Here is a 53,294-nt window from a genome sequence, read left to right on the forward strand (position 1 = left end):
CGCTTCGCCCCGAGGGCATCGATCTCGCGGCCCAGCTGCGCCAGGCTGCCGGGGCCGAAGACCACGCGCTGCGGCTGGCTGGTGTAGGTGAAGGCGGCGACGGGCATGGGCCGGATGGTAGGCCGAAGCCGGCATGGCGGCCACGCAAAACAGTTTTCCGCCGCCGGCCCTGTGCGCGGCCTTCCGGCCGTTCCATAGTGTCGGCCTGCGAGCAAGGAGACGACGATGCGCAACCTCGATGAAGACACCATCACCCAGGCCGTGCTGGCCCGCCACACCGGCGCGCCCGATGCGCGCCTGCGCGAGATCATGACCAGCCTGGTGCAGCACCTGCATGCCTTCGCGCGCGACGTCCGGCTCACCGAGGCCGAGTGGTTCGAGGGCATCCGCTTCCTCACCGACGTCGGCCACATCACCGACGACAAACGGCAGGAGTTCATTCTGCTGTCGGACACGCTGGGCCTGTCGATGCTGGTGACGGCTTTGAACAACCGCAAGCCGCCCGAGTGCACCGAGTCCACCGTGTTCGGTCCCTTCCATGTCGAGGGCTCGCCCGACTACCCGCTGGGCGCCGACGTGGCCAACGGCGCGCGCGGCGAGCCCTGCTACGTGCGCGGTCGCGTGCTTTCTCGGGACGGCAGCCCGGTGCCGGATGCGGAGCTGCAGGTCTGGCAGGCCGATGCCGACGGCCTCTACGACGTGCAGTACCGGGGCGACCACGGGCACCGCGCCCGCGGCACGCTGCGTGCGGATGCCGAGGGCCGCTTCCACTTCAAGTCGATCCGGGCCGAGGCCTACCCCATCCCGCATGACGGGCCGGTGGGCCGCATGCTCGAAGCGCTGGGGCGCCACCCATGGCGGCCGGCGCACCTGCACTTCATGATCACGGCGCCGGGCTTCGAGCGGCTGATCACGCACGTGTTCCGTGACGGCGACCAGTACCTGGATTCCGATGCCGTCTTCGGCGTGCGGCGCTCGCTGATCGCGGACTGGGTCGAACACCCGCCGGGCATGACGCCGGATGGCGGCCGCAGCGAACGGCCCTTCTACACCCTGGATTTCGACTTCGTGCTGAACCCCGCGGCCAAGGGCTGACCGGCAAGCCCGGCGCTTCGGTGGTCAAATCGCGCCTTTTCCAACCTGACCAAGGAACATCTCGTGAGCACTCTGGACATCGTCGGCCTCTGCGGCAGCCTTCGCACCGGTTCCATCAACCGCGCAGCGCTCAACCTGGCCGGCTCGCTGATGCCGCCGAGCATGCGCCTGGACGTCGTCGACTGGCGCGAGATCCCACCCTTCGACGGCGATGTCTTCGCCAAGGGCTTTCCGCCGGTGGTGCAGGCGCTGCGCGAGCGTATCCGCCGTGCCGATGGCCTGGTGATCGCGACGCCCGAGTACAACTTCTCGATCCCCGGCGTCTTCAAGAACGTGATCGACTGGCTGAGCCGCGGCGAGGACCAGCCCTTCGCCCACAAGCCGGTCGCCATCCTCTCGGCCTCGCCCGGCCCGCTGGGCGGCGCGCGGGTTCAGTACGACCTGCGCCGCGTGATGCTGTTCGTCAATGCGATGGTGCTGGCCAAGCCCGAGGTCTTCATCGGCGGCGCCGGCGCCAAGTTCGATGCCGAGGGGCGCTGCACCGACGAGACCACGCGCAAGTTCGTCGGCGACCAGATGCACGCCTTCGAGAAATGGATCAATGCGGTAGGGCGCATGCGCTGAGGTCTTCCGCCTCCAGCAGGATGGGGCGGGATGGCGCTTCCCGATAGCGCTCGAGGGCCTTGGCCTCGATGCAATCGAAATGGGCTTCGCAGGCTTCGGCGAGGTCGGCGTCGTCGTGGAGGGGTGCGTCTTCGAGGCCGCGCAATGCGGCCTCTGAAATGTGCGCCGTGATGCGCGGACCGTCGAGGCCGTCGGGATAGATGGCGAACCGGATGGTGCGGGTGTCGGCGCAATGGATCGCTTCGCAGTACATCTTGCTTCTCTGTTTGTCTCTCTCTGTGGGTGTCAGGCATTGAATGCCAAAGCACTACATCTGGGGCGCGGCATACTTCGCCACCTGGAGAAAGACACCGCCTACACACGAGCCTCGCCTGCGATGAACGACCCCTTCGGACTGCAACGCTTCGTCGACGCCCAGGACCCCGTCATCGACGTGGTCCGCGGCGAATTGCGCGCGGGCCGCAAGCGCACGCACTGGATGTGGTTCGTGTTTCCGCAGATCGCCGGCCTGGGCCACAGCGCGATGGCGCAGCACTATGCGGTCGCCTCGCTGGCTGAGGCACGTGCCTACCTTGCGCATCCCGTGCTGGGCGCGCGGCTGCGCGAATGCAGCGCGCTGGTGCTGGGCGTGCAGGGGCGTGCGATCGGCGAGATCTTCGGCGCGCCGGACGACCTCAAGTTCTGCTCCTCCATGACCCTGTTCGGCGTGGCCGATCCGGCCGAGCCGGTGTTCGGCGACTGCCTGCAAAAGTACTTCGGCGGCCGGTCCGATCGCGGAACCCTGTCCCGGATCGAAGGCGGCCATGCCGGCTGAGCGGGTGGGGCGCGTCGTCGCATGGCTGCTGGCCGGCCTGCTGGCCTTGCTGCTGGCCGGCTGCGCAGGCCTGCCGAAGGAGGTCGCGCGCACGCCGTCCGAGGCCTTCACCGGGACCGAGGGCACGCCGCTCGGCCGCATCGCCTGGGCCGGTGCGCCGGACCGGGCCCAGAGCGGCTTCAGGCTGCTGCCGATGCCCGCCTACTCCATGCACGCCCGCCTCGAGCTGGCGCGGCGCGCGCAGCGCAGCATCGACATCCAGTACTACCTGGTGCAGAACGACGAGACCGGCCGCTACCTGCTGCGCACGCTGCGCGATGCGGCCGATCGCGGCGTGCGCGTGCGGGTGCTGATCGACGACCTCTACACCGCGGGCTCCGACCGGCTGCTGGTGGCCCTGGCCGCCCATCCCAACGTGGAGGTGCGCCTCTTCAATCCCTTCCCGGCCGGTCGCGCGCGGCTCTCCACGCGGCTGGCCGCCTCGCTGTTCGACATCGACCGCGTCCACCGCCGCATGCACAACAAGCTGTTCGTGGCCGACAACGCGATGGCGGTGGTCGGGGGGCGCAACATCGCCAACGAGTACTTCATGCGCGATGCCGGCTCGAACTTCATCGACATCGACACGCTGGTGACCGGCGCGGTCGTGCCGCGCCTGTCCTCGCTGTTCGACATGTACTGGAACAGCCCCTTCGTCTATCCCGTCGAATCGCTGGCGCCGCCGGATGCGCCCGCGCGCGAGCTGCGGCAGCGCTTCGAGGAGATGACCATGGATGCGGCCATCTGGGCGCCGCAGACGCCGATCGAGCGCGACCTGCTGGGCTATCGCGCGCTGGGCGAGGACCTGGACGAGGACGCGCTGCAACTGACCTGGGCGCGGGCCGAGGCCTATGCCGATACGCCGCACAAGGCCCTCGGCCCGCGCGAGCTGCGCCCGAAGGTGGCGGCGGACGCGCCCGAGGGCGTGCTCTTCAACGTGCGGCGCGTGGTGCGCGCGGCCGAGCGCGAGGCGATGGTCACCACGCCCTACCTGATCCCGGGGCGCGGCGGCATGGAATCGGTGCGCCTGCTGCGCGAGCGCGGCGTGCGCTTCACCCTGGTGACCAATTCGCTGGCGGCGACCGACGAGTCGCTGGTGCACCTGGGCTACCGCCGCTACCGGCCCGAACTGCTTGCGCTGGGCGTGGAGCTGTACGAGCTCAGCCCCAAGCGCGTGGAGCAGACCCAGCGCTTCGGCGTCTTCGGCTCGGCCAGCGGACGCTTGCACGGCAAGTCGGCGGTGGTCGACGGCAAGGTGGTGTTCCTCGGCTCGCTGAACTTCGATCCGCGCTCGGACCTGCACAACACCGAGCTGGGCCTGTTCGTCTACAGCCCGCAGATCGCCGCGCAGCTCACCAGCCTGATCGGCCTCATCACCATGGACGCGGCCTACCACCTGCGCCTGGGCCCGCGCGGCGACATCGAATGGGTGAGCCCCTCCACCGACGGCGGCCCGGACCACGTGCTGCACGAAGAGCCCGAGACCGACTTCGGCTCGCGGCTGAAGCTGGAGCTCTTCGCGCCGCTGGTGCCCGAGAACCTGTTGTAGACGTAGACGCGCCGACCGCCGCGTGTCATCAAACGACAAGTGGAAGGCGCGAAAGGTCAAGCGGCATCGCGCCATCGCTCCAAAGATCGGGTCGTCCATCGCGAAAGATGGAACGCCACCCACTTAGGAGAGAAAGATGCATTTCCTGGACGATTCGCTGCTTCCCGAGAACCAACAGCCGCTGGTGATCCAGGCCCCGGTGAGGGGGTTGGCGGACCACACGAAGTGGGGGAGCCTGGGGGAGAGCTTTATTTCAACCCGCTGAGATAGGGCTCGGGATCGACCGCGGTGCCCTGCTTGCGCAGCTCGAAGTGCAACTTGACGCGATCGGCGCCGCTGCTGCCCATCTCGGCGATCTTCTGGCCCTGGCGCACCACGTCCTTTTCCTTCACGAGGATGCTCTGCGCATGGGCGTAGGCGGTGAGGTAGGTCTCGTTGTGCTTGACGATCACCATGTTGCCGTAGCCGCGCAGCTCGCTGCCGACGTAGACGACGCGGCCATCGGCCGAGGCCACGATCGGGTCGCCCGGGCTGCCCGCGATGTCCAGCCCCTTGTTGTTCCTGCCGTCGAAGCGCGAGAGAGTGGGGCCCGGTGCGGGGCGGATGAAGGCGGCCGGCGCCGGCGGTGGCTTGGGCGGCGTGGCGGGAATGGAGGAGGGCAGGGGCCGTTGCGGCGGCAGCGGCGTGGTGCTGCAGGCCACGAGGCCGGCGGCCGCGGTGGCGAGGATGCCGGCGCGGAGAGCAAAGGTCTTGGAGTGCATGGCGTTTTTTGGAGCCCATTTGACACCCTGGGTTCCCGAGGACCTGTAGGACCTGGCCGGATTCAGGGTTTGCCGGGACCGGCCTGCTGCTCTGCGAGCGACCCGAGACGCATGATGCCCTGCACGCCAGTCGGGGAACACCGCGGAACCGGCTTTGCCGGGCCGCTGGTGTTGCCCCCGGTGAGGGGGTTGGCGGACCACACGAAGTGGGGAGCCTGGGGGAGAGCGTCATTTCAAGGGGATCGGCGTGGCGCGGTCGATGGGCACTGCGGTCACGCTGTTCTTGGGCGAGCCGTCGATCAGCAGATCGGAGTAGGTCAGGTAGACCAGGGTGTTGCGCGTGGCGTCCACCATGCGCACCACGCGCAGGCGCTTGAACAGGATCGACAGGCGCTCGCTGTAGACCTCCTCGCGCTTGGCCAGCGGCTGGGTCACGCGCACGGGCCCGACCTGGCGGCAGGCGATGGAGGCCTCGGCCTTGTCCTCGGCCAGACCGAGTGCGCCGGAGACGCCGCCCGTCTTGGCGCGCGAGACGTAGCAAGTGACGCCGCTGACCTTGGGGTCGTCGTAGGCCTCGACCACGATCTTGTGGTCGGGTCCGATCAGCTTGAAGGCGGTGTCGACTTCACCCACCGGTTCGGCATGGGCCTGCGCGGCGAGCAGCAGCGCGCCGCAGAGCGATGCACGCAGGGCCTTCATACGATGTCGAGGGTGTGGACCCGGTCGAAGCTGCCGCGGCGCCGGTCCTCGAAGTAACGGGTGAGCGCCTCCCGCACGGTGCGGAAGGCGATCTCGTCCCAGGGGATCTCCTCTTCCGTGAAGAGGCGCGCCTCGATCGTCTCGTGGCCCGGATCGAACTTGTCGCTCAAGAGGCGCGCCCGGTAGAACAGGTGCACCTGCCCGACCCGCACCACGCTCATCACCGCGAACAGGCCCTCCAGCTCGTACTGGGCGCCGGCTTCCTCGTCGGTCTCGCGCGCCGCGCCCTGCGCGGTGGTCTCGTTGAGTTCCATGAAGCCGGCCGGCAGCGTCCACTTGCCCCAGCGCGGCTCGATGTTGCGCTTGCACAGCAGCACGCGATCGCCTAGTACCGGGATGGTGCCCACCACGTTGAGCGGGTTCTCGTAGTGCACGGTGTGGCAGGCCGGGCACACGGCGCGCTCGCGCGTGTCGCCGTCGTCGGGGATGCGGTAGACCACCGCGGTGCCGCAGTTCTTGCAGTGCTTGATGGGGACGCGCAGGAGCATCGGCGGTCTGTTTGTTGTCAGACGATCTTGACGGTGAGCGCGGGCAGGCCGGCGACCTGGCCGACCAGGGTGTCGCCGGTCACCACCGCGGCCACGCCCTCGGGAGTTCCGGTGAAGATCAGGTCGCCGGGCTGCAGTTCCCAGGCGGCCGAGAGGTGCTCGATGGTCTCGGCCATGTTCCAGATCAGCTTGCTCACGTTGCTGCGCTGGCGGTCCTGGCCGTTGACCTGCAGCGAGATCTCGGCGTGCTCGATGTCGCCGGCCTCGGCCGCCGGAACGATGGGACCGGTGGGCGCGCTCTGCTCGAAGCTCTTGCCGATGTCCCACGGGCGGCCCTGCTTCTTCATTTCGCCCTGCAGGTCGCGGCGCGTCATGTCCAGGCCCACGGCGTAGCCGAAGATGTGCTTCATCGCGTCGGCCGCCTTGATGTTCCTGCCGCCGGTGCCGATGGCCGCAACCAGCTCGATCTCGTGGTGCAGATTCTGGGTGAGGGTGGGGTAGGCCATCGTGCCCGTGCTGCCCGCGTCGACCACGACCACCGCGTCGGCCGGCTTCATGAAGAAGAAGGGCGGCTCACGGCCGGTGAAACCCATCTCCTTGGCGTGCTCCTCGTAGTTGCGGCCCACGCAGTAGATGCGGTGGACCGGGAAGCGCGTGCTCCGGCCGACCACGGGCAGGGACACCGTCGCCGGGGGCGTGAAGACGTATTCGGAAGCCATGGGGAGAAAGTCCTTTTCGAGCGAAAGCGGCAGTTTGCCAGAGGGCGCCGGGCGTTGCCGGCTTTTGGCCGCGGCGCAGAGGAGGGCTATGCTTCGGGCCATGATGAAGCTGCACAACTATTTCCGCTCCTCCGCGTCGTTCCGCGTGCGCATCGCCCTCAACCTCAAGGGGCTGGACTACGAGTACATCCCGGTGCACATCGCCCGCGGCGAGCACAAGACGGGGCCCTTCTCGGCCATCTCGGCTGACATGCTGGTGCCGCTGCTGGAAGACGACGGCGAGCGCTTCTCGCAGTCGATGGCGATCATCGAGTACCTGGAAGAGATCCATCCAGAGCCCGCGCTGCTGCCGCACGACCCGGTGGGCCGCGCCCACGTGCGGGCGCTGGCGCAGTCGGTCGCCTGTGAGATCCACCCGCTCAACAACCTGCGCGTGCTGAAGTACCTGGTGCGCGATCTCAAGGTGGGCGACGACGCCAAGAACACCTGGTACCGCCACTGGGTGCGCGAGGGCATGCTGGCCTTCGAGCGCCAACTGGCGCAGCAGCCGGCCAGCGTCTACTGCTGGGGCGACACGCCCACCCTGGCCGACTGCTGCCTGGTGCCGCAGGTCTTCAACGGCCAGCGTTTCGACTGCGACTTCAGCGGGCTGCCGCGCACCATGGCGGCCTTCGAGGCCTGCATGCAGCTCGATGCCTTCCAGCGCGCCCAGCCCTCGCGCTGCCCCGACGCGGAACCCTGAGCATGCCGCTTCGCGATGCGCTGGTGCCGGACTGGCCTGCGCCGCCCGGCGTGAAGGCGCTGTGCACCACGCGCCAGGGCGGGGTGTCCCGCGGCACCTATGAAAGCCTCAACCTCGGCGACCACGTCGGCGATGCGCCGGCCGACGTCGCCGCCAACCGCGCGCGGCTGCACGAGGCGATCGGCGCGCGGCCGGTATTCCTGCAGCAGGTGCATGGCACGCGGCGGCTGGCGCTGGACGCGCATACGCCCGACGGCGGCGAGGGCGATGCCTGCACCACCGCCAGCCCTGGCATCGCCTGCACGATCATGGTGGCCGACTGCCTGCCTGTGCTCTTCACCGACCGCGGTGGCCGCCGCGTGGCCGCCGCGCATGCCGGCTGGCGCGGGCTGGCCGCCGGCGTCCTCGAGGAGGCCGCAGGCGCCTTCGCGGAGGAGGGCGGACCGCGGCACCTGCTGGCCTGGCTCGGCCCCTGCATCGGGCCGGATGCCTTCGAGGTGGGCGACGAGGTCCGGGCTGCCTTCACGGCCGCCGCGCCCCAGGCCGCGTCATGCTTCCGCCCGGGCGCCGCGTCCGGCAAGTGGCTGGCGGATCTCGCGGGCCTCGCGCGCCAACGCCTGCTGGCGGCCGGCATCACACAGCTCCACGGCAACGACGGCAGCCGCGGCTGGTGCACCGTGAACAACCCGTTACTCTTTTTCTCGCACCGGCGCGACCGCATCAGCGGACGCTTCGCCGCCTGCATCTGGCGCGACTGAAGGCCCGGCGGCGGCACGGATGGCGGCCTCGCGCTCGGCCGCTTCGCGCGCGCGGACTCCCTTGCGGCGGGCCGGCGCGCCCATCAGGTAAACCACCAGTGCCACCGGCGCCAAGCCGTAGAGTAGAAAGGTGAAGACCGCGCCGAGCACCGTGCCGTTGGTGTTGGTGGCCTCGGCCACCGCCATCATCAGTGCAACATACAGCCAGGCAATGACGACGAGATGCATAGGCGAGGTTTTCAGGAAGGTATGGCGGGGTTTGCTGGTCGGGCCCTGCCGGATGCAGCATACTCAACGCCGATGCGACAAGGTGAGGAACCAGGAGAGACACCATGAAAGAACAACAACAGGCGGCGAACCAGACCTTCGCGCCTTTCCAGCAAGCGCTGGCGCAGGGTTGGGAAAAGGCCCTCGCATCCTTCCAGTCGCTCGGCAGCGGCGCCGCCCCGGCCGGCATGCCCCTGGAGATGCCGCGCTTCTCCTTCTCCGCCCCCAGGCTCCAGGAACTGCAGCAGCAGTACATCGATGAAGCCACGGCGCTGTGGCGCCAGGACATGGCAGAGCGCACGCGGGTCGACCGGCGCTTCGCGGCCGAGGCCTGGGGCAGCAACCCGGTGGCGGCCTTCTCCGCGGCCATCTACCTGCTCAACACCCGCACCCTGCTCGGCATGGCCGAGGCCGTCGAGGCCGATGAAAAGACCCGGGCGCGCCTGCGCTTCGCGGTGGAGCAATGGGTGGCGGCCTCGGCGCCCAGCAACTACATCGCCTTCAATGCCGAGGCCCAGAAGAAGGCGATCGACACGCAGGGCGAGAGCATCGCCAAGGGCATCCAGAACCTGCTGAAGGACGTGCGGCAGGGCCACCTGAGCATGACCGACGAGAGCGTCTTCGAGGTCGGCCGCAACGTCGCCACCACCGAGGGCGCGGTCGTGTTCGAGAACGACCTGTTCCAGCTGCTCGAATACAAGCCGCTGACGGCCAAGGTCTATGAGCGCCCGCTGCTGCTGGTGCCGCCGTGCATCAACAAGTTCTACATCCTCGACCTGCAGCCCGAAAACTCGCTGATCCGCTATGCGGTGGAGCAGGGGCATCGGGTCTTCGTCGTGAGCTGGCGCAACCCCGATGCCTCGATGGCCCACTACACCTGGGACGACTACATCGAGAACGCGGCGATCAAGGCGATCCAGGTCACGCGCGAGATCAGCGGCCAGGACAAGAAGGGCGGCCAGATCGACACGCTGGGCTTCTGCGTCGGCGGCACCATCCTCTCCACTGCGCTGGCGGTGCTGGCAGCGCGCGGCGAGCAGCCCGCGGCCTCGGTCACGCTGCTGACCACGCTGCTGGACTTCGAAGACACCGGCATCCTCGACATCTTCATCGACGAGGCCTTCGTGCGCTTCCGCGAGATGCAGATGGGCACAGGCGGCCTGCTGGCGGGCGGCGAGCTCGCATCCACCTTCAGCTTCCTGCGGCCCAACGACCTGGTGTGGAACTACGTGGTCGGCAACTACCTGAAGGGCGAGACCCCGCCGCCCTTCGACCTGCTGTACTGGAACAGCGATGCGACCAATCTGCCCGGGCCCATGTACTGCTGGTACATCCGCCACACCTACCACGAGAACCAGCTGGCCGTTCCGGGTGCACTCACCGTGGCCGGAGAGCCGGTCGACCTGGGGCTGATCGAGGCGCCGGTCTACATCTACGGCTCGCGCGAGGACCACATCGTGCCGATCGGGGGCGCCTACGCCTCCACGCAACTGCTCAAGGGCAAGAAGCGCTTCGTGATGGGCGCCTCGGGCCATATCGCCGGCGTGATCAACCCGCCGGTGAAGAAGAAGCGCAGCCACTGGATCCGCGCCGACGGCAAGCTGCCGAAGACGCAGGCCGAGTGGCTCGCGGGTGCCACCGAGCATCCCGGCAGCTGGTGGACCGACTGGTCCCACTGGCTCAAGACCCACGCGGGCAAACAGATTCCCGCGCCCAGGTCCTACGGCAAGGGCAGCGCCTACCAGGCGATCGAGCCCGCGCCGGGCCGCTACGTCAAGGCGAAAGCCTGATCCCCTCGTTCTCCTTTCTTTCTATCCCAGCCTCGGAGCACACACCATGGAAGACATCGTCATCGTTTCGGCCGCGCGCACGGCCGTGGGCAAGTTCGGCGGAACGATCGCCGGCATCCCGGCCACCGAGCTGGGCTCTATCGTGATCAAGGAAGTGCTGGAGCGCGCCAAGGTCGGCGCCGACCAGATCGGCGAGGTCATCATGGGCCAGGTGCTCGCCGCGGGCAGCGGCCAGAACCCGGCGCGGCAGGCGCTGCTCAAGAGCGGCATCGCCAAGGAAACCCCGGCGCTCACCATCAACGCCGTCTGCGGCTCCGGCCTGAAGGCAGTGATGCTGGCCGCCCAGGCCGTGGCCACCGGCGACAGCGAGATCGTGGTCGCGGGCGGGCAGGAGAGCATGAGCCTCGCCCCGCACGTGCTGCCCAATTCGCGCAATGGCCAGCGCATGGGCGACTGGAAGCTGGTCGACTCGATGATCGTCGACGGCCTGTGGGACGTCTACAACCAGTACCACATGGGCATCACGGCCGAGAACGTGGCCAAGAAGTACGACATCAGCCGCGCCGCGCAGGACGAACTCGCGCTCGCCAGCCAGACCAAGGCCGCGGCGGCGCAGGATGCCGGCAAGTTCAAGGACGAGATCGTCGCCGTCAACATTCCGCAGAAGAAGGGTGACCCGGTGGTCTTCGACAAGGACGAGTTCATCAACCGCAAGACCAGCGCCGAAGGCCTGGCCGGCCTGCGCCCTGCCTTCGACAAGGCAGGCGGCGTGACGGCGGGCAATGCCTCCGGCCTCAACGACGGCGCGGCCGCGGTGCTGGTGATGACCGCCAAGAAGGCGGCCGCCCTGGGCCTGAAGCCGCTGGGCCGCATCGCCAGCTACGCCAGCACCGGCCTCGACCCGGCCTTCATGGGCATGGGCCCGGTGCCGGCCTCGCAGAAGGCGTTGCAGCGCGCCGGCTGGAAGCCCTCCGACCTCGACGTGCTCGAGATCAACGAAGCCTTCGCGGCGCAGGCCTGCGCGGTCAACCGCGAGATGGGCTGGGACATCAACAAGGTCAACGTGAACGGCGGCGCCATTGCCATCGGGCACCCGATCGGCGCGTCCGGCTGCCGCATCCTGGTGACCCTGCTGCACGAGATGCAGCGCCAGAACGCGAAGAAGGGCATTGCCTCGCTGTGCATCGGCGGCGGCATGGGTGTTGCCCTCACGATCGAAAGATAAGCTCTCCCCCAGGCTTGCCACACTTCGTGTGGCTGCCAACCCCCTCGCCGGGGGCAACACCAGCGGGCCGGCAAAGCCGGTTCCGCGGTGTTCGCTGAGCGCGGGCCTGGCTTCGCCGGCGTTGCGGCGCGCATCGTGCAGGGCCTCGCTGGAGCGTTGCTGCAGCCGCAGGTGCTTGCGATGCTGGGGCTGGTCTTCACGGTGCTCGCGCTCGGCTTCTTCGTGACCTCGATGACGGCGAAGCAGCTCACCGAGCGCCTCGGCCTGCAGATCATCGCGATCGGTGCCCTGCTGCTGGCCATCGGCCATGGGCTGATGATGGCGGTCGTGTTGAGGCAGCCCGGCAGTGGCGGCATTCCCTGGCTGCTGCCGGTGCTGTTCCTGCAGGGCGCGGGCCTGGGCATGATCATCGCGCCGCTGATGTCCGCGGTGCTGGCCGGCGTGGCGCTGATCGACATCCTCTTCTATGCGGACTGGGCGGCGCCTCGCTTGGGCTTCGTTGCAGCCGCCGCCTGTCTGCTGGCGTTGGCGCTCGCGGTCGCGCTGCTGTTTCAGCGCCTCGTGCGCGCGCCCCGGCCGGCGGGCGCCTCCTGCACGGCATAGTGCGCGCACAGCGTGTCCACCAGCGCCTGTGCATAGGTGGGCAGCCCGGCGCGGTCGCGCATCAGCAGGTAGCGTTCGCGTACGCACCAGGCGTCGCTGAGCTCGATCAGCGCCAGCTGCATGCTCTCCAGGTTGCGGCGCGCGACCGACTCGGGCACCACGCCGACGCCGACTCCGCTGCCGATCATGCGGCACATGGCGTCGAAGCTGCCAAGCTGGATGCGCAGCTTCTGGCTGCGGCCCAGGCCCTCGGTGATCTGTGCCAGGAAAGCCTGAAGGGTGCTGCCCTGCTGCATGCCGATCGCGTCCTCGTCCAGCGTCTCGGCGAAGGCGATGCGCTTGCGCTTGGCGAAGCGGTGGCGGCGCGCGGTCACGAGCACCAGGCGGTCGGTGCTGAAGTGGGCCGATTCGAGGCCCAGCGTGTCGATCTGACCGGCCACGATGCCGATGTCGGCCCGGCCGCTCTGCACGCCGAGCGGGATCTGCGCGTTCGGTTTTTCCTGAAGGTCGATGTTGATTCGCGGGTGGCGCGCGAGGAAGCCCGGCAGGACTTCGGGGAGGATGTCGCTGACCGCGGTGGTGTTGGCGAACACGCGCAGGTGGCCGCGCAGGCCGCCGCCGTATTCGTTCAGCTCGGTGCGCAGCTGGCCGGTCTGCAGCAGCACCAGCCGTGCGTGGTGGAGGAAGGCCTCGCCCGGCGGCAGCAGGCGCACGCCGCGGGCCTCGCGGGCGAGCAGGGGCAGCCCCGATTGCGTCTCCAGCGCCTTGATGCGCGCGCTGGCCGCGGCCAGCGACAGGTGCTGGCGCTCCGCCGCGCGCGTGAGGCTGCCCAGCTCCGCCACGGCGACGAACAGGCGCAGGTCGGTCAGGTCGAAGTGCATCGGGGAATGCTATCAAGCCTTCGGAAAGGCTGAAGGCTCGGTCTCGAAATCGCAGATTGCGCGGGGGAGTCACCGGGGTCACCATGCAGGGCAGGGCGCGATCGGCCGCCTGGACGCAACCGGAGACAACACCCCATGAACCTTCGCGCATTCGCGCTTCTGCTGGCGGCGGCTGCCGCCATGCCCTTGGCCGAACCTGCGGCAGCGCAGGGCAGCTACCCCTCGCGCCCCATCACGCTGATCGTGCCGCAGGCTGCCGGCGGCACCAACGACATCGTCGGGCGCGTGGTCGGACAGAAGCTGGCCGAGGTCATGGGCGCGAGCGTCGTGGTCGACAACCGGCCCGGTGCCGGCGGCAACATCGGTACGCAGCTGGCGGCCAAGGCGCCGAAGGACGGCTACACGCTGCTGATGACCATCAGCAGCAGCCAGGCGATCAACCCGGCGCTGTACAGGAACCCCGGCTTCGATCCGGTCAAGGACTTCCGTCCGGTCGCGCTGATCGGCGCGGTCCCGAACGTGCTGCTGGTCAACCCGTCCTTCCCGGCGAAGTCGCTGGCCGAACTGCTCGCGATGGCGAAGCGCAAGGACGCGAGCTACCAGTACGCCTCGGCCGGCAACGGCACGCTCAATCATCTGCTGGGCGAGATGCTCAACAGCATGGCCGGCATCCAGCTGCAGCACGTGCCCTACAAGGGCGTGGCGCCGGCCATCAACGACGTGCTGGGCGGGCAGTTGCCGATCCTCTTCGCAAGCCTGCCGTCGGCGCTGCCGCACGTCAAGGCCGGCAAGCTGCGCGCGCTGGGCGTGAGCGGCGAGAGGCGCTCGCCCATGCTGCCGGAGGTCCCGGCGATCGCGGAAGCGGTGCCCGGCTACAACGGCACGCTGTGGATCGGCTTGTTTGCGCCGGCCGGCGTGCCACAGGAGGTGCTTGCCAGCCTGGAGCAGGCTGCGCGCAAGGCCCTGGCCGCGCCGGACCTGCGCGAGAAGCTCGATCAGCAGGGCGTGGAGATCGCGGCGCCGACTTCGCCCGAGCAGTTCTCGAAGCTGCTGCAGGACGACCTTGCCCGGTGGGCGCGGATCGTCAAGGCCTCCGGCGCCGCCGTGGATTGAATGAAGATGACGCAACAGGACAAGGCTTCTCCCATGATCGATGCGGACGCGCTGGCCGGCCTCCAGGCCTGGCAGGGCCGCAGCGAGACGCTGGCCGACCAACTCGCGGCCGCGCCGGTGCGCGCGCTCGCCGCCACGCTCGACCGCGAGGATCCCGAGCCCGTGCCGGGCACGCGGCTGCCCGAGCTGTGGCACTGGCTCTACTTCCTGCCGCATCACCGGCAGTCCGAGATCGGCCCCGATGGCCATGCGAAGCGCGGCGGTTTCCTGCCGCCAGTGCCGCTGCCGCGGCGCATGTGGGCCGGCGGCCGGCTGCGCTGGGAGGCGGACAACCCGCTCGTGGTGGGCGACGCGGTGGAGCGCCGGTCGACCATCGCTTCGGTGTCCCACAAGGCCGGCCGCAGCGGCGAGCTGGTCTTCGTGCTGGTCCGCCATGAGGTTCACAATGCGCGCGGCCTGGCGCTGACCGAGGAGCACGACATCGTCTACCGCGCGGCGCCGGCGCCCGGCGAAGCCGCACCGCCGCCGACGCCGGCCCCCGGCGACGCGGCGTTCAGCCGCGAGATCGTGCCCGACGACGTGCTGCTCTTCCGCTACTCTGCACTCACCTTCAACGGCCACCGCATCCACTACGACCGCCGCTACGTCACCGAGGTCGAGGGCTATCCGGGCCTGATCGTGCATGGGCCCCTCATCGCCACGCTGCTGGTCGACCTGCTGCGGCGCGAGAAGCCGCAGGCCCGCCTGTCGGCTTTCGAGTTCCGCGCCGTGCGCCCCCTCTTCGACATCGCCTCGTTCCGCGTGCATGGCCGGCCCGAAGCCGACGGCAGGACATTCCGGCTGTGGGCCGAGGATGCCGATGGCTGGCTCGCGATGCAGGCCACGGCCACCTTGGCTTCATGAAGGACTGCCCATGATCCGACCGCTGGACGGCATCACCGTCGTTTCCCTGGAGCACGCCATCGCGGCGCCGTTCTGCACCCGCCAACTGGCCGACCTTGGCGCCCGTGTGATCAAGGTCGAGCGGCCCGGCGGCGGCGATTTCGCGCGCGCCTACGACCAGCGCGTGAGGGGCGAGGCCTCGCATTTCGTCTGGGTCAACCGCTCGAAGGAGAGCGTCACGCTGGACCTCAAGCAGCCGGCGGCGCAGGCCGTGCTGCAGGAACTGGTGGCCGGCGCCGACGTGCTGGTGCAGAACCTGGCACCCGGCGCCGCCGCGCGCATGGGGCTGGATGCCGCGACGCTGCAGGCGAAGCACCCGGGGCTGATCGTGTGCGACATCTCGGGCTACGGCGAGGACGGGCCCTATCGCGACAAGAAGGCCTACGACCTTCTGATCCAGAGCGAGGCCGGCTTCCTCTCGATCACCGGCACGGAGCAGGCGCCCTGCAAGTCGGGCAACTCGATCGCCGACATCGCGGCCGGCATGTACGCCTATACGGGCATCCTCGCGGCCCTGATGCAGCGTGCGAAGACCGGCAAGGGCTCGCACATCGACGTGTCGATGCTGGAGTCGCTGGCCGAGTGGATGGGCTACCCGATGTACTACGCCTACGACGGCGCCTCGCCCCCGCCGCGCAGCGCGGCCTCGCACGCGACCATCTATCCCTACGGGCCCTTTGCCGCGGGCGACGGCGGCACCGTGATGCTGGGCCTTCAGAACGAGCGCGAGTGGAAGCTGTTCTGCGAGCGCGTGCTGCTGCAGCCGCAGCTGGCTGCCGATCCGCGCTTCGACAGCAATGCGCGGCGCAATGCGAACCGCGAGGCGCTGCAGGCCATCATCCTCGAGACCTTCGGCGCATTGGGCACGCCGCAGGTGCTCGAGCGGCTCGACGCGGCGCAGATTGCCAATGCGCGCATGAACGACATGGCGGGGCTGTGGGCGCATCCACAGCTCGCGGCGCGCGAATGCTGGCGCCAGGTGGCCTCGCCGGCGGGGCCGATCCCTGCGTTGCTGCCGCCGGGCCGGCAGAGCGCCTTCGACTACCGCATGGATCCCATCCCGGCGGTCGGCGAGCACACCGAGGCCGTGCTGCGCTCGCTGGGCCGCGGCGAGGCCGACATCGCCGCCTTGCGCACGGCGCAGGCGATCTGACTGTGCGGGTGATCCCGTTCCAACCACCCACAGGAGACAAGACAGCATGAAACTGAAGACCAAGGTGTTGCTCTGGGCATCGATGTTCACCGCGCCGCTGCTGGCGGCGGCCCAGGGGGCATGGCCGGAGAAACCGGTCACGCTGGTCGTGCCTTATTCCGCCGGCGGCCCCACGGACGTGGTGGCACGCATGCTGGCCGTTCCCATGGGCAAGTCGCTGGGCCAGACGGTCGTGGTCGAGAACACGGTGGGCGCGGGCGGCACCATGGCGGCGGCGCGGGTGGCGCGGGCACAGCCCAACGGCTACACCGTCCTGATCCATCACATGGGCATGGCGACCGCGCCGGCGCTGTACAAGAAGCTTCCCTACGACCCGCTCAAGGATTTCGAGTACATCGGCCAGGTGATGGACGTCCCGATGACGCTGCTGTCGCGCAAGGATTTCCCCGCCGGCAACTTCCAGGAGCTGTTGAGCTACGTCAAGGCCAACAAGGACAAAGTCTCGCTGGCCCATGCCGGCACCGGCGCGGTGTCGCAGCTGTGCGGGCTGCTGTTCGCGAGCCAGGTGGGCGTCGAATTCACCACCGTGCCCTACAAGGGCGCCGGCCCGGCGCTCAACGACCTGATGGGCGGGCAGGTGGACCTGCTGTGCGACCAGACCACGCAGACCGCGCCGGTCATCAAGGACGGCCAGCGCGTCAAGGTGTTCGGCGTGACCACGCCCCGGCGGCTGGCCAGCATGCCCCAGATCCCGACGCTGGACGAGCAGGGGCTCAAGGGCTTCGACGTGCGCGTGTGGCATGGCGTCTATGCGCCCAAGGGCACGCCGCCCGCGGTGGCCGCGAAGCTCAATGCGGCCCTGCGCGCGGCGCTGCAGGACGAGACGGTCAAGCAGCGGCTGGCCGAGCTGAGCTCGGAGATCGTGCCGATGGACAAGGTGACGCCCGAGGGCCTGCGCAGCCATCTCGCCGCCGAGGTGGCCCGCTGGGGCAAGGTGATCCGCGCAGCCGGCGTGCAGGCGGAGTGAGAGGGGCCGGCGGCCGCCTCAGCCCTCGAGGTCGACGAGCACCGGCTGGTGGTCGGAGGCCTGGGTTCGTCCGTCGACCTCGATGCGCCGCAGCCGAGGCACGAGCGGGTCGCTGACGAACACGAAGTCGAAGGCGGCCGGGTCCGGGCCGTACTGCTTGTCGAAGAGGCGGAAGGTCGGCTCGTGCGGCCGCTGGCCATGCATGATCGGCCAGGCGTCCTGCAGTCGCGAGCCGGGTGCGCCGCCGGCCCCCGCGAGGGCGAAGGGCTGCTGGATCTCCGCGTAGGCGGGGTCGGTGGCCTGCATGTTGAAGTCGCCGCACAGGATCGCCTGCTGCGTATGCGGCTTGGGCTGGAAGGGCGAGTGGTCGTACTCGGCCTTGGGTGGCGCTTCGGCCTGCTCGCATGCCTCGGCGTGCAGCGCGCACAGTGCGCGGGCCTGGGCGCTGCGCTGGCGGGCCGAGTAGTACTCGAGATGCGTCGTCATCACCCGCAGCGCGCCCAGGCCCGGGCTGCTCAGCGTGACCACGGTGCACATGCGCGGCATGGTGCTGACCGCTGGGTCGGCTGGCCAAGGCAGCGGGTGATGCCGCACCTGCGCCACCGGCAGGCGGGTGGCGACCAGGTTGCCGAAGCGCATGCGCCGGCCCTCGGTGTCGAACTCCTCCACCGCCGCGCCGAAGAAGAGCTGGAAGCCCGGCAGCAGCGCCCGCAGCTCGGCAGGCTGGTCACCGGGGGCGCCGGGCATGCGCGTGTAGCCGGAGGCGATCTCCTGCAGGCACAGCACGTCGAAGTCGGCCATCGCACGCGCGCCCTCGACGATACGTTTGGTATTCACCATGCCGTCCAGTCCGCGGCACCATTGCGTGTTCCAGGTCACGAGTTTCATTGGATGGCTGCCTTCCTTGATCTCGAAGTCGGTATATGACGCAGCGTCTGTGACACCCCGTTGCATTGAGGGGTCAGTGTTTTCCTGAGCCGGAGGCCGTGAGAAACTTCGCTACAGTGAATCGCGCCTGTCCAGGCGCGTCAACATCGAGGGAAAAATCATGAGCAAGAGAGTTGCATACGTCACCGGCGGCATGGGAGGCATCGGTACGGCCATTTGCCAGCGCCTGCACAAGGACGGCTTCACGGTGATCGCCGGCTGCGGCCCCACGCGCGATCACGCCAAGTGGCTGGCGGAACAGAAGGCGCTGGGCTACGAGTTCCACGCCTCGGTCGGCAACGTCGGCGACTGGGAGTCCACGGTGGAGGCCTTCACCAAGTCCAAGGCAGAGCACGGCAGCATCGACGTGCTGGTCAACAATGCCGGCATCACGCGCGACCGCATGTTCCTCAAGATGACCCCCGAGGACTGGAGCGCGGTGATCGAGACCAACCTCAACAGCATGTTCAACGTCACCAAGCAGGTGGTGGGCGACATGGTCGAGAAGGGCTGGGGCCGCATCATCAACATCAGCTCGGTCAACGGCGCCAAGGGCCAGGCCGGCCAGACCAACTATTCCGCCGCCAAGGCCGGCATGCACGGCTTCACGATGGCGCTGGCGCAGGAGCTGGCGGCCAAGGGCGTGACGGTGAACACCGTGAGCCCGGGCTACATCGGCACCGACATGGTCCGCGCGATCCGTCAGGAGGTGCTGGACAAGATCGTGGGCACCATCCCCGTCAAGCGCCTGGGCGAGCCGAGCGAGATCGCCTCCATCATCGCGTGGCTGGCGACCGACGAGGGCGGGTACTCCACCGGCGCCGACTTCTCGGTCAACGGCGGCCTGCACATGCACTGAGACGCGCAGGCGTCCGATCCGCAAGGACCCGCTTTGGCGGGTCTTTTTTTGTGCGCCGGGACAATGGCGGGGCATTGCGGGTGCACCGGCGATGGTCTTGCACAATGCAAACCGATGCCCCACAGCGTTTCACTCATCAACACCGTCGCGGCCGGCCTGGGCCTGGCCCTGGTGCTCGGCTTCCTCGCAGTGCGCTTGCGCCTGCCGGCCCTGGTGGGTTACCTGCTCGCCGGCGTGATCATCGGCCCCTTCACGCCCGGCTTCGTGGCCGATGCCGAGATCGCCGCGCAGCTGGCCGAGATCGGCGTGATGCTGCTGATGTTCGGCGTGGGCCTGCATTTCTCGCTCGACGACCTGCTGGCGGTGCGCAAGATCGCGCTGCCCGGCGCGCTGGTGCAGATGGCGGTGGCCACGCTGCTGGGCGGCGCGCTGGCCACCTGGTGGGGCTGGAACCTGGGCGGCGCGCTGGTCTTCGGGCTGGCACTGTCGGTGGCAAGCACGGTGGTGCTGCTGCGCGCCCTCGAAAGCCTGGGCATCCTGGAATCCTTCACCGGCCGCATCGCCGTCGGCTGGCTGGTGGTGGAGGACCTGGCGATGGTGCTGGTGCTGGTGCTGTTGCCGCCGCTGGCGGAGGTGCTCGGCAGCACTGCCGCGCGTGCGCCGGACGCGGCGCCGGTCTGGCAGACGCTGGGCCTCACGCTGCTGCAGGTCGGCGGCTTCGTGGTGCTCATGCTGGTGGTGGGGCGCCGTTTCTTCCCCTGGCTGCTGTGGCAAGTGACGCGCACCGGCTCGCGCGAGCTGTTCACGCTGTGCGTGGTGGCGGCGGCGGTGAGCATCGCCTTTGCCTCGGCGGCGCTGTTCGGCGTGTCGTTCGCGCTGGGTGCCTTCTTCGCAGGCATGGTCATGCGCGAATCCGAATTCAGCCATCGGGCGGCAGAGGAGTCGCTGCCGCTGCGCGATGCGTTCGCGGTGCTGTTCTTCGTTTCGGTCGGCATGCTCTTCAACCCGGCGGTGCTGATCGAGCGCCCGCTGCAGGTGCTGGCGGTGGTGATGGTGATCGTGGTGGGCAAGTCGATCGCCGCCTGCGTCCTGGTGCTGCTGCTGCGCTACCCGCTGGGCACGGCGCTGACGGTGAGCGCGAGCCTGGCGCAGATCGGCGAGTTCTCCTTCATCCTGGCGGCGCTGGGTGTTTCGCTGGGCCTGCTCCCGCAGGAGGGCCAGAGCCTGCTGCTGGCCGGCGCGCTGATCTCCATCGCCACCAATCCCCTGTGGTTCGGGCTGATCGAGCCGTTGCAGAAATGGCTGCACGCCCACTCACGCCTCGTGCCCGGGCTGACCCAGCGCGACGACCCGCTGGCCGAGCTGCCCATGAGCACCGAGGCGAAATACCTGTCGCGCCAGGTGGTGCTGGTGGGCTACGGGCGCGTGGGCCGGCGCATCGCGGCGGAGCTCGCGGTCCACGACATCCCGTTCGTGGTGGCGGAGCAGAACCGCGAACTGGTCGAGAAGCTGCGTGCCGAGGGCATGGCGGCCGTGTGGGGCGATGCGGCCGATCCGGCCGTGCTGATCCAGGCCCACATCGCACGTGCGCGCGTGCTGGTGGTCGCCACGGCCGACGCGATCAACGTGCGGCAGATGATCGAGGCGGCGCGCACGCTCAATCCTGCCATCCAGACCGTGATCCGCAGCCACAACGAGGACGAGGCGCGCCTGCTCACGCTGGAGGCTGCGGCCACCGTATTCCTGGGCGAGCAGGAACTGGCGCAGTCGATGGCGCGCGCGGTGGTCAGCCGGGCTGCGCCGGCCTGAGCCGCATCAGAGGTCTTCGATCACCAGCCGGCAGTAGCGCTCGGCCACCGAATAGGGCACCTGGCGCACCACTTCCATCAGGCGCTCGGCCGTGGCCCGGTTCTCGGTCTTCACCAGCAGGCCCGTTTGACCCTCGCGCGCGAGCTTGGTGTACATGCGAACGGTCGCGCCATCGGTGCCGGCAGAGGGCAGCGGCGTGTCCGCGTCGTCTCGCACCGTCGGCGAGATCTGCGCCAGCAGGGTCTTCGGCGGGATCAGGTAGACCTCGTCGCCGCTGAAGCCCTTGTCGATCAACTGGTGCCCGACGCGGCTTGCATCGTCGGCATTCGGGAACATCACCATCGAATGACCGGTCGGGTAGAAGGCGCCGCCGAAAGCGGCGCACATGTGCGGGTCGAGGATGAAATGCTTCATGAGGCCTCCTCAGTCCAACGACTTGCTGACGGGAGAGGTCAGCTTAGGCCTGGCCGCATGCGCCGGTTGTAGGAAAAGCCCGTAGACCGCGTATGGGCGGCCGCACCGCCGGCTCAGGAAGTGACGCGCTGTTCAGCCGACAGGGGCCACAGGCGGCGCCACCACGGGCGCTTGGGCGCGGGGCCGGCGGCCGTCGCGTTGGCGATCAGTTCGGCAGCCATCGAGGCGCGAACGCGTTCCCGCAGGGCGGTCTCGTAGGCGTGCGCGGGTGCCCGCGCACTGCGGTCCCCGCGCAGCGCGAGCCGTCGCCAGGCTTGGGCGTGCTCGGCCAGTTCCTCATTGCTCAGATCGTCAGGATGGGGCAGTTGCTGCGTCATGCTGGATGACATTGTGCCGCGCCATCTGATGAACGGGCCCGGCACTTTTCATTCTGCCGGCAGCGGGCTGCAGCGCACAAGAAAAAACCGGGGGCCACGGCCCCGGTCTTGCTGCTTCGACCGCGCGGCTTTGCGTTACAGGGCGAGCTGCTGGCCGCGCGCCGTGGCGCGGTCGACGGTGCCCGCCAGGATCGGGGCGACGCCCTGGCCGTAACCCTCGGCATAGGGGTTGGCGCTGTGCGCGGCTGCGACAGCCTGGTTGCGCACGCCGCCACGGTCGGTCGAGGCCACCAGGGCCGGCGCGACGCGCGACGAGACACCTTTTGCGCCGAACACTAGGTAAACATCCTCAAACTCGGGAACCGCGGCGTTTTGACCGTGGAAACAATCGGCGGCGGAAACAGCGCGCTTCCTCGTCCGCGCGGGACGAGGCGCCGCGAAGAGAAGGCGATCAGGCGTTGTGCGAAGACCCGCCGGAATCGAGTTCGCGGGCGATGCGGCGGGTGAGTGCGTCGAGCTCGCGGGCCAGGCGGATGGCTTCGGCGCGGGCCTTGGCGTCACCCTGCTTCATGTGCGAGAGATGCTGCTCGAAAGCATCCGACAACTGCGTCCACCGGTCGAACGAAGTGTCGATAGCCGTCATCGAGTCCTGCATGCTGTGCCTCCATTTCGCAACAGTGGGTGGACGCCGGTTCGGCGATCGCTGTTGCTACTTCTAGGCTACACAAAGCGGCAGCCCATGGCGATGGCAGGGGTGGTTAATCGCGAGTCAATTCCGCAACTTCTTCATGCTTTTGACTACTGTCAAGACATACGTCCAGAACAGGTGCCCACGAAAGCATTTAGCCAATCAGATTTCCGTGAAATGCCGCACAGGAAATAGTAGTCTGTAAGTACTACATGTAATTACAATTGGCTACATGCATTCACGTCCCGAGACGTCTTCAGACCTGTCCCGCCGGCCGGCCCGTGGAGGCACCCTTGTCGTCTTATAGCGTGCTCCTGCGGCTGGACAAGGGCCCCCTGCCGATGGTGTTCACCGCGATGGAGGACATCGAGGCCCTGCGCATCCTGAAGGATGGCGGCTGGATCAAGGCCTCCTTCTCGGCGCCACCGGGCCTGCCGGGGACGGCCACGGTGACGGAGCTGACCCCGCTGGGCCGGTTCGCCATGCAGTTCGTGCAACCTGACCAGGAGGCGCCATGAGAGTCTTCACCTGCCTGATTGCCAGCTTGGCCGTCTTCGCCGGCTGCATCTCCGCCTGGTGGTTCTACTGGCCGGTCTGGCAGGTGGAGTCGCGCGTGAAGAGCCGGCTGACCGACCCTGCGGCAGTGCGCTTCTCCGGGGTGGTCTACGACAAGAGGACGGGCACCGCCTGCGGCTATGTGAATGCCACGTCGCAGGGTGGTGCGGCAGGCAAGACCCATTTCATCCTGATGGCCGATGGCGACGTGCGCTTCGATCCCAAGGACCCGATCCGCGGCACCACGCTGCAGCAACTGGAGAGCCTGCGAAAGCAGGCCGACTACCTGGCGCTGGCCTACGCGCATTGCCAGCGGGGCTGATCGCCCGGTTCAGGGAAGCTCGACGGTCCCCGGGGCCTGGGCTGTGCCAGGCGAGGCTTCTACGGGCCCGGAGCCGACCTGCCGCAGCGCTTCCCCCAGTTGCTCGATGCCGAAAGGCTTGCTGAGCCAGACGGTGCCCGGCAGCGGCCGGGATGGTGCCTGGCTGGCCGTCGCAAAGATGATTGGCAGCGTGCACCGGGCCTGGAGCTTGTCCGCCAATTCCAGTCCCGACAGCGCAGGCAGCCCGACATCTGCCATCACCACGTCGAAAGCCCCTTCGAGGAATCGGGCCAGCGCGCTTTCGGCGCTGCGCACGCCCGTCGCCCAGTGACCCAGCAGTTCCAGCGCCTCGAGGGAGGCTTCCAGCACTTCGGGGTCGTCTTCGACCACGAGGACGCGAAGGCTGCAGCATGTGTCCGGAGAACTGGCTGCATCGGCGTGGCTCATGGGCGGGCTCCTCTTGAATGGTCGGCGAGGAGCATTGGCGAGCTGCGGCGCGCCGGCTGTAGGAGCGCGCCGCAATCCGATGACCGAAGCCTCAGCGGCCCGCCAGCGCGCGCAGCGCCTCGTCCCGCGTCATCACTGCCGCGTATTTCTGCTGCATGTCGAACAGATTGGCCTCGTGGGGCGCGAGCGCCCGGTCGCCCACGCAATCGGAGACCACCAGCGGCCGGAAGCCCCAGGACATCGCGTCGACCACGCTGGCGCGCACGCAGCCGCTGGTGACGGCGCCGGCCACCAGCAGCGTCTGCACGCCGCGCTGCGCCAGCCAGGCGGCCAGCGAGGTGCCGAAGAAGGCCGAGGGCACGGTCTTGCGCACCACCAGCTCGCCGGCGCGCGGCGCGAGCTCAGGCACGATGGCGCTGGCGGGCGTGTGCTCCTTCAGGCCCAGCATGCCCGGCACCTTGATCGAGAAGATGTTGTGGTCGGCGTCGTCGTCGGCATAGACGATGCGGCTGTGCGCCACGGCCCAGCCGCGCTCGCGCGCCGCCGCCAGCAGCGGGACGGTCGCGGCGATGGCCTCGGGGATGTTGCCGCCGCCGAAGACCTGCGGGTCGGCGAAGCCGTTGACGAAGTCGACGATCAGGAGGCCATGGGGGCCGTGCAGCGGGAGCGCCGCACCGAAGCCCTGGCGCTGGTAGGTGCCGATCTCAGCGTGCATGGCGCGCTCCTTCCTCGTCCAGCACGCGGCCTTCGCGCACCATGTCCTCGCCGTCCAGCCGCACGGTGCAGCGGCGCAGCGGAATGTCGATGTGGCAGGCCGTGGTGCGGCTGCCGCCGGCCTCGTTGTTCGGGCCGAGCGAGAACAGGAAGTTGCCCTCGTAGGCGCGTGCGTCCATGCCGATCGAGGCTTCGCGGTCGTACAGGCCCAGCGTCGACCAGCGCGCCCGCGGCTGCAGCCCCCAGCCGATGTGCGAGATCGCATAGGCCTCGGGGTCGCGGAAGGATGCCATGTAGTCGCCGAGCAGCTCGGCATCCAGGCCGCCCTCGATCTTCGTGGCGTAGCCCTTCTCGACGGTGAGCACGATGGGCTCGCTCACATAGGACTTCTGCGGCAGCAGGATGTCGCCGCGGTCGATCACGATGCGGCCGCTGGCGGCGCCTTCGTCCGGGAAGGTCAGGGCGAAGCCGCTGGGCCAGTGGTCCCAGCGGCCCGGCTCGTCGACGAAGCCGTATTCGCTGATCGCGGGGAACTGCCCGAGCGGGCAGCGCAGGTCGGTGCCGGCCTCGGACACCACGTGCATCTCCCGCGCCCGCACGATGCGGTCGGCGGCGCGCTTGACGCGCGTGCGGTCGGCCTCGTGCGGCACCATGCGCACCAGCACCTCGGGCGGCTCCACCGCCAGCAGGATCCTGGTGCCCGTGGCCAGCACCTCGTGCTGCTCGGGCGAGAACAGCAGCGTCATCAGGTCGAGCACCAGGTCGCTCGCCTTCAGCATGGCGATGGCGGCCGGGTTGCCGGTGAGCGGCGTGCTGCCCAGGTAGGCCAGGCTGTCGCGGCTGAGCGCCTTCTCGGCATTCACCGGCGGCAGGTCCAGGCGATTGACGATGGCGCCCAGGTCCTGTGCCGCGACCAGCGCGCACTGCAGCGTCTGGGGATGGGTGGCGGCGCTGGTCAGCACGGTCACGGTCTGGCCGGGCGCAAGCTTCGAGAGCGTCAGCACCTGTTTCCAGGCGCCGATCAGTTGATGGTCACTGACGGGCATGTGCTTCTCCTTTCGAGGATTCAGTCAACGATCGGCGTGCCGAGGAAATCGCCGAAGGCCTTGTAGAAGCCGGCCTCGTCGTCCCACGGGATCATGTGGCCCGCCCCGGCCACGGTCGTGATCTGCATCGCGGGCAGCAGCTCGCGCAGCTCGGCCAGGTCCTGCGGGCGGATCACGTCGCCGCGCCCGGCGGCGATCAGCAGGGTTGGCACCTTGATGCGGGGCAGGTCGGCATGGATGTCGTCCTGGTGAAAGCCTTCGTAGGTGGTCACGATCGCGCGCTCGTCGCAGGTGTGGAGCCACTCGGCGCGCAGGCGCAACTGATCGTCGGTCCAGGTGGGTGAGAAGGGACGCAGCGCTTCCATGCCTGCGCCATCGCGCATCAGCCGGATCGAGTCGACGTACCAGTCCAGCTTCGCCGGATAGGCGCGGCGGCCGGGCCCGGAGACGGGCGGATCGATCAGCACCAGGCGCTCGAGGCCGCGTGGCTGCTGCCGTGCCGCGCGGATGCCGACGCGCGCCCCCATCGAGTGCCCGACCAGCGCATAGCCCTCGAGGCCCAGCGCCTCGGCGAAGGCGTTCGCGTCGGCAGCGAGTGCATCGAGCCCGTAGTCCAGCGCATCGGAGGCTGCCGAGAGCCCGCGCCCGCGCACGTCGAGCACGTAGGTGTCGAAGTGGCGGCCGAAGCGCTCGGCCACGAATCCCCAGGTCACGGCCGGGCTGGTGATGCCCGGCACGATCACCACCGGCCGGCCGCGGCCGCCGTAGCGCAGGTAGTGCTGGCGAATGCCGTTGGCGCGCAGGTTGGCGCCGTGCAGGAAGGTGCTCATGCGCGCGCTCCTCAGTAGGCGCCCGAGAGCAGCGCGCCCGCGCCCGGGACGATCGGCTCCAGGTCCAGCGCCTTGAGCATCGCGTAGGTGGTGGCGACGGCGGCGGTCACCACCGGCCTGCCGGTCATCGCCTCCACCTTGGCGATGGAGGGCAGCGAGGGCATCTGCACGCAGGCAGACAGCACGATCGCGTCCACGTCGCGCGTGTTCATGCCGGCGACGATGCCCGGCAGGCGCGCCGGGTCGTGGCGGCCCACCTCCAGGTTGTCGGGGATCTCCAGCGCGCGCCAGTCGGCCACGTCATAGCCTTCATGGCGGATGTAGTCGACCACCGTCTCGGTCAGCGGCTTCATGTAGGGCGCCACCAGCGCGATGCGCTTCGCGCCGATGACCTTGAGCGCGTCGACCAGCGCGCCGGCGCTGGTGACCACCGGCGCGTTGCCGCCGTTCTCCTCGGTGCGCGCGCGCAGGCGCTGCTCGGAGGCGCGGTGGTAGCCGAGGCCCATCGACATGATGGCGACCAGGCAGGCATAGCCGAGCACGTCGACACGCGCGTCGCTCAGCAGGGCGGCGCAGCGGTCGGACTCGGCGTCCATCGCGGCCAGCTCGTCCTTCTTCACCGTCTTCATGCGCATGCGGCTGGAATGGAAGGTGAAGCGCTCGGGGCGCACGAGCTGCCGGGCCGCGAGCATGGCCGGGATCTCGGTCTCCATGGTGGTGTTCGAGCTCGGCACGATCTGGCCGATGCGGAAGTACGTCTTGGGCATGAGGGGCTCCAGCGTGGAAGGAATGAAGAAAACGGGTCAGCGCGGCGCGAGCCCGAGCAGGCGCTCGGCATTGCCGTGGCACACCAGTGCGCGGGTGCGCTCGTCCAGCGGCGCGCGTTCGATGAAGTCGGCCGCGATCGCGGTCGACTCGTAGGGGTAGTCGACGGAGAACATCACCGCCTCCGCGCCCATCTCCTCGATGGCGGCCACCAGCGCCGGGCTCGAGCACACGCCGGAGGTGGTGATCACGATGTTGCTGCCGATGTACTCGGACGGCGCGCGCTGCAGGCGGATGCCGTGTGGGTAGGCCGCGAAGCGGCTGTCGAAGCGCCAGCGCAGGAAGGGCAGGCCTTCGCCCATGTGGCCCAGGATCAGCTTGAGCCGCGGGAAGCGGTCGAACACGCCGCCGAACAGCAGGCGCAGCGCATGCGTCGCAGTCTCCACGCCCCAGCCCCAGGCCGCGCCGTGCAGCTCCGGGTGCCCGGCAAAGGCCGGCGGGATGGCGGGCATGTCGATCGGGTGGAGGTACATCGGCACCCCGAGCGCCTGCATCCGTTCCCAGAACAGGTCGTAGGCCGGGTCGTCGTAGTAGCGGCCCTGCGTGTGGCCGTTGACCAGCGAGCCCTTGAAGCCCAGCTGCACGACTGCGCGTTCCAGCTCGTCGGCCGCGGCCTTCGGGTCCTGCATCGGCAGGGTCGCGAATGCGGCGAAGCGGGTCGGATGGCCTGCGATCTGCGCGGCGAGAAAGTCGTTGTTCTGCCGGGCCAGGCCGATGGCGTCGGACAGGTTCGTTTCGGCCTGCACGCTCGGGCCTGTCTGCGAGAGCACCGTCACGTCGATGCCGGCCCTGTCCATCTCGGCCAGGCGCAGTTCGCCGAAGTCGGTGAGCCGTCGCGAGAGTTCCGCCTGCACCGCGGGGGCGATGTGCTGCAGAAAGCCTTTGGAGTAGCGCTCGAAGCCGGGCGCCATGTAGTGCTCCTCCAGCGCGATCTTGCGAATTCTTGTCATGAATGCTCCAGGTGTGGGAATGGGGTCAGAGGTCGAACAGCAGCGCCTCGGTGTCGGGCGCGGCGGCGGTGATGAGGGGCGGCGTCTCGTGCGTGAAGCGCAAGGCATCGCCGGGGCCGAGGCGCAGCGCGCCGTCGACGTCCAGCTCGCCGGACACCACGTGCAGGTAGCCCAGGCGGTGAGGGGCGAGGGGGCAGGCCAGCGAGGCGCCCAGGCTCAGGCAGGTGGAGAAGATCAGCGCCTCCTGCTGCAGCGAGAGCGATCCCTCGCGCCCGTCGGGCGAGGCGATCGCGCGCCAGCGGTCGCGCTTGCTCTTCTCGTCGATGCGCACGAGCTCGCATTCGGGCGGCGTGCCGCGGCGGCGCGGGTACAGCCAGATCTGCAGGTGGCGCTCGGGCTCGGTGGCCGAGGCGTTCATCTCGGCATGCGCGATGCCGCTGCCGGCGCTCATGCGCATCAGCTCGCCGGGGCCGAAGACGTAGTCGTTGCCGAGGTTGTCGGTGTGGTGGATGCGGCCCTGGATGGGCAGCGTGATCGCCTCGATGTCGCGGTGCCCATGCCACGCGAAGCCGCGTCCCGGTGCGACCCAGTCCTCGTTGAGCGCGCGCAGCGAGCCCCAATGCGTGTGGTTGGGATCGTGGTAGTCGCCGAAGGAGAAGCTGAAGCGCGCGACCAGCCAGTCGGTCTCGTGCACGCCGCGCTGGTGGGCGCGCCGCACGAGGCTGTCGGGGATCGTCCGCGCGGGACGACGAGCTGCTGATGGCATGGCCGTCGCTAGAATGTTCAGTGTGCTAACAAAAAGGGGCTGAGGTGGCATCGAAGCAAGGTCGAGCAGCGCGCAAGGGGGAGATGAATGCGGAGCTGCCCATCGAGATGACCACCGTCGATCCGGCGAAGGAACTGTTGTTCGCGCGGCCGGGTTTCCTGATCCGGCGCCTGCACCAGATCCACTACGCGCTCTTCTTCGAGGAGTGCAAGTCGCAGAACGTCACGCCGGTGCAGTACGGCATCCTCACCGCGGTCTCGGTTCTGCCCGACCTGGACCAGACCTCGCTGGGCCAGGAGGTCGGGCTGGATCGCACGACCACTGCCGACGTGGTCAAGCGTCTGGAAGAGCGCGGCCTGGTCGAGCGCAACGCGAACCCGGCGGACAAGCGCACGCGCCACGTGCGACTGACCGAAGAAGGCCGGAAGGTGGTGGAGTCGCTGCGCGGCGGCATGGCCCGCGCGCAGGAGCGCCTGCTGGAGCCGCTGCGGCCCGCAGAGCGCACCATGCTGATGGACCTGATGCGCATCCTGGTCGAAGCCAACAACCAGTACAGCCGCACGGTGCTGCGCACCTTCTGACGCGGTCCTGATCACAGCGGATACACCAGGTCGTTGGCGATGATGGTGGTGTCGTAGATCGCCTGCCGCTCCTGGAGCAGCAGCGCGCCGTCCGCGCGTGCGAAACGATCGTGGTAGGTGCCGGCCATGTGGATGGTGCTGGGGCCTTCCACCAGCGTCTGCAGCAGCAGGAAGTTGGCCTGCGCCTCGATGCCGCCGTCCGCCGATTCCGCGGTCACCCGCGTGTTCGTGACCAGGTGCAGGTTGTACCGCGGCGCGAACATCTGGGTGCGTGCGATCGCCACGGCACGGTCGTGCATCATCGCGCGGCCTTGTGCATACACCAGGCCCACCGGCATGCCGAGCTCGGCGTTCTCGCGGGCGGTGATGCGGTAGAGACCGTCTTCGGTGAAGAACGCGGGCCAGGACTCGACCAGGCCGGCGTCCAGCACGGCGCAGTACTCGGCGTTGAAGGCTTCGACTTCCTGGCGCAGCACGAGCGCGCGGGCGGGGTCGATGCGGCGTTCGCGATAGAGGTTGCGGGTCGTCGTCTTCATGGCCTCAGAACCCCATCACGTCGCGGTAGTGGCGGTACATCGCGCGGATCGCCGCCTCGGAGATCAGCGAGTTGGCCGTCCCCACGTGGTTGGCATCCAGCTTGAGCACGTTGCGGTCGGTGCTGGAGCGGCGCACGCCCTCCTGCACGAACTTCATCGCCTCGTTGTCCTCCAGGCCGAGGAAGCCGGCCGGCCCCATCAGGTTGCCCTGGCGCAGGCGGTGCTGCGTCATCTCCTCGCTGTCGTCCTCGTAGCCGAACATGGTCCACAGCATCAGCATGCTGTTGGGGCCGTTGGGCACGATCTGGCGCACGCCCAGCGTGTTCATCTCGCGCTGCACCACCAGGTTGGGCCAGATGGTCTGCATGGTCACCGACCAGGGCGAATCGAATTCCTTCACGAAGTCCAGGAAGCGGTCGTCCTGCAGGCGCATGCCCTCGTGGAATGAGCGCATCTCCTTCTTGTTCTCGGCGCTGACCTCGGCGTACTTGTCCTCGGTCTTGGCCGAGGCCATGGTGCCGTGGCGCCCGTGCACCGGGTCGGCGATCATCGCCGCCTTGTTGCCCGCCACCAGCAGGCCGAAGACCACCAGGAAGGAGTGCAGCAGCGTCGCGTGGTACGGGTCCTTCAGGTTCTCGTGGTACATCTTCCAGTTGCAGGGCAGCTCGTTCTTGTAGTAGCCCAGCACCTTCAGCTTCTTGCCCGGGAACACCACATCGAAGTCCTTCAGGATCTCGGGCGTCAGGTATTCCTCCAGCGGCTCCACCTCGTTCGAATACGAAGCGAAGATCACGCCGTGCCGCGTGGTCACGTGCAGCTTGACCAGGCCGTGGTCCTCGTTCCTGAAGTCCTTGGGCATGCCGCCCTCGCGATTCACGCCGCGCTTGAAGGGCACGCCCTGCAGGTTGCCCTTGAGGTCGTAGGACCACTGGTGGTACGGGCAGACGAACTCGTTCGTGTTGCCCTGGCCATGGCGGCAGAACTCCGCGCCGCGGTGCGCGCAGCGGTTCTCGAAGACGCTGATCGAGCCGTCGGCGGCGCGCGCCACCACCACCGGCGTGGCGCCGACATAGGAGCGCTTGAAGTCGCCGGTGTTCGGAATCTCGGCTTCCAGCGCGACGTAGTTCCAGGTGCGGCCGCGGAAGATGCGCTCCACCTCGCGCTCGTAGACCGCGTCGCTGGTGTAGACCCAGTCGGGAATGAAATGCAGGGCGTCCTCGGGCCAGCGGCATGCGGCCAGTTCGGCGTCCTTGGCGCGGGGCGTGCGGTTGATCACCGCGTGGGTGCTGTACATGGATGTACTCCGGTCAGGTGGGTGAAGGGGCGGTGGCGGCGGCCCGCGCGTCGCGCACGCATTGCCGCAGCGGGAGGGTGGGGTCGCACAGGCGTGCGGCATCGATGGTCACGTCCGGCTCGAACAGCGGGCGCAGCTGGCGCAGGTCGCCGCCGGCGTCGACGGCGATGGCGTGGCGCAGCCGGCCCTCGTCATCGGTGCCGAGCAGCAGCAGCTTCGACGCCGGGTCCGCGGCCGCGGGATCGCCGCGCCAGCGGTAGGCCAGCCCCCCGGATGGCAGGCCCATCATCTGGACGTTGCAGCCGAACTGGTCGGTCCAGAACCAGGGCGTGGCGGCGGGCGCGGCGTCGATGCCGAGCATCGCGGCCGCGGCGACGCGCGCCTGCTCGTTGGCGCTTTGCCACGATTCGAGCCGGATCTCTTCGCCGGCATGCGGCTGGTGCTGGCTCGTGCAATCGCCGGCCGCGTAGACGTTGGGTGCGCTGGTGCGGCAGCGTGCGTCGATGCATATGCCGCCGTTCGCGGGATGCAGCGTGAGGCCGCTGGCGCGTGCAAGGGCCACCTCGGGCGCCTGGCCGATCGCGACGACGAGCAGGGACGTCCGGATGCAGGTGCCGTCCTCCAGCGAGAGCGCGATGCCCTCGGGGACCGGCGTGATCGAGGCGCAGCGGGTATCGAGGTGCAGGTCGACGCAGGCCTCGCGGACGCGCCGCTGCAGCCAGTCCGAGAACGCTGGCGGCACCGCGCGCGGCAGCACGCGCGGCGCACTTTCGAGCACGGTCACGGCGAGGCCCATGCCGCGCGCGGTGGAAGCGACTTCCAGGCCGAGGAAACCCGCGCCCAGCACCACCATCGAAGCATGCCGGCCCATCGCGTCGCGCAGGGCCTGCGCGTCGGCCAACGTGCGGATGGTGTGCACGCCCGGCGTGCCCGGCGGCAGGCCGGGCAGGGCGCGTGCATGGCCCCCCGTGGCCAGCAGGCAGCGGCTGAAGGCCAGCGAGCTGCCATCGTCCAGGCGCGCAACCGAGGCCGCCGTGTCGATCGCCACGACCTCGACGCCGAGTCGCAGCTCGATCGCCTGCTCGGCATGGAAGCCCACGGGATGGATGCCGATGCGCGCGTCCATCGCCGCATCCGACAGCACCGCCTTCGACAGCGGCGGCCGCTCGTAGGGCAGGGGGGCTTCGCGGCCCACCATCACGATGCGGCCGTCGAAGCCGCCGGTGCGCAATGCCGCGGCCGCGGTCGCGCCGGCCTGGCCGGCACCGACGATCAGGATCGGGTGCAGTGCCCTCATCTCAGACATCCGCCAGCACGTCATCGCCTTCGACGCGCACCGGATAGACCCGGATCGGCTGCGTGGCCGGCGCGCACAGCGCCGCGCCGGAGCGCAGGTCGAAACGGGCCTGGTGCAGCGGGCACTCGACGCAGCCGTCTTCCACGTAGCCGTCGGAGAGCAGGGCGTACTGGTGGGTGCAGACGTTGTCCGTGAGATGGAACTCGCCCGCGCTGCGGAACAGCGCGAGCTGGGCGCTGCCGAGCGTGATGGGCACGACTTCCTCGTCTTGCAACTGGTTCGCGTCGGCGATGCGGGTCCAGGCCATGGGGCGTCCTTTGTGAAACGTGTACTGAGCTGTTATTGTCAGTGTACTGATCATAAATCGCAAGACATCTTCGGACTTTCCCGAGGCCGGATCAGGCTGGTGCACCCGGTTCGGATCAGCACCATCAAGGGGATTTTCTCTATGAAATAGCCTGAGAAATGCCCCGCGAAAGGGCGTCGACCGGGTCAGAAGCGGATCGGGGATTCTCCTAGTCGATTTGCGTTGACACTGAAGAATCTGATCAGCATACTGACTATATTCATACGCAACCCCACCGAGGAGAGATTCGATGCAGCGTCGCCGTTTCCTGGAAAGATCGGGTGCCCTCGCGGGCCTTGCCACCGTGGCCGCACCGGCTCTGGCGCAGTCGTCGCCGAGCGTGAAGTGGCGCATGTCCACCAGCTGGCCCAAGAGCCTGGACACCATGTACGGCTCGGCGGAGCAGATGTGCAGGCGCGTCGGCGAGCTGACCGACGGCAAGTTCGAGATCCGCGCCTTCGCCGGCGGCGAACTGGTGCCGCCGGCGCAGAACATGGAGGCCATCAGCAACGGCACCATCGAGTGCAACCACGTGCTGGCCTCGGCCTTCATCGGCAAGAACACCGCGGTCGCCTTCGACACCGGCCTGCCCTTCGGCCTCAACGCCCGCCAGCACAACGCGTGGATGCAGTACGGCGGCGGCCTGCAGGCCATGCGCGAGCTCTACAAGAAATACAACATCGTCAACTTCGTCTGCGGCAACGTCGGCGTGCAGATGGGCGGCTGGTACCGCAAGCAGATCAAGACGGTGGCCGACCTCGACGGCCTGAAGATCCGCATCGGCGGCATCGGCGGCATGGTGATGTCGAAGATGGGCGCGGTGCCCCAGCAGATCGCGGCGGCCGACATCTACCCCGCGCTGGAGAAGGGCACCATCGACGCGGCCGAGTGGATCGGTCCCTACGACGACGCCAAGCTCGGCCTGCACAAGGTGGCGCAGAACTACTACACCCCCGGCTGGTGGGAGGGCAGTGCCTCGATCACCGCCATGGTGAACAGCGACGCCTGGAACAAGCTGCCGCCGGCCTACAAGGCCGCCTTCGAATGCGCGGCGAACGAGCAGACCATGAAGATGCTGGCCGACTACGACGCGCGCAATCCCGAGGCGCTCAAGAAGCTGATCGGGCAGGGCGCCAAGCTCGCGTACTTCCCGAAGCCGGTGATGGAGGCGGCCTTCAAGGCCTCGTCGGACCTGTTCAACGAGCTGGCCGAGAAGAACCCCGACTTCAAGGCCGTGCTGCCCCAGTGGGTGAAGTGGCGCCGCGATCAGGCCAGCTGGTTCCGCGTGGCCGAGTCGGAGCTGGACAACTACACCTTCGCCGCCGTCACCAAGTCGCAGTGATCCAGTGATTCCGCGCCGCCGAGCAGAAGACGACCTTCCATGAACCAAGCCTCGCCCGACACCGGGCAGCCCTACGCCTGGGTGCGTGCCATCGACCGCGTGAACGATTTCTTCGGCGCACTCGCCAAGTGGGCGTTGCTGGCCGCCTGCGTGATCAGCGGCGGCAACGCCATCGTCCGCTACCTGGCGGGCTACAGCTCCAATGCCTGGCTCGAGATCCAGTGGTACCTCTTCGCCGTCGGCGTCATGTTCGGTGCCGCGCAGGTGCTCCGCCTCAACGAGCACGTGCGGGTCGATGTCTTCTACGGCGGCTGGAAGGCGCGCCGGCAGGTCCTGACGGATCTGTTCGGCCTGGTGTTCTTCCTCCTGCCCATCATGGGGCTGCTGGCCTGGCTGTCGTGGCCGCTGCTGGTGGAGATGCTGCGCTCGGGCGAGTCGTCCTCCAACGCCGGCGGCCTGGTGCGCTGGCCGGCCATGCTGACCCTGCCGGTGGGCTTCGCGCTGCTGGTGCTGCAGGGCCTGGCCGAGATCTGCAAGCGCGTGCAGTTCCTGCGAGGCACGCTGCGCATGGACACGCATTACGAGAAGCCGCTGCAATGAGCCTCGACACCTTTCCGCCGCTGATGTTCGCGGGCCTGGTGGCGATCCTGTTGCTGGGCTTCCCGGTCGCCTTCTCGCTGGCGGCGCTGGGCGTGGCCTGCGGCGGCATCGCCATCGCGATGGGCTGGTTTCCGGCCGGCTTCATGGCGGCGCTGCCGCTCAACGTGTTCGGCATCCTGTCGAACGACCTGCTGCTGGCCATTCCCTTCTTCACGCTGATGGGCTGCATCCTGGAGCGCTGCGGCCTGGCGGAGGACATGCTCGACTCCATGGGCCAGCTCTTCGGCCCGGTGCGCGGCGGCCTGGGCTACTCGGTGATCATCGTGGGCTTCATCCTCGGCGCCATCACCGGCACCGTGGCCGGCCAGGTGATCGCGATGGCGATGATCTCGCTGCCGGTGATGATGCGCTACGGCTACAACATGCGCTACGCCACCGGCGTGCTGGCCGCCTCGGGCACCATCACGCAGCTGGTGCCGCCCTCGCTGGTGCTGGTGGTGCTGGCCGACCAGCTCGGCCGCTCGGTGGGCGACATGTACAAGGGCGCGTGGGGGCCGGCCATCCTGCAGGTGCTCCTGTTCGTGCTCTACACCTTCCTGCTGTCGCGCATCCGCCCGCAGGACGTGCCGGGCGTGCCGAAGGAGGCGCGCACGCTGCAGGGCTGGGCGCTGTGGCGCAAGTGCCTGCGCGGCATCCTGCCCTCGGCCATCCTGATCTTCGCGGTGCTGGGCTCCATGGGCGGCCTGCCCTTCATCGACCACGCCATCGCCACACCCACCGAGGCGGGCGCCATGGGTGCGCTCGGCGCCTTCGTGCTGGCGGCGACGCAGCGGCGCCTGACCTGGCCGCTCCTGAACAACGCGATGGCCTCCACCATGCGCATGACCGCGATGGTGGTGTTCATCCTGATCGGCTCGCGCGCCTTCTCGCTGGTGTTCCAGGGCGTCAACGGCGGCCTGTGGATCGAGCACATGCTGTCGGCCCTGCCGGGCGGGCAGCTGGGCTTCCTGATCGCGGTCAACATCTTCATCTTCTTCCTGGCCTTCTTCCTCGACTTCTTCGAGATCGCGTTCATCATCCTGCCGCTGCTGGCGCCGGTGGCCGCCAAGCTGGGCATCGACCTGGTGTGGTTCGGCGTGCTCATCTGCGTGAACATGCAGACCAGCTTCATGCATCCGCCCTTCGGGTTCTCGCTGTTCTACCTGCGCGGCATCTCCGATACCCTGGCGAAGAACGGGACCCTGCCCCGCAAGGTCGAGTCGCGCGACATCTACCTGGGCGCCATTCCCTGGGTCGCGATGCAGCTGCTGCTGGTGGCGATCGTGATCTTCGTGCCGGAGACGGTGACCGCGCTGCTCGAGAAGGAGAAGGTGGTCGACGTCGACAAGATCCGCATCGACGTTCAGCCGCGCGAAGGCGAGGGTGCCGGCGGCAGCGCCGAGCGCGACGACCCCTCCAGGCTCTTCGGGCCCGAACCCAAGTGAACGAACCCATCATGAGCAACGACAACCATCACGAGGCGCGCGCCGGCCAGGGCGTGGGCGCGCGCGTGCTGCGCAAGGAAGACGAGCGCCACCTGCACGGCCGCGGCCGCTTCGTCGCCGACATGAGCATGCCCGAACTCAGCGAGGTCGCCTTCCTGCGCAGTCCGCTGGCCCATGCCCGCATCGTCGGCACGCAGCTGCCGGCGCAGGGGGCGGCGCGCGTCGTGCTGCGCGAGACCATGGCCGATGCGCTGGACATCGTGGCCGACTCCACCCTGCCGACCTACCAGTCCTCCGCCCAGCCGCCGCTGGCCTCGGGCAAGGTGCGCTTCGTCGGCGAGCCGGTCGCGATGACCTTCGCGCCCACGCGGGCCGAGGCCGAGGACCTGGCCGAGCTGGTCGAGGTCGAGTTCGAAGAGCTGCCGGTCTATGCCGACGCCTCCTCGGCCCGCGCGGCCAGCGGCGAGCGCATCCATGCGCACTGGCGCGACAACACCTTCGTCACCCTCACCGCCGACAAGGACTTCGAGCTGCACGCGAAGCAGGCCGCGCTGGTGGTGCGCCGCTCCATCGACCTGTCGCGCCAGTGCATGGTGCCGATGGAAGGCAAGGCGGTGCTGGCCTACTGGGACCACCAGGCCGACCAGCTGGTGGTGGTGAGCGCCACCCAGGTGCCGCACATGATCCGCACCGTGATCGCGCAGTGTCTGGGCCTGGAGCAGGGCCGCGTGCGCGTCATCTCGCCCGACGTGGGCGGTGCCTTCGGCTACAAGTGCGTGCTGCAGCAGGAGGAGCTGTGCGTGGCCTGGCTGGCCAAGACCTACCGCAAGCCCTTCCGCTACATCGAGGACCGCCGCGAGCACCTGATCGCCGGCGCCAACACGCGCGAGCACCACTACGAGATGACGGCCTATGCCGACGAGCGCGGCCGGCTGCTGGCCCTGGACGCGCGCATCACCATCGACGGCGGCGCCTACTCGGTCTGGCCCTTCACCATCGGCCTCGAACCGGGCCAGGCGGTGGGCAACCTGCCGGGCCCCTATGCCTTCCGCGGCTACCGCTGCGTGACCGAGTGCCTCGCCACCAACAAGCCCGGCTTCGTGCCCTATCGCGGGGTGGCCCGCACCGGCGTGTGCTTCGCGATGGAGCTCACCATCGACGCCGTCGCCCGCGCCGTCGGCCGCGAGCCCTGGGAGGTGCGCCTCGAGAACCTGGTGCCGGCCTCGGCCATGCCCCACGTCAACGTCGCCAACAAGCACTTCGACAGCGGCGACTACCCGGCCAGCCTGCAGAAGGCCCGCGAGATGATCGGCTTCGAGGCCGTGCGCGAGCGCCAGTGCCGCGCCGAGGCCGACGGCCGGCTGATCGGCATCGGCTTCGCCACCTACACCGAGCAGTCGGCGCACGGCACCTCCGTCTTCGCCACGTGGGGCACGCCGGTCATCCCGGGCTTCGATTCCGCCACCGTGCGCATGACGCCCGATGGCGGCCTGGAGATCCGCGTCGGCGTGCACTCGCACGGCCAGGGCATGGAGACCACCTTCGCGCAGATCGCGCACGAGATCCTCGGCGTCGATATCGGCAGCATCAAGCTCGTGCACGGCGACACCGGCCTCACGCCGTTCTCCACCGGCACCTATGCCTCGCGCTCGCTGGTGATGTCCGGCGGCGCGGTCTCGCGCGCCTGCAAGGCGCTGGCGCCGCGACTCGTGCACATCGGCGCGCACCTGCTCGGCGTGCCGGCGGCCGAGGCGCGCCTCGAAGCCGGCCGCATCGTCGGCCCGGCCGGCAGCGTGCCGGTCGCGGAAGTGGCACAGGCCTGGTACCTGCGGCCCGACCGCCTGCCCGCCGACGTGCACGCGGCCGGCCTGGAGGTCACCATGGGCTTCAAGCCCAAGGTCGACACCGGCGCCTTCACCTATGCGAGCCATGCGGTCACCGTCGCGGTCGACCCGGACACCGGCCACGTCGACATCCTCGACTACGTGATCGTCGAGGACTGCGGCACCATGATCAACCCGATGGTGGTCGAGGGCCAGACCTACGGCGGCGTGGCGCAGGGCATCGGCACCGCGCTGTACGAGGAGACCCCCTACGACCGCAACGGCCAGCCGCTTGCTTCCACCCTGGCCGACTACATGCTGCCTGGCGCGACCGAGGTGCCGAACCTGCGCATCCACCATTTCGAGACGCCGTCGCCGCACACCGAGTTCGGCGCCAAGGGCATGGGCGAGGGCGGTGCGATCGCGCCGCCCGCGGCCATCTTCAACGCGGTGAACGACGCGCTGCGCCCGCTCGGCGCCGAGGTCGCGCACACCCCCCTGACGCCGCGCCGGTTGCTGGAGGCGATCGAGGCGGCGCAGATGGGCGAGAACAGGAAGGCCGCGTGAGGGCGCACCGATGAAAGCTGCCAACTTCGAATACCGCCGCCCGGCCACGCTGGCCGAGGCGCTGCGCCTGCTGGCCGAGGGCCAGGGGCAGGCCAAGCCGATCGGCGGTGGCCAGTCGCTGGGCCCGATGCTCAACCTGCGGCTCACGCGGCCGAAACAGGTGATCGACATCGCGGCGCTGCCCGAACTGCGCCAGGTGCGCGAGGAGGGCGCGTGGATCCGCGTCGGCGCCGCCGTCACGCACGCCGAGATCGAGGACGGAACCCATGCGCTCCTGCGCGGCACGCCGATGCAGTCGGTGGCCGGCGGGATCGCCTACCGGGCGATCCGCAACCGCGGCACCGTGGGCGGCAGCCTGGCGCATGCCGACCCCGCCGCCGACTGGGTGCTGACCGCGTCGGCACTGGGCGCGGAGGTCGAGATCGCGGCCGCGGCGGGCACGCGCCGCGTGGCGGCCGACCGTTTCATGCACGGCGCCTACACCACCGCGCTCGGCGAGGGCGAGCTGATCGCCGCCCTGTGGGTGCCCAGGCTCGGCGCTTCGGCACGCTGGGGCTACTTCAAGTTCTGCCGCAAGACCGGCGAGTTCGCGGAGGCGAGCTGCGCCGCGCTGTTCGATGCCGAGCGCAAGGTCGCACGCATCGTGATCGGCGCGCTCGACAGTGCGCCGCAGGCCCTGCCGTCGCTGGCGGCACAGGTCGCACGCAGCGGCGAAAAGCCCGTGCGCCCTGCGATCGAGGCCGCCGTCAAGGTGGCCGCGCCAGGAAAGGATGCGGTCGACCGCAAGCTGCTGGTCGCCGCGGTCGAGCGCTGCCTCGGCCAGGTCTTCATGCCGGAGCATGCTGAATGAACACCATCGCTGTCGAACTCAATGGTCGTCCGGTGCAGCGCGAGGTCTGCGCGCGCATGCACCTGGGCGACTTCATCCGCGACGAGGGCCGGCTCACCGGCACCCACCTGGGCTGCGAGCACGGCGTGTGCGGCGCATGCACCGTGCTGGTGGACGACAAGCCGGTGCGCTCGTGCATCGCCTTCGCCGTCGCCTGCGACGGCCGCAAGGTCACCACGGTCGAGGGTTACGACGCCGACCCGGTGATGGCGCTGCTGCGGCCCGCGTTCTCGCGCCACCATGCGCTGCAGTGCGGCTTCTGCACGCCGGGCATGCTGGCGACTGCCCGTGACATCGTGCTGCGCTTCCCCGAGGCCGACGAGCCGAAGATCCGGCTGGAGCTGTCGGGCAACCTGTGCCGATGCACCGGCTACATGGGCATCGTCGCCGCCATCCGCGACGTGCTCGCGCAATGCGGCGGCGATGCGTATCCGGAAATCGCCGCCATGCGCCAGGCGCTGCGCGCGGCGCGCGGCGAGGCCGTGCCCATGGTGCGCACTCCCTTCGCAACATTCGAGGCGACAGACACCGGCATGGCGGCACCCCCCGCCGCGCCGCGCGACGAACCCGCGCCAGCCCAGGGCGCCGCCGCGGACAAGGGCACGCGCATCCAGGGCTACTTCAGCGTGCCCTTCGCGGCCGCGGAGGTCTGGCGCTTCATGGCCGACCTGCCGGCCGTGGCGGCCTGCCTGCCGGGTGCCGAGTTGACCGAGCACGCAGGCGACCGCGTGAAGGGCCGCGTCGCGATCAAGTTCGGCCCGATGTCCGCCAGCTTCAACGGCGCCGCGCGCCTGGAGCGTGACGAGGCCGCGCGCTCGGCCGTGCTCAAGGGCGCGGGCCAGGACACGCTGAGCCAGTCGCGCGCCAACGGCGACGTGGCCTACCGCCTGGTCGAGGTGTCGCCCGCGCAGACGCGCGTCGAGGTGGACCTGCTCTATTCGCTGCAGGGTCCGCTGGCGCAGTTCTCGCGCTCGGGCCTGGTCAAGGATTTCGTCGGGCGCCTGATCCAGGAGTTCGGCAAGAACGTGGCGCTGCGCATGGATCCTGCGCGTTCGCCCGATGCGCCACTGCCGCCGGCACGGCTCAATGCCTTCAGCCTTGGCTGGAGCGTCTTGTGGTCGCGGATCCGTCGCCTCTTCGGCGCCGGCGACTGACGAAAGAACCGACACCCCCATATCCACCCACCTGTCCTTCACGGCGCGAGCACCCCGCTCGCGTCGCTGGCGGAGCTTTGTCTTTGTCCACTCGTCCGGAGGTCCTCGCCATGTCTTCATCGATTCCCAGATTCATCACCCGCTTGTTCGCCGGCTGCATCGGCCTGGCCATGGTGGCCACGGCCGCCGCGCAGGCGCCCGAGAAGCTCAAGGTGCGCCTCGACTGGACGCCCTGGGGCGTGCATGCCGCGCTGCACCTCGCGCAGCAGAAGGGCTGGTACGCCGCGGCCGGCCTCGACGTGCAGATGGAGGACGGCAACGGCTCTGTGACCACCGTGCAGATCGTCGGCGCGGGCGACCAGTTCGACCTCGGCCACGCGGCGCTGGCCTCGATGATGATCGCGCGCGACAAGGGCCTGCCGGTCAAGGGCGTGGCGGTGTTCGCGCGCCTGAGCGACGTCGGCATGCTGGTGCCGGCGGGCGCCGGCATTCAGGGCCCGAAGGACCTCAAGGGCAAGAAGGTGGCCTACACCGCCGGCTCGCTGGAAGCGCCCTTCGTCGACGCCTTCCTCGCCGCGGGAGGGCTGAAGAAAAGCGACATCGAGCTGATCAACGTCGATGCCGCCGGCAAGGCCGCGACCTATGCCGCGGGCCGCACCGATGCCGCCTTCTCGACCATTCCCTTCTTTCTGCCGGTTGTGTCGCAGACCCGGCCTTCCGAGGCCGTGCGCTTCGCCGACTACAACCTGAACATGCCGAGCTTCGGCCTGTTCGCCTCCGAGGCCAAGCTGGCCGCGCGGCGCGAGGCGATCTCGAAGTTCGCGAGCGTGGTCGCGGCCTCCTGGCAGTACGTCTACAACGGCCACGAGGACGAGGCGGTCGACGCCATCGTCGCCCAGCGCCCGCAGGCCAAGCTCGACCGCAAGGTGCTGCGCGGGCAGATCGATGCGCTGCGCGGCTTCTTCGCGCTGCCCGCGCCCGCCGGCCAGCCGCTGGGCGCGCCGGTGGCTTCGGACTGGAGCGTGGCGGTGAAGACGCTCACCGACGCCGGCCTGCTGAAGTCGATCAAGGACGGCAACGACTTCTTCGTGCCGGGCCTGGTGCGCCCCGTGGCGCTGAACGCGGCGAGCCCGAAATGACGGCGGCCGCCATCCACGCCCGCGGCGTGCGCAAGGTCTACGAGGGCGACCGTGCGCTGACCGCGCTCGACGGTATCTCGCTGGACATCAAGCCCGGCGAGTTCGTCAGCATCCTGGGCCCGAGCGGCTGCGGCAAGAGCACCTTCCTGCGTTGCGTGGCAGGGCTGGAAACCATCAGCGGCGGCGACCTGCGGGTCGACGACCGCCCGGTGGCGGGCCCGCCCGATCACGTGGGCATGGTGTTCCAACGCGACGCGCTGCTCGAATGGCGCAGCATCGAGCGCAACATCATGTTGCCCATCGAGTTCGCGGGCAAACCGGTCGCGGCCTACCGCCGGACGATGGCCGAACTGCTCAAGCTCACCGGCCTTTCCGAATTCGGCGACCGCTATCCGCGCGAGCTCTCCGGCGGCATGCGCCAGCGCGCGGCCATCTGCCGCGCGCTGATCGACCAGCCCAGCCTGCTGCTGATGGACGAGCCCTTCGGCGCGCTGGATGCGCTCACGCGCGACCAGATGAACGTGGAGCTGCAGCGCATCTGGCTGGAAACGCGCAACACGGTGATGTTCGTGACACACGGCATCGCGGAGGCGGTGTTCCTGGCGGACCGCGTGGTGGTGTTCTCGCCGCGCCCAGGCCGCATCGCCGACATCATCGAGGTGAACCTGCCGCGGCCGCGCAAGCTCTCGGTGCGCGAGACCGCGCAGTTCGGCACCTACACCGCGCGCATCCGCAAACTCTTCCACGAGATGGGCCTGATCAACGAGGAGCCCGGCGAGGTCCGGGAGGAGATGGCCGCATGAAGACACTGAAGCAGAAGGGGCGCCAGTGGGCGCTGGGCCTGGTCACGATGCTGCTGTTCCTGGTGCTGTGGGAGGCGCTGGTGCGGCTGCTGCACGTGCGGCCGATCACCCTGCCGCCACCCAGCGCGGTGTTCCAGGAGCTGGGCCAGGAATGGCGCTGGTACCTCGACCATGCGTGGTACACGCTGGCCACCACGCTGGGCGGCTTCGTGCTGTCGGTGGTGGTGGGCGTGGCGCTGGCCATGATGCTGGTGGGCTCGCGGATGTTCGAGCATTCCATCTACCCATTGATCGTGGGGCTCAACAGCGTGCCCAAGGTCGCGATTGCGCCGCTCTTCGTGATCTGGCTGGGCACCGGCTCCGAGCCCAAGATCGCGATCGCCTTCCTGATCGCGGTGTTCGCCGTGATCGTCGACGCAGTCCATGGCCTGCGCTCGGTGCCGCAGGACGTGCTGGACCTCGGGCGCGTGCTGAAGGGCTCGACGATGGACTTCTTCCTCAAGGTGCGGCTGCCGTGTGCCTTGCCCTCGATCCTCACCGGCATGAAGGTCGCGATCTCGCTCGCGCTGGTGGGGGCGATCGTGGGCGAGTTCGTGGCGTCGCAGCGCGGGCTGGGCTACGTGATCCTGAGCGCGCAGGGCACCTTCGACACCACGCGCGTGTTCGCGGCGGTGACCGTGCTGGCGGTGCTGGGGATCGGCCTCTACGGCGGCCTGGCCTGGGCCGAGCGGCGGCTGACGCCGTGGCGGCCGAAGGAAGCGATGGCCTGAGACGGCGGCGCGGCTTCAGGCACATGAAGGGAGCTGCCCGCAAGGGCGGCTCCCTTTTTTCGTTCAGCGTTGCTTCTCCCGCCGGCAGAAGTTTGCTATTTATTGTTGCTCAATAGGAAACTTTTATCTAGAGTGTTGCCTCGGGTGCTCGTGGGAGCGCCATCGAGGAGCACGTGATGAAGTTTGCCTTTCTGCTGTACGAAGGCGTCGAGCCCATCGACCTGGCCGCGATCGGCGTGGTCTCGATGGCGAGGCGCGTGATACCGGAATTCGAATACCTGACGGTCGCCGCCGACGCGGGCCTGCAGCGCTTGTCGAACGGCCTGCGCGTGGCGCCGGATTTCGGCTTCGACGACTGCCCGCCCTTTGACGTGTTGATCGTGCCCGGCGGCCCCGGCTGGGTGCAGGCGAGCGAAGACGCCGCCATCCGCGATTTCCTGCGCCGCCGCGGCGACGGCGCGGTGCTGGTCTCCATCTGCACCGGGGCCATGCTGCTGGCGAAGGCCGGCCTGCTCGACGGCCGCATCGCGACCACCAAGTGCGAGGTGCGCCCGCCCGAGGTGTCGCCCCTGTCGCTGCTCACGCGCGACCATCCGCGCATCGATGCGCGCCACGCCCTGATGGTGGACAACGGCACGGTGCTCACCGGGGGCGGCGTGAGCCTGTGCATCGACGCGATGCTCCATCTCATCGCCACGCGCGTCGGCGCCGCAGAGGCGGCCGAGGTGGCCCGCATCATCGAGTACGGCGCGGCCTGGGAGGCCAACAAGGCACGCCTGCCCACGCTTCTTGCAGCCAAGGGTTTGTCCTAGCGCGTCATCGCGTTGACGCTCCGGATTGGGCAACCTATAGTTGTCTAATGGACAACATAAGTTGCCCATCGCAGTGCCGCCGCGCGGCGCGTGTCTGATCAAACTGGAGAAGGCGATGGAAATCACGCAGGCCACACAGGCCTATGGCGCCGCAGCGGCGGACCAGGCGGACCGCCGCGTCGGGCGGGTGGTGTTCGCGAGTGCGCTGGGAACGATCATCGAGTGGTACGACTTCCTGATCTACGGCGCGGCCGCGGCGCTGGTGTTCAACAAGCTGTTCTTTCCGGCGGAGGATCCCTTCGTCGGCACGCTCGCCGCGCTGGGCAGCGCGGCCGTCGGCTTCTTCGCGCGCCCCTTCGGCGGCGCGGTGTTCGGCTACTTCGGCGACCGGCTCGGCCGCAAGTCGATGCTGCTGCTGACGCTGATCATCATGGGGCTGGGCACCTTCGCGATCGGCCTTTTGCCCACCTATGCGCAGATCGGCATCTGGGCGCCGATCCTGCTGGTGGTGCTGCGCATCATCCAGGGCATCGGCCTGGGCGGCGAGTGGGGCGGGGCGGCGCTCATGGTGCTCGAGCACGCGCCGGCCAAGCGGCGCGGGCTGTGCGGCAGCCTGGTGCAGGTGGGTTTCCCGATCGGGCTCATCCTCTCGGCCGGCGTGTTCGGGCTGGTGTCGAAGCTGCCGGAAGAGGAGTTCCTGTCCTGGGGGTGGCGCGTGCCCTTCCTCTCCAGCCTGGTGCTGGTGATCCTCGGCGCCTTCATTCGCCTCAAGGTGGAAGAGTCGCCCGTGTTCGAGGCCATGAAGGCCAGGAAGGAGATCGCGCGCAACCCGCTGGCCGAGGCGATCTTCAGGCATCCGAGGAGCTTCCTGGTGGCCATCGGCCTGAAAATCTCGGAGGTGTCCTGGGTCTACATGCTCACCGTGTTCGTGGTGGTGTACGCCACCACCCGGCTGGGGCTGCCCAAGGCGCAGATCCTCGACGCGATCATGATCGCCGCGGCGATCGAGATCGTCACCATCCCGCTGTTCGGCTACCTGTCGGACCTGATCGGCCGGCGGCCCTTCTACTTCGCCGGCGCGATCTTCACCATCGGCTTCGCCTTCCCGATGTTCTGGCTGCTGGGCACGCGCGATCCGCTGGTGATCGTGGCCGCGGTCGCGGTGGCGCTGAGTTTCGGCCACGGCTTGATGTTCGCGCCCGAAGCCACCTACTTCCCCGAGCTTTTCGGCGCCCGGGCGCGCTACAGCGGCGCCTCCTTCGGCTTCCAGGTGGCCGCGGCGATCGGCGGCGGGCTGACGCCGGTGCTGGCCACCTGGTTGAACGAGAAGGCGGGTGGCACGGCCGGCGTTTCCATCATGCTGATCGCGCTGGCCTTGATCACGCTGGTTGCCGCGTTCTTTGCGCACGAGACGCGCAACCGTTCCGTGTCGGTGCTCTGAGGCGCCGTCTCTTCCCACACTCATCGATCCAAAGGAGATTCCATGTCCACCGTCCACACCGCGCAACGCCTGTCCGGCAAGCTTGAACCCACCCCCGGCGGCTCGGTCTACGTCGACCCCGAGAAGCTGGAATGGCAGAAGTCCCAGTTCGACAAGATCTGGATGAAGGTGCTCTACCGCAACGACGAGGCCGGCGAGATGACGGTGCTGCTGAAGTGGGAGCCGGGCGCCGTACTGCCCTTCCACAGGCATCCGGAGATCGAGCAGAGCTGGGTGCTCGAAGGAAGCTTCTACGACCACGACGGCATCTGCCGCGCCGGCCAGTACGTGTGGCGCCAGCCGGGGTCGCTGCACGAGACGCGTTCCGACGAGGGCTGCCTGCTGTTGGCCATCTACCGCAAGCCCAACGTGTTCTTCCACACGGCGGGCTTCCAGTCCGCCTGAGGAGCAGTGCGCGTGGCCTACGTCGTCACCGACGCCTGCATCGGCTGCCGCTACGGCGAATGCATCGAGGTCTGCCCGCAGGAGGCGTTTCGCGAGGGGCCGAACTTCGTCGTGATCGACCCCGACGCGTGCGCCAATTGCGCTCTGTGCGAGATGGTGTGCCCGGTGCAGGCGATCCATCCGGTGCATGGCCTCGGCGAGGCGATGCGGCCCTTCGCCGCGTTGAACGCGGAGCTCGCGCGGCGCTGGCCCCAGGCGAGCTACCGCGGTCCGCTGCCGGAAGCGGATGCGTGGGCCGCGCGGACGGACAAGCTCGCGCAGCTCGACCGCGCGACCTAGGCTCGGGGAGGCGCGTCCGTAGAATCGGGCGACATGCCAACCAAGAAGCGTTCCGCAGCCAAAGCACCGGAGGGCGCGTCGGATCCGGTGCAGCAGCAGGACGCCGCGCTGCCCACCGCCGACCTCGGCGCCCGCATCAAGCATCAGCGCCTTGCCGCCGGGCTCACGCTGGCCGAGCTGGCCGAGCGGGCCGGCTTCGGCAAGGCGTACCTCTCGCGCATCGAGAACGGCAAGAAGGTGCCGCCCATCGGTACGCTCTCGCGCATCGCGGACGTGCTGGGCATCGAGGCCGCGGCCCTGCTCCAGAACGCAGGCGTGCACACCCGCTGGCGCGGCGCCAGCGTGGTCCGGCGCAACGAGAAGCGGCAGACGGTGATGGGCGGCAGCGCCTTCGGCTACGACTACTTCGCGCTCACCGACGCCACCGAGGGGCGCGCGCTGCAGCCCTTCCTGTTCTCCTTCCCGGCCGAGGTCGACAAGTTCGTCTTCTTCGAGCACGAGGGCGAGGAAATGCTGCACGTGCTGACCGGCCGCATCGAATGGCAGGTGGGCATGGACAAGTACATCCTCGAGGCCGGCGACACCATCCACTTCGATTCACGCATGCCGCACCGCGGGCATGCGCTGTCGGGCGCGGCGACCGCGCTGGTGGTGATGTATTCGCCGGGCAAGCCGGCGAACCTCGGCTAGCGCGAGATGGTCTGCTGTCGGCGAACCTTCTCCTGCAGCTGCAGGATGCCGTAGAGCAGCGCCTCCGCCGTGGGCGGGCAGCCGGGCACGTAGACGTCGACCGGAATGATGCGGTCGCAGCCACGCACCACCGAATAGCTGTAGTGGTAGTAGCCGCCGCCGTTGGCGCACGACCCCATCGAGATCACGTAGCGCGGCTCGGCCATCTGGTCGTAAACCTTGCGGATGGCGCGCGCCATCTTGTTGGTGAGGGTGCCGGCCACGATCATCAGGTCGGCCTGGCGCGGGCTGGCGCGCGGGATCATGCCGAAGCGGTCCATGTCGTAGCGTGCGCTGGCGGCATGGATCATCTCGACCGCGCAGCAGGCGAGGCCGAAGGTGAGGTACCACATGCTGCCGGCGCGGGCGCGGTCGATGAGCTCGCGGGCGGAGGTGAGGAGATAGCCGTCTTCGGCAAGCACGGAGGACAGGGACGAGGACACGGGGGATGGCGCGCAAAGTGCGGATGGCGCCATTCTTCCGGCCGGCGCAGGCGCCGTCTTGGAAAAAACGGACATGCCCGGCGCGCAGGCCGATGCGCCTCAGCGGTAGGGCCAGTGCCGCGGCGTCAGGGCCCGCGCGAAGCGCAGCATGTCGCGCCCCACGCGGTAGGACCAGTAGCCCGGGTCGTCGCCGTCGATTCGTGCAAGCAGCTGGCCCATCGGCAGGCCCGACAGCGCGCGCGATTCGTTCGTGAGATGCGACTGGTCGAAATAGCCATGGGCTGCGGCCAGGCTGCTGAGCGCATCGGGCGCGAGCAGCGCCTCGCCCAGCATGGAGCCGAAGCGGGCGACGCGGTGGTACTGCTTCGGGCCGGTGCCGAGGGTGGCGGTGAACTGCCGCGAGAACTGCCGCTCGCCCAGGCCGCTGCGATGCGCGGCCGCCCGCGGGCCATGTTGGATGTGCAGCGCGAACTCGGAGGCACGGCGGTCGACGCCGCGCGGCGGCCGCTGCCGCCAGCGCGCGCGCAGGAAGTCGAACAGCAGCGCGAGCTGCGCCGGCTCGCCGCGCGCCATGCGCAGCCGTTCCTCGAGCACGCGCCAGGCCCGTGGCCAGACCGATTCGGCCGCGAAGCTGCGGTTGTGCAGCACCGCCGCCGATTCCCCGAGCAGCCGCGACACGGCGGCCGGCTGCAGCAGCACCGACAGCATGCGGATGCGGCCGCGCTGCAGCGACATCAGCGGCTGGCTCGACAGGCCGGCGATGAAGGCGCCGGGGGCGGGTGTCCACCGCGACGGGTCGGCCGTGTCGGGCACGTCGATGCCGCCCTCCAGCATCACCGTCAGCAGGGTGTGCAGGGAGGCCGGCAGATGGCTCTGCACGGGTTGCTCGCCGGGCTCCAGCTCGAGCAGCAGCACGCAGGTGACGACCGGCCAGAGGTCGGGCGGGACGGGAGGCAGCCGATAGCGCATGGAGAGTCCTGGCGCGAGTCCAGTGGCGCTCAGGCCAGGGCCTGCTCGGCCGCGAGGCCGCCGCGCACGGCAGGCGAGAGCGTGAGGATGCGGCGCGCGTGCTTCTCCAGCGCCGCCTCGAGCGGCGCCAGCAGCTGGATCTCGCCGCCCACGCTCGCCGCGATCGGCACGCCGCCCAGGTAGAGCACGCGCGAGCCCGGCACGCGCGGCACCCGGTTGCCAGGCAGCACGCTGCCCAGCAGGTTGGCCGGATCGGCGGCGGACAGGCAGATCAGCTCCGCGTCCGGTGCCTGCCGCCGCACCTGGCGCAGCAGCCCGATCGCTTCCGGCAGCGCGAACTGTTCGCCCGACAGGCCGGCGATGAAGCGGCCGCCGCGGATCTCGCCGCGGGCCTCCAGCCGGCGATAGCAGCGCACCAGCTCGCGCCAGGGCGGCAGCCACGCGGCCTCGCGCTCGATCAGGTGCCAGGCCATCACGCCGTAGCGGCGCAGCAGCACGCGCGCCACCTGTTCGACGGCATCGGCGGAAGAGGCTTCGGCGGCCGATGCGGCAGCCGGCCGCGCCAGCGACCAGCGGCCCGCATCCTCGATGCCGAACAACGCCCCGCGCCGGCGGCGATGGTGCGCATGCATGCCGGCCCGCTTGGAGGCCGGCACCAGCAGCGCCCGCAGCCCCGCATAGCTGTCGCAGCGCACGCGGCCGCGCGCGACCAGTTCCGACAGGGCATCTTCCAGCTCGGTGCCCAGCAGGCGGGCGCCGTCCGCGATCTCGTCGAAGAAGGAGGCGCCGTGTCCGCCCAGCCACTCGGCCACGCGCCGCGCGCGCGAGCCCAGGGCCTCGTCGTCGGCCGGAACGGGGGCGAGGCCGGTCCACAGCGCGGCACTGCGGCGCGGCAGCAGCAGGATCGGCGTGCTGCGCAGCGAGGTGCCGGCGCGCCCGGTGCGGCCTTCCGCGGTGGCGGGGCGCAGCCGCGTCCACATCACGCGGCCGGCGGTGCAGAGGTCGTCGAGCCAGGGGCTCGCATAGTCGTTGACCCGTGCCGTCAGCAGCTCGGATTCCCACAGCGCGGCGGGCGCCTCGTAGCCTTCGAGCTGGGTCAGCACGCCGGCGAGCGCCTCGGGGCCGCTGACGCGGGCGCCGGCGCTCAGGTGCTGCCACTCGAACAGGAAGCGCGCGAAGTCGCGTGGCTCGACCGGCTCGATCTCGCGCCGCAGGCGCTTGAGCGTGTAGCGGTGGATGCGCGCGAGCAGGTGGCGCTCGCACCATTCGGGCGCCGCGGCATCGGGCGTGAAGCGGCCGTGCAGCACCAGGCCCTCGGCCTGCAGGCCGAGCAGGGCGGTCTCGATCTCGGCGGCGGGCAGGCGCAGTTGCGCTGCGAGCGTTTGAAGGGTGACCGGGCCCAGGCCGCCCAGGCGCGACTGCAGCAGCTCGCGCAGCGCCGCGTCGCGTGAAGCGGGTGCCTGGCCGTAGCCGGCGGGGGCCTCGATGGCCGGTTCCATGCCGGCTGCGGGATGCAGCAGGCGCAGCAGCGAGAGGCGCTCCGCCGCGACCCACAGGCCGTCTTCGTCGCCCGGCGGACGCAGCCGCGTCGCGCGGCCCGCGCGGACCAGCTCCGCGAGCCATGGCGCCCAAGCCCGATCGCGGGCCGCTTCCTCGGCGGTCAGCAGGCCCAGGCCGTTGAGGGCCTCGTGCATCTCGTCCGCATGGCGCGGGTCGGGCCAGGCTTCCTCGCGCACGGCGGAGATGGCCTCGGGGTCCAGCCGGCCCAGGTCGTCGGCGCTTTCGGGGTCGGTGTAGCGGCGGCTCTGCACGGCTTGCGTGCGGCGTTCCTCCAGCGGCGCGTCGTCGAGAAAGGCATAGGGCCGCGCGGAGAGCACCTCGGCCGCGAGCGGGGAGGGCGCGGGCAGGTCGCGCGCCGCGACCCGCACCTCGCCGGCCTCCATGCGGCGCAGCAGGGCCAGCCAGCCCTCGGCATCCATGGCCTCGTGCAGGCAGTCGTCCAGCGTCTGCGCGACCAGCGGGTGGTCCGGCACCTCGCGTTCGCCGGCCAGGTTCTCGGCACATGCAACCTGGTCGGGGAAGACGCTGGCCAGCAGGTCCTCGGACTTCATGCGCTGCAACTGCGGCGCGACCTTGCGGCCGCCGACGAAGCGCGGCAGCGCCAGCGCGGTGGTCGCGTTCCAGCGCCAGCGCACGCCGAACAACGGCGCGTCCAGCAAAGCCTGCACCAGCACGTCCAGCGCGGTGGCCGAGTGCAGGTAGCGCGCGACCTCGTCCAGCGCGAAGCTGTGGCTGGTGGAGAGCGACAGCACGATGGCGTCTTCCGTCGCCGCGGCCTGCAGCTCGAAGTTGAACTTGCGGCAGAAGCGCTTGCGCAAGGCCAGGCCCCAGGCCCGGTTGAGCCGGCTGCCGAAAGGCGAGTGGATGACCAGCTGCATGCCGCCCGACTCGTCGAAGAAGCGCTCCAGCACGATCTGCCGCTGGCTGGGCAGCACGCCCAGCACGCCGAGCGTGCGGGCGAGGTGGTCCACCAACTGCCGCGCCGCATCCTCGGACAGGCCGGCGATGCGCGCCTGGAGCCACTGCACTGCCGCCTGTGCACCTTCGTTCTGGATGCGCTCACCGATCTCCTCGCGCAGGCGCGACACGCCGGCGGAGAGCTCGTCGCTGCGCCCCGGCGCCTCGCCGAGCCAGAAGGGGATGTTGGGCGCGGCGCCCTGCGCGTCCTCCACCCGCACGCGGCCGGGCTCGATGCGCAGGATGCGGTAGCTGGTATTGCCGAGCTGGAACACGTCGCCGGCCAGGCTTTCGACCGCGAAATCCTCGTTGACCGTGCCGATCTGGTGCGCCTGCGGCTCCAGCACGACGCTGTAGTCCCCGGTCTCCGGGATGGTGCCGCCGGAGGTGAGGGCGGTCATGCGCGCACCGCGGCGCTCGCGCAGGCGGTGGTGCACCGCGTCCCTGTGCACGTAGCCGGCGCGGGGGCCGTTGCGGGTGGCGAAGCCCTCGACGAGCATGCCGAGGATGGCCTCGTACTGCGCGCGCTCGAGGCCCGCATAGGGCCAGGCGCGGCGTACCAGGGCGAAGAGCGCTTCTTCCTCCCATTCCTGGCAGGCGGTCTCGGCCACGATCTGCTGGGCCAGCACGTCCAGCGGCGCGCGCGGAATGCGCAGGGCGTCGAGCTCGCCGCGGCGGATGCAGTCCAGCAGCGCCGCGCACTCCACCAGCTCGTCGCGCGATTGCGGGAAAAGCCGCGCCTTGGGCGTGCCGCCCACCGCATGGCCCGAGCGGCCGGCGCGCTGCAGGAAGGTCGCGATGGCGCGTGGCGAGCCCAGCTGGCACACCAGGTCCACGTCGCCGATGTCCAGGCCCAGCTCCAGCGAGGCGGTCGCCACCAGCACCTGCAATTCGCCGCGCTTGAGGCGCTGCTCGGCGTCGAGGCGCGCTTCCTTGGCCAGGCTGCCATGGTGCGCGGCAACCGCTTCCTTGCCGAGGCGCTCGCCCAGGTGGCGCGCGGCCCGCTCGGCCATGCGCCGCGTGTTGACGAAGACCAGCGTGGTGCGGTGCATCAGCACCAGTTCGGCCACGCGCGCATAGACCTGGTCCCATTGCTCGTGCGTCATCACCGCGCCCAGGGGCTGAGGCGGCAGCTCGAGCGCCAGGTCGCGCTGCTTCGCATAGCCGATGTCGACGATCTCGCAGTCGGCCACGCCGGCGTGCACATGCGCCGCGCCCACCAGGAAGCGCGCGACCTCCTCGATCGGCTTCTGCGTGGCCGAGAGGCCGATGCGGGTGAGCCGCCCGCCGGCCAGCGCCTGCAGGCGTTCCAGCGACAGCGCGAGGTGGCTGCCGCGCTTGCCGGCGGCGATGGCATGGATCTCGTCCACGATCACCGTGCGCACGGTGGACAGCATGCGCCGGCCCGAGACGGAGCCCAGCAGCACGTAGAGCGATTCCGGTGTGGTCACCAGGATGTGCGGCGGCCGGCGCAGGCTCTGCTGGCGCTCGCGCGGTGCCGTGTCGCCGGTGCGCACGGCGCTGCGGATGGCGACGTTGGGCAGGCCCAGGCGCGCGAGCTCGTCGCGGATGCCGGCCAGCGGCAGTTCCAGGTTCAGGTGGATGTCGTTGGAAAGCGCCTTCAGCGGCGAGACGTAGACCACCGTGGTTTCATCCGGCAGCCCCTCCGGTGCCAGGCCCTGGCGCACCAGGGCGTCCAGCGCGGCGAGGAAGGCGGTCAGCGTCTTGCCGGAGCCGGTGGGTGCCGCGACCAGGGTGTGGCGCCCGGCGCGGATCGCCGGCCAGGCGGCCTTTTGCGCGTCGGTGGGCGCTGGAAAGCTGCGGCTGAACCAGCCGGCGACGGCGGGGTGGAAATCGGCCAGGGGCATGAAATGAAGGCTGCGAGGACGGCCGTGCGGGGGGCCGGGCGCTGGGGCATGTTACGCGGCCACGGCGAAGTCCGCGCTGCCCCCCTCAGTTCAGGCCTCTTCCGCGGATGTCAAGCCGCGGAGCCGATCCGGAAAGAGCAAGCGCGCGCCAAATACTCCCATCCTGCCGCCGCCGTTACAAAACATCATGTTCCGGTCAGGTCTTCCGTCTATTTGTTCACACCTCTCC

59 protein-coding genes and 1 pseudogene are annotated in these 53,294 nt (G+C 69.4%); 33 read left to right on the forward strand and 27 right to left on the reverse strand.

Annotated elements, in window-relative coordinates; all coding sequences use genetic code 11:
- A pseudogene (locus A8M77_RS35340) lies at positions 1-107 on the reverse strand (maleylacetate reductase); the annotation flags it as partial.
- A 118-nt stretch (positions 108-225) separates the two neighbouring features.
- On the opposite strand from A8M77_RS35340, the gene A8M77_RS20755 reads away from it, so the two are divergent.
- On the forward strand, positions 226-1,095 hold the full coding sequence (locus tag A8M77_RS20755; RefSeq protein WP_086923413.1) for an intradiol ring-cleavage dioxygenase: 870 nt from the start codon (positions 226-228) through the stop codon (positions 1,093-1,095).
- Between the two features lie 63 nt (positions 1,096-1,158).
- Positions 1,159-1,719 carry an NADPH-dependent FMN reductase gene (locus tag A8M77_RS20760; RefSeq protein ID WP_238136903.1) on the forward strand — a complete coding sequence of 187 codons (561 nt, stop codon included), beginning with the start codon at positions 1,159-1,161 and terminating at the stop codon, positions 1,717-1,719.
- On the opposite strand, the gene A8M77_RS20765 is transcribed toward A8M77_RS20760, so the two are convergent.
- Positions 1,694-1,972 carry a hypothetical protein gene (locus tag A8M77_RS20765; protein ID WP_086923414.1) on the reverse strand — a complete coding sequence of 93 codons (279 nt, stop codon included), beginning with the start codon at positions 1,970-1,972 and terminating at the stop codon, positions 1,694-1,696. The two genes, A8M77_RS20760 and A8M77_RS20765, sit on opposite strands and share 26 nt — an antisense overlap.
- Positions 1,973-2,095: 123 nt before the next feature.
- Between A8M77_RS20765 and A8M77_RS20770 the strand changes: the two genes are divergently transcribed.
- The 3 genes from A8M77_RS20770 (at position 2,096) to A8M77_RS37260 (ending at position 4,386) form a co-directional block, all read left to right on the forward strand.
- Positions 2,096-2,533 (forward strand): DUF1810 domain-containing protein, encoded by a 438-nt coding sequence (locus tag A8M77_RS20770; RefSeq protein ID WP_086923415.1) that lies wholly within the window; start codon positions 2,096-2,098, stop codon positions 2,531-2,533.
- Positions 2,523-4,121 carry a phospholipase D family protein gene (locus A8M77_RS20775; RefSeq protein ID WP_086923416.1) on the forward strand — a complete coding sequence of 533 codons (1,599 nt, stop codon included), beginning with the start codon at positions 2,523-2,525 and terminating at the stop codon, positions 4,119-4,121. Before A8M77_RS20770 ends, A8M77_RS20775 begins: the two co-directional genes overlap by 11 nt.
- A gap of 136 nt (positions 4,122-4,257) precedes the next feature.
- Positions 4,258-4,386, forward strand: a complete 129-nt coding sequence (locus A8M77_RS37260) for a hypothetical protein (protein WP_272947447.1) — start codon at positions 4,258-4,260, stop codon at positions 4,384-4,386.
- Here the strand turns inward: A8M77_RS37260 and A8M77_RS20780 are convergent.
- From A8M77_RS20780 to A8M77_RS20795, 4 genes are all read right to left on the reverse strand, one after another.
- Positions 4,370-4,882, reverse strand: a complete 513-nt coding sequence (locus tag A8M77_RS20780; protein WP_086923417.1) for a murein hydrolase activator EnvC family protein — start codon at positions 4,880-4,882, stop codon at positions 4,370-4,372. The genes A8M77_RS37260 and A8M77_RS20780 overlap by 17 nt on opposite strands.
- A gap of 228 nt (positions 4,883-5,110) precedes the next feature.
- The gene (locus tag A8M77_RS20785) at positions 5,111-5,581 is read right to left on the reverse strand and encodes a CreA family protein (RefSeq protein ID WP_086923418.1); all 471 of its coding nucleotides are present in this window, start codon (positions 5,579-5,581) and stop codon (positions 5,111-5,113) included.
- Positions 5,578-6,129, reverse strand: coding sequence for an NUDIX hydrolase (locus A8M77_RS20790; protein WP_086923419.1), 552 nt, complete (start codon positions 6,127-6,129; stop codon positions 5,578-5,580). The genes A8M77_RS20785 and A8M77_RS20790 overlap by 4 nt, the downstream gene beginning before the upstream one ends.
- A 17-nt stretch (positions 6,130-6,146) precedes the next feature.
- Positions 6,147-6,848, reverse strand: coding sequence for a fumarylacetoacetate hydrolase family protein (locus A8M77_RS20795; protein ID WP_086923420.1), 702 nt, complete (start codon positions 6,846-6,848; stop codon positions 6,147-6,149).
- A gap of 103 nt (positions 6,849-6,951) precedes the next feature.
- Between A8M77_RS20795 and maiA the strand changes: the two genes are divergently transcribed.
- Complete coding sequence (gene maiA, locus A8M77_RS20800; protein ID WP_086923536.1) at positions 6,952-7,590, forward strand: maleylacetoacetate isomerase; 639 nt, start codon at positions 6,952-6,954, stop codon at positions 7,588-7,590.
- 2 nt (positions 7,591-7,592) lie between these two features.
- Positions 7,593-8,348 (forward strand): peptidoglycan editing factor PgeF, encoded by a 756-nt coding sequence (gene pgeF / locus A8M77_RS20805; protein ID WP_086923421.1) that lies wholly within the window; start codon positions 7,593-7,595, stop codon positions 8,346-8,348.
- Here the strand turns inward: pgeF and A8M77_RS20810 are convergent.
- Positions 8,280-8,576, reverse strand: coding sequence for a hypothetical protein (locus A8M77_RS20810; protein ID WP_086923422.1), 297 nt, complete (start codon positions 8,574-8,576; stop codon positions 8,280-8,282). The two genes, pgeF and A8M77_RS20810, sit on opposite strands and share 69 nt — an antisense overlap.
- 104 nt (positions 8,577-8,680) lie before the next feature.
- On the opposite strand from A8M77_RS20810, the gene phaC reads away from it, so the two are divergent.
- From phaC to A8M77_RS20825, 3 genes are all read left to right on the forward strand, one after another.
- Entirely contained in the window at positions 8,681-10,405 is a 1,725-nt protein-coding gene (gene phaC / locus A8M77_RS20815) for a class I poly(R)-hydroxyalkanoic acid synthase (protein ID WP_086923423.1), read from the forward strand.
- A 46-nt stretch (positions 10,406-10,451) separates the two neighbouring features.
- Positions 10,452-11,630, forward strand: a complete 1,179-nt coding sequence (locus tag A8M77_RS20820; RefSeq protein WP_086923424.1) for an acetyl-CoA C-acetyltransferase — start codon at positions 10,452-10,454, stop codon at positions 11,628-11,630.
- An 87-nt stretch (positions 11,631-11,717) separates the two neighbouring features.
- On the forward strand, positions 11,718-12,233 hold the full coding sequence (locus tag A8M77_RS20825; RefSeq protein WP_086923425.1) for a hypothetical protein: 516 nt from the start codon (positions 11,718-11,720) through the stop codon (positions 12,231-12,233).
- On the opposite strand, the gene A8M77_RS20830 is transcribed toward A8M77_RS20825, so the two are convergent.
- The gene (locus tag A8M77_RS20830) at positions 12,182-13,114 is read right to left on the reverse strand and encodes a LysR substrate-binding domain-containing protein (protein ID WP_086923426.1); all 933 of its coding nucleotides are present in this window, start codon (positions 13,112-13,114) and stop codon (positions 12,182-12,184) included. The two genes, A8M77_RS20825 and A8M77_RS20830, sit on opposite strands and share 52 nt — an antisense overlap.
- A gap of 135 nt (positions 13,115-13,249) precedes the next feature.
- On the opposite strand from A8M77_RS20830, the gene A8M77_RS20835 reads away from it, so the two are divergent.
- From A8M77_RS20835 to A8M77_RS20850, 4 genes are read left to right on the forward strand one after another with little or no spacing between them, the layout of a single operon-like run.
- Positions 13,250-14,227, forward strand: a complete 978-nt coding sequence (locus tag A8M77_RS20835) for a tripartite tricarboxylate transporter substrate binding protein (protein WP_086923427.1) — start codon at positions 13,250-13,252, stop codon at positions 14,225-14,227.
- Positions 14,228-15,130, forward strand: coding sequence for an FAS1-like dehydratase domain-containing protein (locus A8M77_RS20840; protein WP_238136904.1), 903 nt, complete (start codon positions 14,228-14,230; stop codon positions 15,128-15,130).
- A 10-nt stretch (positions 15,131-15,140) separates the two neighbouring features.
- A complete protein-coding gene (locus A8M77_RS20845; RefSeq protein ID WP_086923428.1) occupies positions 15,141-16,322 on the forward strand; it encodes a CaiB/BaiF CoA transferase family protein in 1,182 nt (393 codons plus the stop codon).
- A gap of 46 nt (positions 16,323-16,368) precedes the next feature.
- A complete protein-coding gene (locus A8M77_RS20850; protein WP_086923429.1) occupies positions 16,369-17,349 on the forward strand; it encodes a tripartite tricarboxylate transporter substrate-binding protein in 981 nt (326 codons plus the stop codon).
- Positions 17,350-17,367: 18 nt separating this feature from the next.
- Here A8M77_RS20850 and A8M77_RS20855 read toward each other — a convergent pair whose 3' ends face one another.
- Positions 17,368-18,237 (reverse strand): endonuclease/exonuclease/phosphatase family protein, encoded by an 870-nt coding sequence (locus tag A8M77_RS20855; RefSeq protein WP_086923430.1) that lies wholly within the window; start codon positions 18,235-18,237, stop codon positions 17,368-17,370.
- A gap of 160 nt (positions 18,238-18,397) precedes the next feature.
- On the opposite strand from A8M77_RS20855, the gene phbB reads away from it, so the two are divergent.
- On the forward strand, positions 18,398-19,135 hold the full coding sequence (gene phbB / locus A8M77_RS20860; protein ID WP_086923431.1) for an acetoacetyl-CoA reductase: 738 nt from the start codon (positions 18,398-18,400) through the stop codon (positions 19,133-19,135).
- Positions 19,136-19,249: 114 nt separating this feature from the next.
- Entirely contained in the window at positions 19,250-20,944 is a 1,695-nt protein-coding gene (gene ybaL, locus A8M77_RS20865) for a YbaL family putative K(+) efflux transporter (RefSeq protein ID WP_086923432.1), read from the forward strand.
- 6 nt (positions 20,945-20,950) lie between these two features.
- Here the strand turns inward: ybaL and A8M77_RS20870 are convergent, their stop codons facing one another.
- The 4 genes from A8M77_RS20870 to A8M77_RS20885 all read right to left on the reverse strand — a co-directional run bounded on the left by A8M77_RS20870 (position 20,951) and on the right by A8M77_RS20885 (position 22,390).
- A complete protein-coding gene (locus tag A8M77_RS20870; RefSeq protein WP_086923433.1) occupies positions 20,951-21,358 on the reverse strand; it encodes a hypothetical protein in 408 nt (135 codons plus the stop codon).
- Positions 21,359-21,471: 113 nt separating this feature from the next.
- A complete protein-coding gene (locus A8M77_RS20875) occupies positions 21,472-21,735 on the reverse strand; it encodes a hypothetical protein (RefSeq protein ID WP_143694686.1) in 264 nt (87 codons plus the stop codon).
- 135 nt (positions 21,736-21,870) lie between these two features.
- The gene (locus A8M77_RS20880; RefSeq protein WP_086923435.1) at positions 21,871-22,071 is read right to left on the reverse strand and encodes a hypothetical protein; all 201 of its coding nucleotides are present in this window, start codon (positions 22,069-22,071) and stop codon (positions 21,871-21,873) included.
- Between the two features lie 115 nt (positions 22,072-22,186).
- Positions 22,187-22,390, reverse strand: coding sequence for a hypothetical protein (locus A8M77_RS20885; protein ID WP_086923436.1), 204 nt, complete (start codon positions 22,388-22,390; stop codon positions 22,187-22,189).
- A gap of 326 nt (positions 22,391-22,716) precedes the next feature.
- Between A8M77_RS20885 and A8M77_RS20890 the strand changes: the two genes are divergently transcribed.
- Positions 22,717-22,941: a hypothetical protein gene (locus tag A8M77_RS20890; RefSeq protein ID WP_143694687.1), complete on the forward strand. Its 225-nt coding sequence runs from the start codon at positions 22,717-22,719 to the stop codon at positions 22,939-22,941.
- Positions 22,938-23,300, forward strand: a complete 363-nt coding sequence (locus A8M77_RS20895) for a hypothetical protein (RefSeq protein WP_086923438.1) — start codon at positions 22,938-22,940, stop codon at positions 23,298-23,300. Before A8M77_RS20890 ends, A8M77_RS20895 begins: the two co-directional genes overlap by 4 nt.
- Positions 23,301-23,309: 9 nt before the next feature.
- On the opposite strand, the gene A8M77_RS20900 is transcribed toward A8M77_RS20895, so the two are convergent.
- From A8M77_RS20900 to A8M77_RS20930, 7 genes are all read right to left on the reverse strand, one after another.
- Complete coding sequence (locus tag A8M77_RS20900; RefSeq protein ID WP_086923439.1) at positions 23,310-23,747, reverse strand: response regulator; 438 nt, start codon at positions 23,745-23,747, stop codon at positions 23,310-23,312.
- A 91-nt stretch (positions 23,748-23,838) separates the two neighbouring features.
- On the reverse strand, positions 23,839-24,462 hold the full coding sequence (locus tag A8M77_RS20905; protein WP_086923440.1) for an N-carbamoylsarcosine amidohydrolase: 624 nt from the start codon (positions 24,460-24,462) through the stop codon (positions 23,839-23,841).
- Positions 24,452-25,507: a 2,5-dihydroxypyridine 5,6-dioxygenase gene (locus A8M77_RS20910; RefSeq protein ID WP_086923441.1), complete on the reverse strand. Its 1,056-nt coding sequence runs from the start codon at positions 25,505-25,507 to the stop codon at positions 24,452-24,454. The genes A8M77_RS20905 and A8M77_RS20910 overlap by 11 nt, the downstream gene beginning before the upstream one ends.
- Positions 25,508-25,527: 20 nt before the next feature.
- Positions 25,528-26,337 carry an alpha/beta fold hydrolase gene (locus tag A8M77_RS20915; protein WP_086923442.1) on the reverse strand — a complete coding sequence of 270 codons (810 nt, stop codon included), beginning with the start codon at positions 26,335-26,337 and terminating at the stop codon, positions 25,528-25,530.
- Positions 26,338-26,348: 11 nt separating this feature from the next.
- A complete protein-coding gene (locus A8M77_RS20920) occupies positions 26,349-27,104 on the reverse strand; it encodes a maleate cis-trans isomerase family protein (RefSeq protein WP_086923443.1) in 756 nt (251 codons plus the stop codon).
- A 36-nt stretch (positions 27,105-27,140) separates the two neighbouring features.
- Positions 27,141-28,112, reverse strand: a complete 972-nt coding sequence (locus tag A8M77_RS20925; protein WP_086923444.1) for an amidohydrolase family protein — start codon at positions 28,110-28,112, stop codon at positions 27,141-27,143.
- Between the two features lie 25 nt (positions 28,113-28,137).
- Positions 28,138-28,878, reverse strand: a complete 741-nt coding sequence (locus A8M77_RS20930; protein ID WP_158100962.1) for a pirin family protein — start codon at positions 28,876-28,878, stop codon at positions 28,138-28,140.
- Between the two features lie 83 nt (positions 28,879-28,961).
- Between A8M77_RS20930 and A8M77_RS20935 the strand changes: the two genes are divergently transcribed.
- The gene (locus A8M77_RS20935; RefSeq protein WP_143694688.1) at positions 28,962-29,459 is read left to right on the forward strand and encodes a MarR family winged helix-turn-helix transcriptional regulator; all 498 of its coding nucleotides are present in this window, start codon (positions 28,962-28,964) and stop codon (positions 29,457-29,459) included.
- Between the two features lie 11 nt (positions 29,460-29,470).
- Here A8M77_RS20935 and A8M77_RS20940 read toward each other — a convergent pair whose 3' ends face one another.
- The 4 genes from A8M77_RS20940 to A8M77_RS20955 are packed head-to-tail and all read right to left on the reverse strand — an operon-like array spanning position 29,471 to position 32,893.
- Positions 29,471-29,995, reverse strand: a complete 525-nt coding sequence (locus tag A8M77_RS20940; RefSeq protein ID WP_086923446.1) for an aromatic-ring-hydroxylating dioxygenase subunit beta — start codon at positions 29,993-29,995, stop codon at positions 29,471-29,473.
- Between the two features lie 4 nt (positions 29,996-29,999).
- Positions 30,000-31,289: an aromatic ring-hydroxylating dioxygenase subunit alpha gene (locus A8M77_RS20945; protein ID WP_086923447.1), complete on the reverse strand. Its 1,290-nt coding sequence runs from the start codon at positions 31,287-31,289 to the stop codon at positions 30,000-30,002.
- Between the two features lie 13 nt (positions 31,290-31,302).
- Positions 31,303-32,586: an NAD(P)/FAD-dependent oxidoreductase gene (locus A8M77_RS20950; protein ID WP_086923448.1), complete on the reverse strand. Its 1,284-nt coding sequence runs from the start codon at positions 32,584-32,586 to the stop codon at positions 31,303-31,305.
- Between the two features lies 1 nt (position 32,587).
- Positions 32,588-32,893, reverse strand: coding sequence for a non-heme iron oxygenase ferredoxin subunit (locus A8M77_RS20955; RefSeq protein WP_086923449.1), 306 nt, complete (start codon positions 32,891-32,893; stop codon positions 32,588-32,590).
- 289 nt (positions 32,894-33,182) lie between these two features.
- Here A8M77_RS20955 and A8M77_RS20960 point away from each other — a divergent pair, with 289 nt between their 5' ends.
- The 14 genes from A8M77_RS20960 to A8M77_RS21025 all read left to right on the forward strand — a co-directional run bounded on the left by A8M77_RS20960 (position 33,183) and on the right by A8M77_RS21025 (position 47,229).
- On the forward strand, positions 33,183-34,274 hold the full coding sequence (locus tag A8M77_RS20960) for a TRAP transporter substrate-binding protein (RefSeq protein ID WP_086923450.1): 1,092 nt from the start codon (positions 33,183-33,185) through the stop codon (positions 34,272-34,274).
- 39 nt (positions 34,275-34,313) lie between these two features.
- Positions 34,314-34,874, forward strand: coding sequence for a TRAP transporter small permease subunit (locus A8M77_RS20965; protein ID WP_086923451.1), 561 nt, complete (start codon positions 34,314-34,316; stop codon positions 34,872-34,874).
- On the forward strand, positions 34,871-36,358 hold the full coding sequence (locus A8M77_RS20970) for a TRAP transporter large permease (RefSeq protein WP_086923452.1): 1,488 nt from the start codon (positions 34,871-34,873) through the stop codon (positions 36,356-36,358). Before A8M77_RS20965 ends, A8M77_RS20970 begins: the two co-directional genes overlap by 4 nt.
- An 11-nt stretch (positions 36,359-36,369) precedes the next feature.
- Positions 36,370-38,748 (forward strand): xanthine dehydrogenase family protein molybdopterin-binding subunit, encoded by a 2,379-nt coding sequence (locus tag A8M77_RS20975; protein ID WP_086923539.1) that lies wholly within the window; start codon positions 36,370-36,372, stop codon positions 38,746-38,748.
- A gap of 10 nt (positions 38,749-38,758) precedes the next feature.
- On the forward strand, positions 38,759-39,598 hold the full coding sequence (locus A8M77_RS20980; protein WP_086923453.1) for an FAD binding domain-containing protein: 840 nt from the start codon (positions 38,759-38,761) through the stop codon (positions 39,596-39,598).
- Positions 39,595-40,791, forward strand: a complete 1,197-nt coding sequence (locus tag A8M77_RS20985) for a xanthine dehydrogenase family Fe-S subunit (protein ID WP_086923454.1) — start codon at positions 39,595-39,597, stop codon at positions 40,789-40,791. Before A8M77_RS20980 ends, A8M77_RS20985 begins: the two co-directional genes overlap by 4 nt.
- A 110-nt stretch (positions 40,792-40,901) precedes the next feature.
- Entirely contained in the window at positions 40,902-41,930 is a 1,029-nt protein-coding gene (locus A8M77_RS20990; RefSeq protein ID WP_086923455.1) for an ABC transporter substrate-binding protein, read from the forward strand.
- Positions 41,927-42,733: an ABC transporter ATP-binding protein gene (locus A8M77_RS20995; protein ID WP_086923456.1), complete on the forward strand. Its 807-nt coding sequence runs from the start codon at positions 41,927-41,929 to the stop codon at positions 42,731-42,733. Before A8M77_RS20990 ends, A8M77_RS20995 begins: the two co-directional genes overlap by 4 nt.
- Positions 42,730-43,503 carry an ABC transporter permease gene (locus tag A8M77_RS21000; RefSeq protein WP_086923457.1) on the forward strand — a complete coding sequence of 258 codons (774 nt, stop codon included), beginning with the start codon at positions 42,730-42,732 and terminating at the stop codon, positions 43,501-43,503. The genes A8M77_RS20995 and A8M77_RS21000 overlap by 4 nt, the downstream gene beginning before the upstream one ends.
- 176 nt (positions 43,504-43,679) lie before the next feature.
- Complete coding sequence (locus A8M77_RS21005) at positions 43,680-44,315, forward strand: DJ-1/PfpI family protein (protein WP_086923458.1); 636 nt, start codon at positions 43,680-43,682, stop codon at positions 44,313-44,315.
- A gap of 115 nt (positions 44,316-44,430) precedes the next feature.
- Complete coding sequence (locus A8M77_RS21010) at positions 44,431-45,756, forward strand: MFS transporter (protein WP_086923459.1); 1,326 nt, start codon at positions 44,431-44,433, stop codon at positions 45,754-45,756.
- Between the two features lie 42 nt (positions 45,757-45,798).
- Entirely contained in the window at positions 45,799-46,200 is a 402-nt protein-coding gene (locus A8M77_RS21015; protein WP_086923460.1) for a cupin domain-containing protein, read from the forward strand.
- Between the two features lie 12 nt (positions 46,201-46,212).
- The gene (locus A8M77_RS21020; RefSeq protein WP_086923461.1) at positions 46,213-46,539 is read left to right on the forward strand and encodes a ferredoxin family protein; all 327 of its coding nucleotides are present in this window, start codon (positions 46,213-46,215) and stop codon (positions 46,537-46,539) included.
- Between the two features lie 33 nt (positions 46,540-46,572).
- Complete coding sequence (locus tag A8M77_RS21025) at positions 46,573-47,229, forward strand: helix-turn-helix domain-containing protein (protein WP_086923462.1); 657 nt, start codon at positions 46,573-46,575, stop codon at positions 47,227-47,229.
- Here the strand turns inward: A8M77_RS21025 and A8M77_RS21030 are convergent.
- The 3 genes from A8M77_RS21030 to A8M77_RS21040 form a co-directional block, all read right to left on the reverse strand.
- On the reverse strand, positions 47,226-47,699 hold the full coding sequence (locus A8M77_RS21030) for a NuoB/complex I 20 kDa subunit family protein (protein WP_443272020.1): 474 nt from the start codon (positions 47,697-47,699) through the stop codon (positions 47,226-47,228). The genes A8M77_RS21025 and A8M77_RS21030 overlap by 4 nt on opposite strands.
- A gap of 111 nt (positions 47,700-47,810) precedes the next feature.
- Entirely contained in the window at positions 47,811-48,680 is an 870-nt protein-coding gene (locus A8M77_RS21035) for a helix-turn-helix domain-containing protein (RefSeq protein ID WP_086923464.1), read from the reverse strand.
- Between the two features lie 29 nt (positions 48,681-48,709).
- Positions 48,710-53,065, reverse strand: coding sequence for a DEAD/DEAH box helicase (locus A8M77_RS21040; RefSeq protein WP_086923465.1), 4,356 nt, complete (start codon positions 53,063-53,065; stop codon positions 48,710-48,712).
- Positions 53,066-53,294: the final 229 nt, after the last annotated feature.

It is taken from the genome of Variovorax sp. JS1663, from assembly GCF_002157355.1.
GTDB lineage: Bacteria > Pseudomonadota > Gammaproteobacteria > Burkholderiales > Burkholderiaceae_C > Variovorax.

What these genes read in the sequence shown, in the direction of transcription:
- A8M77_RS20755 (WP_086923413.1), top strand. Translation starts at nt 226, where the DNA reads ATGCGCAACCTCGATGAAGACACCATCACCCAGGCCGTGCTGGCCCGC.
- A8M77_RS20765 (WP_086923414.1), bottom strand. Translation starts at nt 1,972, where the DNA reads ATGTACTGCGAAGCGATCCATTGCGCCGACACCCGCACCATCCGGTTC.
- A8M77_RS20770 (WP_086923415.1), top strand. Translation starts at nt 2,096, where the DNA reads ATGAACGACCCCTTCGGACTGCAACGCTTCGTCGACGCCCAGGACCCC.
- A8M77_RS20775 (WP_086923416.1), top strand. Translation starts at nt 2,523, where the DNA reads ATGCCGGCTGAGCGGGTGGGGCGCGTCGTCGCATGGCTGCTGGCCGGC.
- A8M77_RS37260 (WP_272947447.1), top strand. Translation starts at nt 4,258, where the DNA reads ATGCATTTCCTGGACGATTCGCTGCTTCCCGAGAACCAACAGCCGCTG.
- A8M77_RS20780 (WP_086923417.1), bottom strand. Translation starts at nt 4,882, where the DNA reads ATGCACTCCAAGACCTTTGCTCTCCGCGCCGGCATCCTCGCCACCGCG.
- A8M77_RS20785 (WP_086923418.1), bottom strand. Translation starts at nt 5,581, where the DNA reads ATGAAGGCCCTGCGTGCATCGCTCTGCGGCGCGCTGCTGCTCGCCGCG.
- A8M77_RS20790 (WP_086923419.1), bottom strand. Translation starts at nt 6,129, where the DNA reads ATGCTCCTGCGCGTCCCCATCAAGCACTGCAAGAACTGCGGCACCGCG.
- A8M77_RS20795 (WP_086923420.1), bottom strand. Translation starts at nt 6,848, where the DNA reads ATGGCTTCCGAATACGTCTTCACGCCCCCGGCGACGGTGTCCCTGCCC.
- maiA (WP_086923536.1), top strand. Translation starts at nt 6,952, where the DNA reads ATGAAGCTGCACAACTATTTCCGCTCCTCCGCGTCGTTCCGCGTGCGC.
- pgeF (WP_086923421.1), top strand. Translation starts at nt 7,593, where the DNA reads ATGCCGCTTCGCGATGCGCTGGTGCCGGACTGGCCTGCGCCGCCCGGC.
- A8M77_RS20810 (WP_086923422.1), bottom strand. Translation starts at nt 8,576, where the DNA reads ATGCATCTCGTCGTCATTGCCTGGCTGTATGTTGCACTGATGATGGCG.
- phaC (WP_086923423.1), top strand. Translation starts at nt 8,681, where the DNA reads ATGAAAGAACAACAACAGGCGGCGAACCAGACCTTCGCGCCTTTCCAG.
- A8M77_RS20820 (WP_086923424.1), top strand. Translation starts at nt 10,452, where the DNA reads ATGGAAGACATCGTCATCGTTTCGGCCGCGCGCACGGCCGTGGGCAAG.
- A8M77_RS20830 (WP_086923426.1), bottom strand. Translation starts at nt 13,114, where the DNA reads ATGCACTTCGACCTGACCGACCTGCGCCTGTTCGTCGCCGTGGCGGAG.
- A8M77_RS20835 (WP_086923427.1), top strand. Translation starts at nt 13,250, where the DNA reads ATGAACCTTCGCGCATTCGCGCTTCTGCTGGCGGCGGCTGCCGCCATG.
- A8M77_RS20840 (WP_238136904.1), top strand. Translation starts at nt 14,228, where the DNA reads ATGAAGATGACGCAACAGGACAAGGCTTCTCCCATGATCGATGCGGAC.
- A8M77_RS20845 (WP_086923428.1), top strand. Translation starts at nt 15,141, where the DNA reads ATGATCCGACCGCTGGACGGCATCACCGTCGTTTCCCTGGAGCACGCC.
- A8M77_RS20850 (WP_086923429.1), top strand. Translation starts at nt 16,369, where the DNA reads ATGAAACTGAAGACCAAGGTGTTGCTCTGGGCATCGATGTTCACCGCG.
- A8M77_RS20855 (WP_086923430.1), bottom strand. Translation starts at nt 18,237, where the DNA reads ATGAAACTCGTGACCTGGAACACGCAATGGTGCCGCGGACTGGACGGC.
- phbB (WP_086923431.1), top strand. Translation starts at nt 18,398, where the DNA reads ATGAGCAAGAGAGTTGCATACGTCACCGGCGGCATGGGAGGCATCGGT.
- ybaL (WP_086923432.1), top strand. Translation starts at nt 19,250, where the DNA reads ATGCCCCACAGCGTTTCACTCATCAACACCGTCGCGGCCGGCCTGGGC.
- A8M77_RS20870 (WP_086923433.1), bottom strand. Translation starts at nt 21,358, where the DNA reads ATGAAGCATTTCATCCTCGACCCGCACATGTGCGCCGCTTTCGGCGGC.
- A8M77_RS20875 (WP_143694686.1), bottom strand. Translation starts at nt 21,735, where the DNA reads ATGACGCAGCAACTGCCCCATCCTGACGATCTGAGCAATGAGGAACTG.
- A8M77_RS20885 (WP_086923436.1), bottom strand. Translation starts at nt 22,390, where the DNA reads ATGCAGGACTCGATGACGGCTATCGACACTTCGTTCGACCGGTGGACG.
- A8M77_RS20895 (WP_086923438.1), top strand. Translation starts at nt 22,938, where the DNA reads ATGAGAGTCTTCACCTGCCTGATTGCCAGCTTGGCCGTCTTCGCCGGC.
- A8M77_RS20900 (WP_086923439.1), bottom strand. Translation starts at nt 23,747, where the DNA reads ATGAGCCACGCCGATGCAGCCAGTTCTCCGGACACATGCTGCAGCCTT.
- A8M77_RS20905 (WP_086923440.1), bottom strand. Translation starts at nt 24,462, where the DNA reads ATGCACGCTGAGATCGGCACCTACCAGCGCCAGGGCTTCGGTGCGGCG.
- A8M77_RS20910 (WP_086923441.1), bottom strand. Translation starts at nt 25,507, where the DNA reads ATGCCCGTCAGTGACCATCAACTGATCGGCGCCTGGAAACAGGTGCTG.
- A8M77_RS20915 (WP_086923442.1), bottom strand. Translation starts at nt 26,337, where the DNA reads ATGAGCACCTTCCTGCACGGCGCCAACCTGCGCGCCAACGGCATTCGC.
- A8M77_RS20920 (WP_086923443.1), bottom strand. Translation starts at nt 27,104, where the DNA reads ATGCCCAAGACGTACTTCCGCATCGGCCAGATCGTGCCGAGCTCGAAC.
- A8M77_RS20925 (WP_086923444.1), bottom strand. Translation starts at nt 28,112, where the DNA reads ATGACAAGAATTCGCAAGATCGCGCTGGAGGAGCACTACATGGCGCCC.
- A8M77_RS20930 (WP_158100962.1), bottom strand. Translation starts at nt 28,878, where the DNA reads ATGCCATCAGCAGCTCGTCGTCCCGCGCGGACGATCCCCGACAGCCTC.
- A8M77_RS20935 (WP_143694688.1), top strand. Translation starts at nt 28,962, where the DNA reads ATGAATGCGGAGCTGCCCATCGAGATGACCACCGTCGATCCGGCGAAG.
- A8M77_RS20940 (WP_086923446.1), bottom strand. Translation starts at nt 29,995, where the DNA reads ATGAAGACGACGACCCGCAACCTCTATCGCGAACGCCGCATCGACCCC.
- A8M77_RS20945 (WP_086923447.1), bottom strand. Translation starts at nt 31,289, where the DNA reads ATGTACAGCACCCACGCGGTGATCAACCGCACGCCCCGCGCCAAGGAC.
- A8M77_RS20950 (WP_086923448.1), bottom strand. Translation starts at nt 32,586, where the DNA reads ATGAGGGCACTGCACCCGATCCTGATCGTCGGTGCCGGCCAGGCCGGC.
- A8M77_RS20955 (WP_086923449.1), bottom strand. Translation starts at nt 32,893, where the DNA reads ATGGCCTGGACCCGCATCGCCGACGCGAACCAGTTGCAAGACGAGGAA.
- A8M77_RS20960 (WP_086923450.1), top strand. Translation starts at nt 33,183, where the DNA reads ATGCAGCGTCGCCGTTTCCTGGAAAGATCGGGTGCCCTCGCGGGCCTT.
- A8M77_RS20965 (WP_086923451.1), top strand. Translation starts at nt 34,314, where the DNA reads ATGAACCAAGCCTCGCCCGACACCGGGCAGCCCTACGCCTGGGTGCGT.
- A8M77_RS20970 (WP_086923452.1), top strand. Translation starts at nt 34,871, where the DNA reads ATGAGCCTCGACACCTTTCCGCCGCTGATGTTCGCGGGCCTGGTGGCG.
- A8M77_RS20975 (WP_086923539.1), top strand. Translation starts at nt 36,370, where the DNA reads ATGAGCAACGACAACCATCACGAGGCGCGCGCCGGCCAGGGCGTGGGC.
- A8M77_RS20980 (WP_086923453.1), top strand. Translation starts at nt 38,759, where the DNA reads ATGAAAGCTGCCAACTTCGAATACCGCCGCCCGGCCACGCTGGCCGAG.
- A8M77_RS20985 (WP_086923454.1), top strand. Translation starts at nt 39,595, where the DNA reads ATGAACACCATCGCTGTCGAACTCAATGGTCGTCCGGTGCAGCGCGAG.
- A8M77_RS20990 (WP_086923455.1), top strand. Translation starts at nt 40,902, where the DNA reads ATGTCTTCATCGATTCCCAGATTCATCACCCGCTTGTTCGCCGGCTGC.
- A8M77_RS20995 (WP_086923456.1), top strand. Translation starts at nt 41,927, where the DNA reads ATGACGGCGGCCGCCATCCACGCCCGCGGCGTGCGCAAGGTCTACGAG.
- A8M77_RS21000 (WP_086923457.1), top strand. Translation starts at nt 42,730, where the DNA reads ATGAAGACACTGAAGCAGAAGGGGCGCCAGTGGGCGCTGGGCCTGGTC.
- A8M77_RS21005 (WP_086923458.1), top strand. Translation starts at nt 43,680, where the DNA reads ATGAAGTTTGCCTTTCTGCTGTACGAAGGCGTCGAGCCCATCGACCTG.
- A8M77_RS21010 (WP_086923459.1), top strand. Translation starts at nt 44,431, where the DNA reads ATGGAAATCACGCAGGCCACACAGGCCTATGGCGCCGCAGCGGCGGAC.
- A8M77_RS21015 (WP_086923460.1), top strand. Translation starts at nt 45,799, where the DNA reads ATGTCCACCGTCCACACCGCGCAACGCCTGTCCGGCAAGCTTGAACCC.
- A8M77_RS21025 (WP_086923462.1), top strand. Translation starts at nt 46,573, where the DNA reads ATGCCAACCAAGAAGCGTTCCGCAGCCAAAGCACCGGAGGGCGCGTCG.
- A8M77_RS21035 (WP_086923464.1), bottom strand. Translation starts at nt 48,680, where the DNA reads ATGCGCTATCGGCTGCCTCCCGTCCCGCCCGACCTCTGGCCGGTCGTC.
- A8M77_RS21040 (WP_086923465.1), bottom strand. Translation starts at nt 53,065, where the DNA reads ATGCCCCTGGCCGATTTCCACCCCGCCGTCGCCGGCTGGTTCAGCCGC.